Source organism: Halioglobus maricola (assembly GCF_009388985.1).
Lineage (GTDB): Bacteria > Pseudomonadota > Gammaproteobacteria > Pseudomonadales > Halieaceae > Halioglobus > Halioglobus maricola.
The window spans coordinates 1054526-1111311 of the sequence record NZ_CP036422.1; the positions used below are offsets into that span (position 1 = coordinate 1054526).

Sequence of the window (56786 nt, forward strand, 5' to 3'; positions counted from 1 at the left end):
GGCCAATCCTGTTTTGAGGGGCGCGACAACTGCAACGACTTCAGTATCGGTATTGAGCTGGAAGGCAGTGACGATATCCCCTATACCGAGCTTCAGTACCGAGCCCTGGAGGAGGTGACCTTATTACTGTTCGCGGCCTACCCCGGCATGACACCGGGGCGAGTGACCGGGCACTCAGACATTGCTCCCGGGCGTAAGACAGATCCGGGGCCGGCTTTTGACTGGGCGAAATACCGACGAAATATCGATGTGGAGGGGGAGATAGCGTGACTTTTTTAGCGATGATTCTGGCGTTGGTTCTCAGCATGGTCTGGTCGTATCGTGGCATCCTTCACCAAGATGACTGGTATGCTCGGCTGAAGGCTCAAGTGGCCGGGCTCGGGCTAGGTGAAGGCATCGCCGTCGCCATTCAGGTGGGCCTGCCGGTGCTCGCAGTCACCCTGTTGCTGGAGCAACTCGAGCGCGTTCTTTTCGGCCTCCCCTGGATTGTGGCCGCGAGTTTTTTGTTGCTCTATTCGCTGGGGCGGGTCAATACCGGGCAGTGGGCCGAAAGGTACCGCTCGCAGTGTCGTCGCGGGGATTTTGAAGCGGCATTGCTAGATGCCAATGAGCAGTCTCCCGATGCCACTGACACTGAGGGCGCTGCCCCCCACGACCCTCAGAGTGTGCATCTAACGGTCCAGAGGGCTCTGCTGCAGGCCGAGATGCGGGGGTGGTTTGGCGTACTCTTCTATTTTGTACTTCTGGGCCCCGCCGCTGCTCTGGCTTACCGTCTGCTCGACCTCAGTGCGGAGCCGGGTAAGGGCCACTGGTGGATGAATGTTGCTGATTGGTTGCCCTCGCGGCTCGCTGCTGCCTCATTCATGGTCATGGGTAATTTTGTCGATAGCGTTGATGAGTGTTACGAGGGCTTCAGGCATCCGGAAATGTCAGCCAACGCTCTGCTGCTGAGTGTTGCCAGGGCCGCCGTCAGCCATGACAAGATCGCCCCTCCAGTCGACGGTTTCGGTGATTTCGCAGCCCGCCAGAACGAAGAGCTCAGTGCTCTGGTTCATCGCGGAGCGATCTGCTGGTTGCTGGTGATCTCTCTCTGGGCAATGGCGGGGTGAACCCCGTCGGGATTTTGGGCAGAATCGTGGGCAGCTGCTAAGCTTTCCTGTCACCGCCGGCCGTCGGGGCCGTGACAGGAAAGCGTATGCCTGATACTGACGCTACTGAATCCACGCTGCCATCATTGGATGCAGCCCTTCCAGGGCTGCGCCCGAGAAATCGTCTGATTGCCACCATTGTCTACCATCCGGATCTGACGCGAGTGGGCGACTACGCTTTGATTCCCCGGTCGCGCGCACCCATCATTCTCGGCCGCGAAACCATGGGGTTTCGCCAAGTCCCAGGCGGGCGTGAGAGGTACCTGGATGAACCCTATTTGAGCCGTCGCGCACTCTGTATAGAATTCACAGCGGCGGGCCTCCATCTGCAACGCGAACCTCACGCGAGTCGCTGCCGTGTTGACGGCGCGGAACTTGACGGCGATCTATTGATCGATCAAGAGCAGTTGGAGCGGGGCGTGGCCATTTTGCTGGCTCACTGTGTGGTGTTGTGGCTCGCGATGGGGCAGGAGCGCGAGGCAGAAACCGAGGCGCTCGATTATGGTCTGGTCGGTTCCAGTAGCTACACCCAATCACTGCGGCACCAGTTGGCGCAGGTGTCCGGCACCGATATGGATGTTCTTCTGCGTGGTGCGACGGGGACTGGCAAGGAAGTTCTGGCGAGGGCAATACATGCCTCTAGCAATCGTAGCCAGCGGCGTATGGTCACAGTGAATATGGCGGCTATACCGGCGTCGCTGGCACCCGCGGCCCTGTTCGGTGCAAACCGGGGGGCATACACCGGCGCTGACAAGAGCCGCCCTGGCTACTTCCAGCAAGCAGCTGGGGGAATACTGTTTCTGGATGAGATCGGCGACGCCCCCGCTGAGGTGCAGCCCCAACTCCTGCGCGCTTTGCAGGAGCGCGAGATCCAGGCAGTGGGGGGTGAGGTGACAAAAGTGGAGCTTCGCGTCATCTCCGCTACTGACGCAGATGTCGACAACAAAGAGAGTGGGAACGGTTTCAATGCGGCTTTACGTCATCGCCTCGCGGCGCTGGAGATTGTGTTGCAGCCGCTCAGTGCACACCGCGAGGACCTTGGCGAGTTACTCAGCTATTTTCTCCAGCAGTCGTTCGCGGGACAGGGGCGTGAACGGCTTCTGACCGGGCCAGAAAACACCGCCAGAAAGGTGGCCGGTTGGGCGAATTTTTACTACGAGTGCCTGCGCTGCGATTGGCCTGGAAATATTCGCCAGCTGCAGAATGCCTGCCGCCAGGTAGCGGTGGCGAGCCGCACGGCGCTGGTGGTCCCCGCTCCCTTGCTCGATATGTTCATGCAGGGCGCCGCGCGCGGCGGTCCTGGTGTCAGTGAAGCGCCCACTGTCGAGCAGCGCTTGCGCCAGATCGCGGATGTGACTGAGGAGGAATTTGCCAAGGCGATGCATGAGCATGAATGTGAGGTGCGCCCGGTTGCTCGCAGTCTGAATGTGAGTCGACAGGCGGTGTATAGAAAAATCGCCAGTGATGAGCGTTATCGTCTCGCTGCTGATATCTCTGAGGACGAACTGCGCGACGCTCTGGCCCGGTGCAGTGGGGATGCTGAGAAAGTCGCCCGCCAACTCGAAATTTCTCCCAGCGGTCTAAGGGCCCGCCTGCGTCAGGAGCAGGCCCTGCACCGGGGTCCGTGAAAACGTCGATAGGCCCTTACGAACTGGTCCGCCTGATCGAGTCAGGTGGACAGGGGCAGGTCTATCTTGGCTACGATTCGCGCCTCCATCGGCAGGTCGCTATAAAAATTCACCGCCTGCCCGATGGACGATTGGCGCGCAAAACGGCCATGCGCGAGGCTCGTCTGGTGGCGAGTTTGCGCGATGAACGCGTGGTTAGAATCTACGATGTCATTGAATCATCAGGTTATCTGGTGCTTGTCATGGAGTATGTCCCCGGCGTCGATCTGGAGCATCTATTGGCAAACACCCGACTCCGCGTCAGCAGCGTCCTGAGGGTGTCGAGTGATGTTGCAGCTGCGCTGGCTGCAGCGCGCCAGATCGGAGTGGTCCATGGCGATATCAAGGCTTCCAATGTGCTTGTCACTGCCGACGGGCGGGCCCGCCTCGTAGATTTCGGTATCGCCAGTGGGCTTCCGGGAGCCAATGATATCGTCACCGGGGGCAGTCTCTCGGCAGTGGCGCCGGAGCAGCTGTTGGGCGAGACTGTCGATGTGCGCGCAGATCTCTTCGCCCTGGGGCGCTTGCTCTATCGCATGCTGACTGGCGAGCACGCATTCCCGAGTACATCTCACGCTGCCCGACAGGCTCTATTGGCCGAGCACTACCCCCTGTCGGCACTGGATGCCCCAGAAGTGGCTGCCGAGGTTCCTCCGGCGCTGGTCAGCCTGGTGCGGCAATTGTTGCAGCGCGACCCTGCCAAGCGGCTTCAGGATACGCATCAGGTGCGACGCATCCTGCGTGCACTGCGCCTTGAACAGTCATCGGCGGGCTCGTCGGACCTGTTGCAGCAAGCGAAACCGAGTTTTCGGCCTGAATCGGCAACCGATGTGCCGCTGGAAATTCCGGGCCAGCTGCAGGAACGTCGGCTGGGCGCCAGGCGCGGCGCAGCGTTACGCGCCATCTGGAGCAAATGGATGCCCGCTTCAACGGCCGGGCGAATCGGGCTGCTCGGTGCTGCGGTGCTTTTCTGTGCGGGCTTTGCATGGTGGATACAGCCTGAGGTAGTTGCGATAGAGATAGATTTAACGGATGTAGATCCCCAATCTGCCGCCTGGGCCGCGCCGCAAGTCGATGTGAGCGCAATTGGGTTGTTGCTCAGTCGCGAGCTGGAGTCGCATATTCCCGGGGTGCGTCTGGGTGGGGCCGCGCGCCCCAGTGTGGTTTACGGTGGCGCGGCGGAGCTATCAGAATCGCGAGATATCGTGGCGGTACGTCTCCGTTGCGCCGATGCGATCTGTCTTTTGGCACTGGAACGCCAGGGCTCCTCTGGCCAGGGCAGGGCACAGCGGCTGCTTTTTGCGGACGCTGCGCCGGAACGCTGGGCATTGGAGATCAGGCACCTTGTTGCCGCTGTGTATCCGGATTAGTAGAAGGCGACCGATGACGCAAGCAGGTACTGGGCGAGAAAATACAGTGGTGTGCCCCAAAGCTGGTTGTAGCGCGACGAGCTGATGAATTGGCGTCGGGCCACGGCGAGATCCGAAATCGCAAATGCCCAGGCCCCTGAAATGATAAGAGCGCTGGCCGGCAGTCCCATCGTCCCGCCAGCGACAACCAGCATCGAAGCGATGACGAGAATATAGAGGGGTACTGCATATCGCATCACCCCGGAAATATGTGGGATCAGCCAGCGGAGGCTCCCCGTAACCAGGCCTGTCGCGAGAAGCAATGAAGTCCATAGTCCGGTGGCATTCATAGGCAGAAGCGCAAACGCCGCGACGTAGGCGAGATGGCCGCTAAGAAACGCGACGAGCCCTAGCAGGAAGGCATCTTCGCGTTCGAACATCAACGCCAGATCACCGACCATGCAGAGCGCAAGACCAATTAGAAGCGTGGTGCCATAACTGGATTGAGTTGCTCCCAGCGACCAGGCCAGCCAGATAAAAGCCAGTGCGGACAGGGGCTTAAACAGGTAGCGCCCAGGGCGCCAGCCGCGAAAGTCGCAGGCTACGAGCGCCAGGGTTGAGAGTAATCCCATCGCCAGAGGAAGCCCGGCTGAATCCCAGAAAGCGTCAGGCATGTCTAATTTGCTCCAGTAGTTTGCTATTCAGCGGGGCCGCAACGCCTAGCTGATCAGCCCTGGCGACAAGGTGGCCAGTAATGAAATCGATCTCAGTGGGCCGGTCGGCCAGGGTATCTTGAAGCATGGAAGATCGATTTTCTGCAGTATTTTCGATGACAGTAAAGGCGTCATGCTCGATGTTGTTGGCGGTGCTCTCAAAGCCTGCGGCGGCGGAAACCCGGGCGATTTCACTGCATAGCTGTCGCACCTGGGCCGCCAGCTCAGGCCGGGTCGCTAGCGCTCCGTTCTGGCAGCGGTGTATGGCGGTGAGTGGGTTGATGGCGCAATTGATGGCCAGTTTGTGCCATAGCGCGGGCTCGATGCTTTCAGTCCATCGACATTTCAAGCCGAGGTTTTGCCAGGGAGTGAACCAGTCTGCCGGAGCGCTTGCGGTCATTGCGCCCACCAGTGTTACCCCTTGGCCGGCGTGACAGAAATCCCAGGGGCCTCGCCGAAAAACACCCTCCGTGGTGGTCGCGCTGTACAGCGTGATGTCGGGTGCAATTTGAGCGACCTGGTCTGCATAGCCAAGGCCGTTGACCAGCAGTACCACGTCAGCTCCGAGGGCCAGCCGATGGCGCACAGACCCGATAGCTGAAACCACGTCGTAGGCCTTGGTGGTGACGAGCAACCGCGAAATTTGATCTGCTGCGGAGGCTGGAGTGCTGGCCAGCTGCCGGTTGTAGGTCTTGCCGTCCCGCTCAAGAGTCAATAAAGGTGCGCTAGCGGCGCAGTCGCGCAGCACCAGCGTGGTTGTAATCCCCTGCGCTGTGAGGGCGTCGGCAAACAGGCAACCAATAGCCCCTGCACCGAGAATGTGCCAGCTTGTGGGCATGTGAGTCTCGCGATAGTAGCAGCGACACACTATGCCATTGTTTGATCCTGCGGAGGAAGTCATCCAGATTGCATCGGCGGAAATGCGAGCATAAACTAGGAGACCTATAAAAATTAGCCCGGGGAGTCGTCAGCCCGGCCAGCGTGGGTGGTACATGGCAGATAAAAACGGTACAGGCCGTTTGCACCGGGAAGAAATCCAGGGTGCCCCTCCGGCGACTTCACGCGCGGAATTGCGCGAGCGCCGTATCTCCGAAACCGTTCCGCTCAATCGTTATCTCTACCAGCAATGCCAGCAATTCGAACACATGCTGTTGGATGCTCCCGATTTAACCTCACTGCTTGAGGTGCTGATTTTCAGCTTCCCGCGCCATTTCTCTTACAGGGTGGCCGAACTCTGGCTGCTTGATCCGGAGGGAAGCCTGGATGAGCTGATTGCCGGTGGCGAACGCTTCGGGCATTACCTGCAGATTCATCATGACGCCTTTGCGCTGCAGGAGCTTTACGATCTGGAGCCGGATGTGGAGCTGATCGACGCGACCGATTCCAGGATGTTTGAAGTCCTCAAGTCTGAGCACGGCATTGACTACGCACTGATGATGCCGCTCATGGAATCGGGCCGTCTGATCGGCAGTCTGCATCTGGGTATTCAGGAAGAGGGGCTCAGCTTCGGAGAGGCCGAAGAGGATCTTATCGCCCATATTGCAGCTATCGTGTCTCGCAGCTACCGCACCGGGGTTCAGCGCCAGCATGTAGAGAGCCTGATTCGTCTCGATCCGCTGACCCGGGTCGCTAATGCACTTGGTTTTCAGCAGGATCTGTCCCGTGAAATTTCGCGGGCGCGGCGAAATAACCAGCCGATCACGGTGCTGCTCATGGAGATCGACGAGTACGCCGAGCTGCACGACCACTATGGCGAAGAACGCAGCCAGTTCGTTTTGAAACGAGTAGCGCAGCGAATTTCGTCTGACTTGCGCCTTACCGATATGATGGCGCGGCTGGAACATTCCCGTCTTGCGGTATTGCTGTGCGGGTGTGGCGAGGCGCTGGGGCAGGATATCGCCGAGCGGATGCGGCAGGATATAGAGGACTTTGCTATCGATGATGGACGCGGTGCCGTGCTTCAGGTCACCATAAGCGTTGGCCTTGTCTCCTGGGAACCTCAGCACTACCCGGCGGTTGATATGAAGCAATTGGCCAGACAGATAGAATCGGTAGGTGAGAAAGCGTTAGAATCAGCGCGCGCGATGGGCGGCAATAACACCAACATTTCGCGCCTGAGTACCCTGATAGTTTGAGGACCCCCTGTGACAAAACAGCTGACAACACTATTTGAAAACAACCGCCAATGGGCTGAGCGGGTAAAAACAGACGACCCGGAATTTTTCGAACGCCTGGCAGCGCAACAGAGCCCCGATTATTTATGGATTGGCTGTTCTGACAGCCGTGTTCCGGCGAACCAGATCGTTGATCTGTTGCCGGGAGAAGTCTTTGTGCACCGCAATGTGGCCAACATCGTGGTCAATACCGACCTGAACTGCCTTTCGGTCATGCAGTACGCGATAGAAGTGTTGCAAGTCAAGCACGTGATGGTTGTCGGGCATTATGGCTGTGGCGGCGTGGCGGCGGCTTATGGCGACAGCGATACTGGCCTGGTCGATAACTGGCTGCGCAATATCAAGGATGTACTGGCTGCCCACAGCCCCGAACTTGATGCAATTGCCGATGAGAGTGAGCGTTTGGATCGGCTGGTAGAGCTCAATGTGGAGCATCAGGTGGCCAATGTGTGTCACAGCTCCATCGTCCAGAATGCCTGGGCCCGTGGGCAGTCGCTCTCGGTTCACGGTTGGGTATACAGCCTCAAGGACGGACTGTTGCGCGACCTCGGCTGCGCGGTAGACGGCCCCGAGGGCGTGGCTAAGCCCTATCGCCTATCGCCTGGCGGCTGAGCGTCCAGACACAATGACGCCGGAGCGTATTGCCAGGCTGCGGGGAGTCCTGGACCGGCGCCAACCTGACCTCACCGTGGTCACCGATTTTGTCCACAAACAGCGCAACTTATCCGCCATTGTTCGCAATTGTGACGCTGTCGGTGTGGCGCAGATGCACGCTGTGGTGGGCGATGAGGACTATACCGCCTTCCGCGGCACCGCCATGGGTTCGCATACCTGGGTAGATGTCATCAGGCACAGCTGTGCTGGCGATGCCCTCGCTGGGTTGCGGTCGGAGGGTTTTCAGACTGTGGCGGCTCATTTGGATGATTCAGCGGAGGATTACCGAAGTGTGGACTACACGCGGCCCACTGCCTTGGTGCTTGGGGCGGAGCGACGCGGTTTGAGCGCGGTCGCCGCCGCGCAGGTAGACCAGTGTGTCACTATTCCCATGGTCGGTATGGTGGAATCCTTCAATGTGTCGGTTGCTGCCGGTATTATTCTCGCTGAGGCGCAGCGGCAACGGCAGGAAGCGGGCATGTACGATCGTCCTCGCCTGGATCGGGACATTTATGAGCGAACCTACTTCGAGTGGGGGCACAGTTCGGTCGCTGAGTTCTGTCGCGAGCGGGGCCTGGCCTATCCCTCACTGAATGAGGAGGGGGAGATCGACTGTCCTTCAGACTGGTATGCAAGTGTACGGCGCGGTGAGGCGCCCCTCTCAGGAGCTGAAAATGGATAATCTACTGATATTGCTGGTCGCAATATTCGGCGGAATTGCGCTGATTTCCTTCGTTCTTGAGCGATTTGCCAAGCCGATGGAGCCAGAGCAGGCGCAGAAACTGAGCCGCTGGATATACCCGCTGGTCGGCCTCTCCCTCGTTCTGGCGATAGGGCGTTATTTTTTGCAGGGATAATTCCTTGGAAACTCCGCAATCGCGCGGTTTTAACTTTAGTCTTTGCCCCCTATAATCGAGCGAATCTATCAACCTGCGCGCGAAGCGTGCACAGAGAGAGCAGTCAGTCCTTGCCAGCCCAGTGGCTCAGCAAAACCAGCGACGTTTCAGGCCGGATCAGTGCCTTCATTGATCCTGTGCTGCGCCAGATTGGCCAGCCGACGAATTTACGCCGTATCCGCAATTTCGCCATCGTCCTGCTTGTTTGCTGGCTGCTATATTCGCTTGCCCGGATTGTCTGGGCACTCGCCGTTCCCGCAGAAGAGATCAGCCAGGTCGCCCCTGCCATCAACCCCATCCAGTTTCAGGGCGACAGCGTCGGCCGGGCGGAGGTCGATATTGAGGCCATGCGCGACTGGCACCTGTTTGGCGAAGTTGGCGCAGAGGCACCCGCCGTGATTGAAGAGGTAGTCACTGAGACCAGTGACGCGTTGGCCCGCGAAGGGATTGAGAAGGGCGCTCGTGAGTCGCGCCTGCAGCTGAAATTGCGCGGCGTGGTGGCGTCTACTGAGGACGGTCTCGGTCACGCCATTATTGAGCATCGTAACAAGCAGGCAGTTTATGCCGTTGAAGATAAATTGCCGGTGTCGGGCCGGGTAACCCTGGCCAAGGTGATGCAGCGACAGGTGGTGCTGGATAACGGCGGTACTTACGAGTTGCTCACCCTGTTTGAAGAAACGGAACTGGATGTCCAGGCCGATACCCGGAGTAAACCCGCACCGCAGCGCAAGACGCTGACGAAGGCGGAAGTAGACAAGCGCAGTGATACCTCGGCGACTGAACTCGCCCGAGGGTACCGGGAGCGGCTCTATCAGAATCCCCAGTCACTGGCCGAGGTGGTCAATGTGGCAGCAGTGCGCAACGACGGCAACCTGCAGGGTTACCGCGTATCGCCGGGCAAGGACAAGGATCAGTTCAAGCAACTGGGATTTAAATCCGGTGATCTCGTTACCAGCGTGAATGGCATTGCGCTCGATGACCCTTCCAACACCATGCGCCTTTACCAGACTTTGCGCACTGCGACGGAGGCGGTTTTCGAACTGGAGCGCGGCGACCAACCAGTATCCATCACGGTGAGCCTGGGCGAGACGCAGGCACAATGATGATCGCACTCAGGACAGAGGACAATATTTCGTGAGAGCACTTTTTTCCCAGCTACGTATACCCCTGGGGGCTGTCTTGCTGGCGTTGGCCGTTACTGCCGGGCCATCATCCGCTCAGGACTTTACGGTTAACCTGAAAGAAACTGACATTCAGGAGCTAATCAAGTTCGTGGCGGAGGTCACGGGAACGACCATCGTTGTCGACCCCGCGGTCAAGGGCAAGGTCAAAGTGGTGTCCAGTAAACCGGTCTCCCGCGACGAGCTGTACGATCTGTTCTTGTCGATCCTTGAAGTGCATGGATATACAGCGGTGCGCAGCGGCGGTGTTGTTCGCGTTATCCCGAGCAAGGATGCACGCTCGTCACCGGTTTCCATTGCGGATGAAAGCCGCCGCCCGGCGGATGAATATGTCACCCAGGTTATTCGGCTGGACAATATCTCCGCCGCAAAACTGATTCCGGTGCTGCGTCCATTGGTACCCCAGCAAGCCCATATGGCCGCCTACGCGCCGAGTAATGCCATCATTATTTCCGATGTCTCGGCCAATATTGATCGGATCCGCGGCATCATCGAGCGGATGGATAACTCCGCTGTGCAGCAAACCGACATTATTCAACTGCGCTATGCGGTGGCTGAAGATGTGGTGTCGATGATCGATCAGCTCAGTAAATCGGAAGCCAAGCAGAGCGGTGGTGCGGAGCCCGAAATGTTGCTGGTGGCTGACTCCCGCACCAATAGTGTTTTGGTTACCGGGGATGAGTTGGAGCGAGCCAGGGCGGCTCAGTTGATTCGTCATCTTGATACGCCGCTGGAGCAAAGTGGCAATGTGAAAGTGGTGTACCTGGAATACGCCCAGGCCACCGAAATCGCGGAAGTTCTGACCCGCGTTATGCAGAATATCGACAAGCTGGATGAGGGCGAGGGCAAGCGTCGCGCCAGTGGCAACACCTCCACGATTGAAGCGGATGAGGGTACCAATGCGCTGATTATTACCGCCGATGCAGACGAGATGGCGGCGCTGGAGGCGGTGATTCATCGTCTTGATATTCGTCGAGCCCAGGTGTTGGTAGAGGCCATTATTGTTGAAATGACAGCCTCGGATGCTCAGGAACTCGGTCTGCAGTGGTTGTTTGCCAATGACGGGGGCTTTTACGGCAGCAATATCAACAGCCAAAGTACGGCGGAGCGCCTTGCGGGCGCCATTACCCCCCCCGACGATGGTGATGATGGCGATTCAGGGGACGGCAGTTTCAGCTCCCAGGATCTGGCGGGTGCTCTGGCCGGGATTCCCGGTATGTCTCTGGGCTGGGGTAGCGTGGATGATGACCTGACGATGACCGTCGTGCTCAACGCGCTGAAGACCGCGGGCAATGCGAACATTCTGTCGACACCCAGCCTGCTCACCCTGGATAACCAGGAGGCCTATATCACGGTTGGCCAGAACGTACCCTTTATCACTGGTTCCTATACCAACACAGGTTCCAATAGCGGTTCCACCAATCCTTTCCAGACCATCGAGCGTGAGAACGTGGGTATTACCCTGTCGGTCACACCGCGCATTAATGAAGGTAACTCGGTGGTGCTGGATATTGAGCAGGAGGTATCGAACGTTATCGTAGGTGCCTCGGCGATTTCTGACGCGGCTGACCTGATCACCAGTGAACGTAAAATTCAGACCACGGTTCTGGCCAATGACAACCAGATCGTGGTGCTCGGTGGTCTTATAGAGGACAGCGCCCAGGACGGCCAGCAGAAGGTGCCTATTCTTGGCGATATTCCGTTCCTGGGACGCCTCTTTCGCAGTGATGCGGTCGAGGTAGACAAGACCAATCTGCTGATTTTTATTCGTCCCACAATTATTCGTGACGACGCACAAATGGACGGCGCGACCGCGGAGAAATACCGCTACATTCGCGATCAGCAGTTGCTCCGCCGGGAGCAGGGGCTGATGTTCCTCGATGACGGGAACCTGCCGGTACTGCCCGAGTGGGATGAGCAGATCAAACAGCTGGAACAGATGACGGACGAGGCCGCACCTGGTGACGGTTGAGGCCGACATAGCGCCCGAACCCCTGCAGGGCGGTCAGCCCGCTGGCAGGCGCAGCCTGCCGTTTGCGTTTGCGCAGCAGCAGGGTGTGCTGTTGGTCGACGGCAGTGAAGGACCTGAAATTCTCTATCACGGCAAGCCGGCGCTTCAGGTATTGGTCGAATTACGCCGTTTCCTGCAGCAGCCGTTTTCTTTGCACGAGGTTGGCGCCGAGGAGTTTCAGCGCCGCCTGACGGTTGCCTATCAACGCGATAACAACGAGGCGGTGCAAATGGCTGAGGACATCAGTGCTGATGTCGATCTCAGTCGACTCGCGGACGAAATTCCCGAGGCCGGAGACCTCATGGAAGCGGAAGATGACGCGCCCATCATTCGGCTGATCAATGCCATCCTGTCACAAGCTGTGCGTGATAAGGCCTCGGATATCCACGTTGAAACCTTCGAAGATCGGCTGAGCGTGCGCTATCGCATTGACGGTGTGCTTGCTGAAGTGCTCTCGCCCAAACGTATGCTTGCGCCGCTGCTGGTGTCCCGGCTCAAGGTAATGGCCAAACTGGACATCGCGGAAAAGCGCGTGCCTCAGGATGGTCGTATCTCGGTGAGGATAGCCGGCCATGCGGTAGATATTCGGATGTCTACGATCCCCTCTGCGCATGGCGAGCGGGTCGTTCTGCGCCTGCTCGATACCGCCGCAGGCCAGTTACAGCTCGAACAGCTGAATATGAATGAGCAGGTACAGGAGGCCTATGGACGCCACCTGCACAGTCCGCACGGGATTATCCTGGTTACAGGACCTACCGGTTCGGGTAAAACCACCACGCTTTACGCCGGCCTTTCCAGCATCAATGAGAGCTCGCGGAATATCCTGACGATTGAAGACCCGGTTGAGTACATGTTGCCGGGAGTGGGTCAGACCCAGGTCAATACCAAGGTGGATATGACCTTTGCCCGCGGACTGCGCGCTATTCTCCGGCAGGACCCGGACGTCGTCATGGTGGGGGAGATTCGCGACATTGAGACTGCTGAAATTGCGGTGCAGGCATCGCTGACGGGCCACCTGGTGCTGTCGACTTTGCATACCAATACGGCCATTGGCGCCGTTACCCGGTTAAAGGATATGGGGGTGGAGCCTTTTCTGTTGTCGTCCAGCCTGCTGGCGGTCATGTCCCAGCGTCTCGTGCGTCTACTGTGCCCTGAGTGCAAGGAGTCGGCTCCTGCGACCGAAGGCGAGTCTGAGCTGCTCGGGTTGGCTGCTGGCGAGGATGTACAGCTTTTCCAGCCCCGCGGTTGCAAGCACTGTAACTACTCAGGCTACCGCGGCCGGACCGGTATCTACGAATTGATCGAAGTGGATACGACCCTGCGCGGCCTTATCTATGAAGGCGCGAGTGAGCAGGACATGCTCGCCCATGCACGCGAACACTACCCCGGGATCGAAGGAGACGGACGCCGCCGTATTCTCGCCGGCGAAACCAGCATAGCGGAAGTCCTCCGCGTCACCGCCGTCAGCTGAGCCGAGGCCACACATGACTGCCTATCGCTACCGCGCACTCAACCAGGAAGGCAAGCTGGTTAAAGGTGTTGTTGAAGGTGACTCCGAGCGCCAGGTACGAGGCCAGTTGCGCAGCAAGAGCCTGCGTCCGGTAGAAGTGGCAGAGGCAAATCGTCAGGCCGCGAACACCGGCAGTTGGCGGCCCACACTGTTTAAGCCCCGTATTAGTCCGGGGGATCTGGCGATGGTCACGAGACAATTGTCGACCCTGGTACAAAGCAACCTGCCGATTGACGAAGCGCTGCAGGCAGCTGCAGAGCAGAGCCGCAGTGCGCGGATCAAAGGGCTTCTGTTGCAGGTGCGCAGCCGGGTGGCAGAGGGCTATACCCTGGCCTATGCCATGGGTGAATTTCCTCAGGTTTTCAACGAAATGTACAGGGCGATGGTCAACGCGGGCGAGCACGCCGGTTTTCTGGGCCCGGTCCTGGAACAGTTGGCCGACTACACCGAGCAGCGCCAGTACACCGGCCAGAAGTTGAAAATGGCGATGATCTACCCCTTTATTCTGGTGGGTGTCGCTGTCGCAGTTGTCACGGCCTTGATGGTGTTCGTGGTGCCCGAACTGGTGGGAATCTTCACCCACTCCAGTCGGGAACTCCCGGCGCTGACCAGAGGTCTGATAGCCAGCAGTGATTTTTTGCGAGAGTGGGGCGGGTGGATGCTGCTGGTGCTGGTCGCCCTTGTGGTTGTGGTCCAACGCTTGCTGCGCAATGAAGGACGCAAGCGAGCCTGGCATAGCCTGCTGTTGCGAGTGCCTGGTATCTCTCGCCTGATTATCGCCCTCGATACGGCCCGTTTCGCGTCCACCCTGAGCATCCTGATGGCGAGCGGCGTGCCGCTGCTTGAGTCACTGCGGATCGCAGGCCAGGTACTCACCAATCGGGTGTTGCGCGAAGATAGTCAGAAGGTCGCGGAGATGGTAGCCGAGGGAGGCAGTTTGCACCGTGCGTTGCGTGAGAGCGGGCGTTTCCCGCCGATGATGGTGCATATGGTGGCCAGCGGCGAGGCCAGTGGCGAACTTGAGACAATGCTGGAGCGTTCAGCGAGTAATCAGGAGCGCGAACTTGAGATGACGCTCGGTACAATGATGGCCCTGTTTGAACCGCTGATGGTTGTGGTGATGGGCGGCCTGGTACTGATGATTGTACTGGCTATCCTGTTGCCAATTTTTGATTTGAACACAATGGTGAAATGACGATATGAATGCTTCTAGACAGGCGGGTTTCTCGCTGGTGGAAATCCTGGTGGTGCTGGTCATCATGGGCCTGTTAATCAGTGTGGTAGCACCCACGGTGCTCAATCAAGCGGACGACGCCCGAGTGCAGAAAGTCCACGCAGATTTCAAGTCGATCGAAACGGCGCTGAAGATTTACCGGCTGGATAACTACGTATATCCAACCACAGAGCAGGGCCTGGACGCATTGGTTGAGGCCAGTACGCTGGACCCGGAACCGCGCAACTTCAAAAAGGGCGGCTATCTGTCCGAAGTCCCTCTGGACCCCTGGGGTCGCCCCTATCTGTATCTGAGCCCCGGTGAAAATGGCGAGGTGGATATCTACTCGCTGGGCGCTGATGGTCTTTCCGGAGGGGAGGGCCAGAACGCCGATGTGGGCAACTGGAAAGCTGAAGAGTAAATCTCATGAGTCACCCGTTTCGGCGGACGTCACAGCGAGGCTTCAGCCTGCTGGAATTGCTGGTGACTCTATTCGTGGTAGTGCTGGTGACATCCCTGGTGACACTCAACGTCGGCGGTGGTGCCGGCGATTATGAGTTAGAGGGGCAGGTCGACGAGCTCCTTGATACGGCCACCTATGCACTGGATGAGGCACAATTTCTCGGCTGGGACTTCGGCCTGTTGATTGTGCGAGAGTACAGTCGTGACCCTTCTTATACGCTGCAATGGCTGGAGCGAGGCCCCGATCGATGGAGCGCTCCCCGCAGCGGCAAAGACGTTTTTGCAGAGCTTGAGCTCCCACCCGGCGTTGAATTGGAGTTGGAACTTGATGGTGTGCTCCTGCAACAAGATGTATTTTCCCCTCGCGAAGAGCTGCCCGAACCGCAAATCGTATTTTACTCAAGCGGCGAAACTGCACCGGGTAACCTGGTCATTCGTGCGAGTGATACTGGCGACTTGCTGTGGCGAGTGGAGTGGGACCTGCTGGGGAATTTTCGCGCCTTGCATCGTGGTGAAGAATCGGAGTTTGACGAATCATGAGGTCGCCGGCGACCAAGGGTTTTACCCTGGTTGAGGTCATGGTCGCGCTCGCGATCGTTGCCCTGGCCCTGCCGGCTTTGCTGGTGGCCCTGTCGAGCCAGATCGACGCCACTGGCTATCTGCGGGACAAGTCTCTGGCACATGTTGTGGCGGAAAATAAACTGGCTGAGTTGCGCCTGCTGTCGCGGGTAAGACAAGAACTGTTCAAGGGCAAGGAAAGCGGCTCGGAAGAGATGGCTGGTCGCGAGTGGTACTGGTGGCTGGAGAGTGCCGCTACCGAAGTGCCGGACTTTTATCGTGTGGAAATTGATGTCGCGTTGGATCAGGGTGACGCGGAGGAACCGTTGTATACGCTGGTTGCGTTCCTGAGCGGAGACCTGGCCTCACTGCAGGACGACACAGAGGAGCAGCCCGGTGGATAGCGCGCGTGGCTTCACTCTGATCGAGGTGCTGATCGCACTGGCGATTACGGCGTTCGTCTCCACGATTGCCTATAGCAGCCTGTCCACAGTGATGCTCGGAGCAGAGGCCAATGAGAGGGCGGCCAAGCGGGGTTACGAGATAAACCGGGCCTGGATGATACTCAGTCGTGACATCGACCACTTTGTAGAGCGACCTGTGCGGGACGAGTTCGGTGAGTGGGAGTCCGCGCTGATCGGCGGCCCGGCAGCACGGTTCCAATTGAGTTTCAGTCGCGGCGGCTGGCACAACCCGACCGGCGTAGCGCGCAGTGAAGTGCAGCGGGTCAACTACCGGGTTGAAGACGGTGTGCTGTGGCGCGATTCCTATCCGGTGCTTGACCGAGCTGACGACACCCAGCCCCAGCAGGTGAAGTTGCTGGAGGGGGTGGAGTCCATGAATCTGTTCTTTTTGGAGTCCGCCGCCGCTTTGCAGGCCAGCACGCGTGGCACTGAAGTCGAAACCCGTGACTGGCCTGAGAGCTGGATTGCCGATCCTTCCAGTCCCGGAAGTTTGATTGAGCCGCCGCTGGCGCTGGAAGTCCAGCTGGCGCTTGAAGATTGGGGTGAGATGAGGAGGCTGTATGTATTGCCGCCGCTCTAGTCTGCCGCAACAGCGTGGAGCCGCCCTGGTGTTGGCGCTATTGGTATTTGCCCTGTGCAGTGTATTGATTGTCGCGATGACCCGCGATTTCAACCGGGTTTACCAGCAGGGTTCGAACGCCCTGGTGATGGCCCAGTCCAGGGCCTATCTACTGGGTGCAGAGGGGCTTGCGAGCCTGGCCCTGCTGGCGGATGACGATGCCGATCGCAAGGCGGAACTTAATCGCGATGATCTCGGCGAGATCTGGGCGCGGGAAGCGCAACCTTATCCACTGGAAGAAGGCGGTTGGCTGGTCGGGGAACTGGAAGATTTACAGGGGCGTTTTAACCTCAATGCCCTGGCTGAACGTGCTCCTGAGTCCGAGGGGCGCCGGCAGCTGACGCCTGCGCAGAAACAGTTCGTGCGATTGTTGCGGGCGCTTGGAGATGCTGGGCTCGGTGAGATTGAAGCGATCGCGCTGACCCAGGCTATCGGCGACTGGCTCGATAGTGACAACAGTGTTCGGCCGGACGGTGCCGAAGACGATTATTACTATGGCCTCACACCGTCTTATCGCGCCGGCAACAGGCCGATGGTCAGCGTGAGTGAATTGCGCGCTGTCAGTGGAGTGACGCCGGAGCTCTATCTTGCGCTGGCGCCATGGGTGACGGTATGGCCCACTAAGCCAGTGCTGTTGAATATTCACACGGCACCGGGCATGGTGCTGCGTTCGCTTGGCCCGGATGACAGCCTCGAGCCGCTCAGTGAGTTTGATGCCGAGAGTATTGTGCAGTACCGCGCTGAAAACGGCTTTGCCGACAAGGAAGATTTTTTCTCTCATCCGGCTGTGGCGGACCGGGCGGAGTCGATGACCGAGGTGAGGGGGTATGTCGGTGAAGATTCGTCGTGGTTCTTACTGCGTGCGACGGTGGAAGTTGCCGACCGACACACGCAAATGTACAGTGTGCTTGAGCGCACCAACCGCCAGATCAGTGTGATGATGAGATCCAGTGGCGGCTTGTAGTGCCGCCCAATCCCGGGAGTAGGAACCACCTTGCAGAACACAGCAATAATCCGCCGGATCGACGGCGAGCTTGCCTGGTACCCGCCGGGGGCCAGCGCGGGTGCGCATAGCCTTCATCTGGAGGCTGAACAGCTCGCATTGCGCGCAGCCATATCAGAGAGCCGCATCGTGCCCATATTCGCGGTACCGGGGGGAGACGTTCGCCTGTTGAGCCTGACCATCACGGCTCCTGAAAAGCGTCACTTCAGCAAGTCACTGCCGTTTACTCTGGAAGAGGAACTGGCAGTTGATGTCGATGAATTGCATTTTGCCAGCTGTGAGGTCGCGCCGCTGGAATACGCCGTAGCGGTCAGCAGCACTGAGCACATGCGCGAATACGCCAACTCATTGGCTTCATTGCCTGAAATTGGTCAGTGGATTCCTGAACCATTGTTGCTTCCGTGGCAGGAAGGCGAGTGGTGTCTGGTGTTGGAGGCGGGAGTTGCGATTGTGCGCACCGGTGCCTGTGACGGCTTTGCCATCGAGCGAGAGATGCTGCCTGCGTTCCTTGCTGCCGCGCAGGCCGATAATGGTGAGCCCGATGCTGTCATTGTGTACGGTGAGCAGCAAGACGAGGACATCGCTCTGCTGCCGGAGTCACTGCGGGGGCGCGCACAATGGCGCAGGGGCGACTTTTATTCTGCCATGATGCTGGCAGAACAACCGAACCCGGCGCTCAATCTGCGCCAGGGAGAGTATGCAAGGCGCCTGCCTCTTGCGCGTTGGTGGCGTCAGGCCAAAGTGGCCGCGGTGTTATTTGCTGTCGGCCTGGCCTTGCACATGGTGGCAACCGGTTTTGACTACCGCCAGCTAAAAGAGCAAAACCTTGCGCTGCGCGGTGCCCGCGAAGCCAGTTTCCGTCAGGTGTTTCCCCGCGGCGCGATATCCGATGTCGAGAAGCAGCTGCGCAACCAGTTGGGTGCGCTTAGTGGGACAGGGGCCGCGAGTGGCTTTGCCAGTCTGATGGAGCGCGTCGGCAAAGTTGTGAGTACGAGTAAGGGCACGAATATTGTCAGTATCAATTACAACGCCAAGGCCGATGAAATGCGCCTGAATATTCTCGCTGCAAATTACGGTGAAGTGGAACGGGTGCGCGAAGGTATTAACGGTGCAGGCCTCGAGGCCACCATGGAGAATTCCAGTGCCCAGGGCGAACGAGTTAGAGCGCGCCTGAGAGTGAGGGATCGGTCGTGAAGGAGTGGTACGAGAGCCTCACGCAAAGGGAGCAGCTCAGTCTGGTTTTGCTGGGATTGGCGCTGGCACTCTATTTTGTATACGCCTTGGCGGTTGCTCCGATTGCAAGCGCCCGAGATGAAATGGCGCGTCAGAACGAGGCATTGGCGGCCTCGCTGCAGCGGGTGGATGTGATGGCTTCGCAGGTTTTACAACTGCGTGAATCCGGTGCGGGCCAGGGCAACCGGCGTAATCTCACCACGGTGATCAACCGATCGACGGCAGCGCTCGGCTTGCAGGTAACCCGGCTTCAGCCGAATTCTCGAGGCGAGGTGCAGGTGCGTATGGAGGCGGTAGCCTTTGATCAGTTGTTATCCTGGTTGCACCAGATGGAGTATCGCGAAGGCCTGTCTGTTCAGGAGGCGTCCATTACGCCTGGTGGCGGCAGCGGTCGTGTTAATGCCACCGTTCGGCTGGCACAGGCGGGATAAACAGTGAGTCGTTTAAAAATTGGGCTGATCGCAGTCCTGTTTCTGGTGTTGTGTCTTGTTGTTCTGGCGCCGGCGCGTCTGGTGTTGCTGTTTGTGCCCGCCGGGCAGGCCGAGCTTCAGGGTGTGAGCGGTAGCCTCTGGCATGGCGCAGCCAGCCGAGCCATTGTGCGTACGGATGCAGGAATGTTTCATCTCGGCGAGCTGGAGTGGAAACTGAAACCCTGGTCGCTGCTGTTGTTGGCGCCGCGCGTCGAACTTTCGAGCAGTTGGGGGCAGCAGCATTTGAACGCCTTGCTCACGGTGCATGGCAGCAAAGACATCGATCTGGCAGCTTTGGATGCACAGGTACCTGCAGAGTTGGTGAAACACTTCCTGCCGCTCCAGCTTACCGGTCTGGTTTCCCTGCAAGCGCCGCAGATTGAGATCCGCGATGGTTTAGTGACTGGGGCTCAGGGGCGTCTGGTATGGCAGCAGGGTGGTTGGCAAGCTGGAGGTGCCCCCCGGTCTTTGGGCGACTATGCGCTTGAATTTAACCAGCTGGAAGATGGCACTCTGGCCGGTGAAGTCATTACCCTGGCAGGCGAGCTGCAGGCCGAGGGCGATCTTGGCCTGAGAGGGCGGGAATACACCGTGGATGTCTTGCTCAGTGGCCCGGGGCTGGCTGATCCAATGCTGGAGCAGTCCTTGCAGTTAGTGGCCACCCCTGAGGGCGGCAATTACCGGGTCAAACTGCAGGGCACGATGTAAGCTGCAGGGCGTTTCCTCAGGCGTGGTTTACTTGCTTGAGCCGCAGGTTTGGCCACTGAATCTACGAGTTCTTATAATCGTGACCTCTTGTAAATAATGGATCTTCAAGGAGAATTTCTGAATGAGCGATAGCGACTACAAAAAGTATGAATGCGTGATCTGCGGCTTTATTTACGACGAAGCTGAGGGTTTGCCCGATGACGGCATCGCCCCGGGCACCAGATTCGAAGATATTCCCGAGGATTGGGAGTGCCCTGATTGCGGGATTTCCAAGGCTGATTTCGACCTCTACGAGGAGTAAAAGCCACGCGAATCCGGTAGAATCTCGGCATATTTTTTCCGGATTCCATGTATGTCTGTAATTGCCGACCGTCTCTCCGCAGTTCGTGTGCTGATGCGCGAACGCGGCTACGATGCCCTGATCATCCCCAGGGCCGATGAGTACCTGGGGGAGTACCTCCCCGAACATAACGAAAGAATGCTGTGGGTTTCCGGATTTACCGGGTCTGCGGGTGCCATCGTGGTGCTTGCAGAGAGCGCGGCCATTTTTGTTGACGGCCGATATACCGTTCAGGTTCGTAACGAAGTAGACCCTGACCTGTTCGCCTATCACCACTTGATAGACGAACCACCCATAGCCTGGTTGTGTGCGGCCCTGCCTGCCGGTAGTTCCGTCGCCTGCGATCCGCGTCTGCACACCCTGGCCTGGTTTCGCCAGAGCGGTGCAGCTTTAGCCTCTGCCGATCTTGAGCTCGCCGCGGATAGCGACAATCTTATTGACCGTTGCTGGGACGACCGTCCCGAGCCCCGAGTGAGCCCGGCGGTGCTGCTCGGCGAAGACTATACCGGCGCGAGCAGTGTACAAAAACGCGGCAATATCGCTGAGGCGATAGTGGCTAAGGGTGCCGATGCTGCCCTGATCTTCGCCCCGGATTCAGTGAGTTGGCTGTTGAATGTTCGCGGCACGGATATTCCATGTTTGCCCATCCTGCAAAGTTTCGCCCTGTTGCGGGCTGACGGGAAGTGTACTGTCTTTGTCGATGCCGGGCGGTTGCCCGAGGGCCTGAAAGAGCATATCGGGCCGGGAGTTGAATTCCTGCCGGAGAGCGAAGCAGAAGCCTCGCTGCTGGCATGTCGCGGACAGCGCGTACTGGCAGATCCAAACAGTGCTAACGCCTGGACTCAGCTCTGCCTGGAGCGCGGCGGAGCGGAACTGGTCGCTGCCGAAGACCCTGTGCTGATGCCCAAGGCGAGCAAGAATGACGTCGAGATAGAAGGCGCGCGCCAGGCACATTTACGTGATGCTGTGGCTGAAGTCCGGTTCTTGCACTGGCTCGATGAGGAGGTGGCTGCAGGTAATATGCACGACGAGGCTACCCTGGCAGACAAGTTGGGAAGTTTGCGCGAAGAGGGCGAGCACTATCGCGGCCCGTCTTTCGACACGATTTCTGCCGCCGGTGGCAATGCCGCTATGTGCCATTACAATCACCAGAATGTCGAGCAGCCCGGTTCACTGAGTGAGAACTCGGTATACCTGGTGGACAGCGGTGGTCAATACACCGATGGCACCACCGATATTACCCGCACTGTCGCTATTGGTGATCCGGGCGCGGAAATTCGCCGCATGTTCACTCTGGTGCTAAAAGGGCATATCGCTCTGGACCAGGCTCGTTTTCCGCGCGGTACTACCGGTTCCCAGCTTGACGTCCTCGCGCGCCAGTTCCTGTGGCGTGAGGGTTGCGACTTTGATCACGGCACGGGCCACGGTGTCGGCGCTTACCTGAGCGTGCACGAGGGCCCCCAGCGCATTGCCAAGGCGCACAATCCCTTCCCCTTGCAGCCTGGCATGATCTTGAGCAATGAGCCTGGATACTACCGCGATAACGAATATGGTATTCGCTGCGAAAACCTCGTCGTTGTGCAGCCGGTGAGCGAGGATACAGAAACTCCCATGTTGGGGTTTGAGGCGCTGACCATGGTGCCTTTCGATCGACGCCTGATCGACGTGGCGTTGATGACGGCGGAAGAGTTGGCCTGGCTCAACGATTATCACCAGCAGGTCCACGCGGCGATCGCTCCCCGCCTCGAAGGGGCGGTGCTGGATTGGCTCAATAACGCCACGGCCGCCATCGCTGCCTGAAGCTTCTATCCCTTTGTAAGGCACAGGGCGTGTGTGTAGACTGCGCCCAATAACAAGAAATTTGGAGAAAACACCATGGCTGCAGCCGGCGGCGCGCATTGGTCATCGAGATTTGCATTTCTAATGGCTTCGGTCGGCTTTGCCGTCGGCCTCGGAAATATCTGGCGTTTCCCCTATGTAGCGGGCGAGAACGGTGGATCTGCCTTTGTTCTTATCTACCTGGCCTGTGCCTTTGGCATTGGTGTACCTATTCTGATGTCCGAGTTGATGATTGGCCGGCGCGGGCAGGGTAATCCAGTGACAGCCATGGCGAATGTGGCGGTTGAAAGCAAGCGCCCGCGGGTCTGGAGCGGGGTAGGTGGCCTGGGACTGCTGGCCGCTTATGTGATCGAGATAATCTACGCAGGTATCGTCGGCTGGGTGCTGTGGTACCTGTATAAGGCGGTGACAACTGGCTTTATCGACGTCACCGCTATCTCGGCACAGGCCGAGTTCGAGAGCGTTCTGGCAGATACCACGGGCATGCTGTTCTGGACCCTTGTTGGCTTGGCTATTACTGGCCTGATTATTTATTCGGGCCTGCAGGGGGGGATTGAGCGGGCCGTCAGAGTCATGATGCCGTTGATGTTTCTGCTCTTACTGGGTTTGGCTATCTACAATGTGTTCGCTGGTGGCTTTGGAGAGGCGATCGCCTGGTTGTTCACGCCTGACTTCAGCAGAGTCGATGGTGAAACAGTTCTGGCGGCCATTGGTCAGGCATTTTTCTCTATTGGTGTAGCGATGGGAGGCATGATGACTTATGGCTCCTATCTGCCGCGCTCGATATCCATTTCCCAGTCGGTCTTCATTATTGTGATTGCAGATACGGGTGTCGCTCTTCTGGCGGGGCTCGTGATTTTTCCAGCCGTGTTTGCCAATGGCCTCGATCCCGCTGGCGGCCCCGGGCTTATTTTCCAGACACTGCCCGTTGCCTTTGCCCAGATGCCGGGCGGCTACCTGTTCGGTGTATTATTCTTCTTGATGTTGTCGGTGGCCGGAATAACGTCGATGGTTGGCTTGTTGGAGACGGTCAACCATTGGCTGGAAGAGCGCTACAGTATTCCGCGCCACAAGACTGCAATAATTTCTGTTGGATCTATCGCGTTTTTCTGCGTGTTCAGCTTGCTCTCATACAACGTGCTTAAAGACGTTGGTATCGCCGGAGTGAATTTCAATGCGTTCCTGGAGTATCTCTACGAGAACATTCTGCTGCCTGTGGGCGGGCTGTTGATCGCAATTTTCGCCGGTTGGGGAATGAAGCGGGAGTTCAGTCGGGAGGAGTTCACTACCCTCGGGCCGAGAGGGCATGCTATCTGGTATTTCCTGATTCGATTCGTGGTGCCGCCAGCACTTCTGATTATTATTATCAGAGGCGTGACAGAGTAGAATTCGCGTTACAGCACAGGGGCAAATAGCCTTGCTGTAGCCATTGCTACTGTGAACCAGGCGGGCTTGTCCATACACTCTTCCAGGCTGACCTGGCGGCAACGCTCCAGGTCGGTGTTCAGCATTGCTTCTACTTCCCGGGCGAAAAATACATCGTGCACCAACAGGGTGATTTCGAAGTTCAGCCGGAAAGAGCGGTTGTCGAAGTTTGCCGTGCCCACGCCCGCGAGGCGATCATCCATCAGTAGCACTTTCTGGTGCATAAACCCGCCCTGATAGCGGTAAACCTTTACCCCGACGGCTAGCAACTCGCGAGTAAATGACCAGTTGGCCATCGCAACCATCGGGCCATCAGGTTCGTCGGGGATCAGGATCCTAACGTCGACACCGCGCAGGGCTGCCAGCTGCAGTGCCGAAATAATCCCCCGGTCTGGTACGAAGTAGGGGCTGGCGATCCAGATGCGTTGCTGGGCAGCGACAATCGTCTGGTGAAACATCAGCCCGGCTTCTTCGTACTCGCTGGCTGGATCAGAGGGGAACACGAGAACGGTACTGTCGCCTTCAGCTTCGCTGTTGAGGTCCCAGCTGATGTTCAAGTCTTCGCCTTTGGCCCAAAGCCAGTCGGTCGCGAACGCCTGCTCTGCACCGATCACAGACGGCCCCTGAAAACGCACGTGAGTGTCGCGCCAATGTCCGATTTTTTTGTCGCGCCCCAGGTATTCGTCACCGACATTGTGGCCACCCACCCAGGCCTCGCGGCCGTCCACCACTACGACTTTGCGATGGTTGCGAAAGTTGAGCTGGAAGCGGTTGCGGCGACCCTGTGTTGTATTGAATGGCGCAACGTTCACCCCGCTCATGTGCAGCTGTTTGCAGAGCCTGGAGCGCTGAAACTTGCGGCTGCCTATTTCGTCGTATATCACGTAGACCGCTACACCAGCGCGGGCCTTGTCCGCCAGTATGCGGCCGAGTTCGCGACCGAGATTGTCGTCTCGCATGATGTAAAACTGGAACAGGATATAGTTCTGCGCTGCTTCAAGACCGCGGCGAATGTCGTCGAACGTCGCCTCGCCATCAATCAGTAGATCAACCTGGTTGCCGCGTGTGGCGGGCATTCGGGCGAGGTTGAACAAGCTGGTGTACATGGGAGAATCGTTGCCAATAGGCACAACGAACTCCTGGATATTACTGTTGGTGCGGTGGATCAGTGCTTGTGACTCGCGCTCCATATGGTCGCGTTTTTCAAGGTATCCTGCGAAGCGGTTGCGGCCAAGAATGAGGTATAGCGGCAGAGCGATAACGGAAAAGCTAAGGAGGGAAATTGCCCAGGCGATGGCGCCCTGAGGTGTTCGTGCTTGCAGGATTGCTTCCACGGCTGCCGCAATCGCCGCCAAATAAAACAGTGCTACGGCGATTGCAATCGTGGTGGTAACCCAGCTCGCGTCCATGGCTACTCCAGCAGGCTGTTCCGGAGAGCCTGGATGTCTTTATCCGTCAGACCAAGCCCCTCGGATGTATAGTTTTCAAAGCTACCCCAGCGTTCGTCTATTTCATCGAACGCCGCCTCAAGCCATTCGGTTTCGACGCCGAGCAGAGTGGCCACCTTGTCTGCAGTTTCGTCACCTTTGGCGATTCGTAACAGCCTCAGTGTGCCGCGCCGTGCTTCGAGTGCGTATTGCTTGCTCAGCATATAGTCTTCCATCACCGTTTGCATTGGCACTCCCAGTAGGCGCAGCAGAATTGCAGCGGCATAGCCAGTGCGGTCCTTGCCGGCGCTGCAGTGCCAGGCCACCGCACTATCGCCGCTATCGATGACTTCGCCAATAAACTGGCTGAATTGAGGCGTAAATGTGTAGGCGAATTGGCGGTTGGCGTCGATCATGAAAGCGTTGGGATCGAAGTCGGCCATGTCTCCACTTTCAATGCGCTGCATGATTTCATCACCGACATTATTGTCGCCGCCGTCCATGGTCGGGATCTCGACAATGGCGAAGGGTGGTAAATCGGAGAATTGATTGGGTTCTTCTTCTTTCTCAGGAGCCGAGCGAAAGTCAATGATCTTGGCCAGACCGAGTTCGGCCAGAACCTGTTGGTCTGCGCGGCTCGTCTCGTGAAAATTGGCTGATCGATAGAGTTTGCCCCAGCGCACTGTGCGACCGTCCTCGCTGCGATATCCGCCGAGGTCGCGGAAGTTGTGAATGCCCTCGAAATTCAAAACCCGATGTGCGGCGCGTTGCTCAGGCGGCAATTGGGATGGCACGATCACCGCTGGAGAGGGCGCGAACTGGATTATCGCGAAGGCCACCAGCAGCACAGCGAATGCGCCCCATAAGAACTTTTTCTTCAAGCGAACTCCTGTCAGATGTGTGTTTAGCCAGAGGATAGCACCGTGCCGGTGGCGCCTTCTAGTCGAGCTCGGCTATCTCAGTATCGATGATTTCCCCTATACTGCCGAGCATGTCAGGAACAAAAACAACAATGATTGCGCTCAGGACGGTGCTGGTCGCTATCTCAAGAGAGAGTGGCCAGGTACTGGCATGTGAAGGTGAGGGTCCATTTTCGCCCGCTGGAATGGAGGGGCGAGATTGGCGCGATGCCCTCGGTATTCCGCCTGATTGTACTGCGTCTATCGCTCAGGCAATTGATGCGGGCGTGGCTGCACCACTCCCGCCAATCATTGTCGGTAGTGGCGGCGAGCGTGAATGTGTCATGGGCGGTATGGTTGTCCCGGAACGCCTGGCTGGTGAACCTGCGGTGGTTTTATTTCTTCGTCAGTTAGACCTGGATCACGAATTACTGAATCTCGAAGCTGTCACGGGCGATGACATTGTTGCCGTGCTCGGTATCGACCAGCTGGAGTTCAGCCCCAGTTGGGGGGCGGTAGAAACGGAAAGGCTGATGATGGATTTGCGCGGTGGCTTGCAACAAGTGCTGCGAGAAGGAGACTGGATCGGGCTCCCTGCGGGTGCAACACTCACGTTGGTATTGCGCTCGCTTGCACCCGAGGCGGCGCTGGACATCTGTCGTGCGCTACTGTCACACCTGCATCAACGCCTGGACCAAATGCGTTCCGGCGCGAGTACTGCTCGCGCCAGCATCGGGCTCGCTCAACTGCGAGCGGAGCAGGGCGCCCTCGATGCCTTGGTGGCCGCCAATGGTGCTTTGCTACACGCTCAGGCTACTGGCGATGAACGTATTCGATTTGCCAGTCCCTGGGACCAGCAGGGGCAGGCCGCTCGCGCGTTCAATAGCACCGGCGCTTTTCCGGACCGCTTCAGGGATGAAGACGCAGAGTTGTTCCTGCGCAGGTTGGTGGGAATGCGGGTTGAGTCAATGTCTGCCCAGGAAGCTGTCGCCAGGGTACTTGCCCTGTCAGTCAGTCAGCGAGGTCTGCATATCGCGGCGTTGGCGCAGTGGGATTTGACCGGCAAATTGGGTGTGACCGCCGCCTATCGCCAGGATGCCAGGGGCGCCGCCGAAGTTGCACCCTCCCGGCTGCCATTAGAGGTGCGTCGCGCCCTGCGCGGTGTTGGTGCTGCCCAGTTGCAGGGGCGAGACATATTCGAATTACCGGAGCATGGTGTCGCATTGCTGGCCTTGCGTGGCACTGCCCAACCCTGGGGTTGTATGGTTCTAAGTTGGGAGCCTGACAGCCGCGATAGTTTCCGACCTTCGCCCGCTGCACTGCAATATCTCGGTGCCACGCTGGGTGGCAAGCTGGGGCCTGCTTCCGGGACCATTGCCGTGAAAGAAGAGCAGCCACTGGCGCGCGAGATGGAGAAGGGCATTGAGGGCTATGTCCTCGACAATATGGAAGGCGCCATCGATCAGGCGGTGTTCCTGGCCAGTGTAGACATGCCGATCGCGGTTGTGGGAGCCCGGGGTACCGGCAAGATGTATGTTGCCCAGGTGATCAATACCGAAGCTGGAGGGGCTTCTGCTGATATTGTCCGTCTCGATTGCCGCGCCTATCGCAGTCGCGTGGAGGCAATTCGCAGCTTGACCCAGGAACTCGAACAGGGGGCGAACAAGACGCTCGTATTCAAGTCGCCCCACCTCATGCATGCCGAAACCCAGGCCCGACTGGCGCGTATGCTCGCCACTCGGACCCTGTCGGATGAGCAGGGCAGTCGGTACCTGCCACCGGCCCGATATATCGCCTTGTTCCCGGAAAGTCTCGAGCGACTGGTGGCGCGTGGTGAATTGGATGAACGCCTGGCCGGGGTGTTCGCGGGGTACCCCATACAGGTGCCGCCGCTTCGAGATCGGGGCCGGGCGGTATTGCGTTGGGCGCACAAGATTCTCGAGCAGGAGGCCACCCAGGTTGACCGCCGGGTGCTGGGCTTCACTGCAGACGCGGAGCAGGCCCTGCAGCAGTACAACTGGCCTGGCAACATCAGTGAGATGCGAGATATGGTGCGCGAGGCATTGGGGCGCACAGAAAAGGAGTGGGTGACGCCTGTAGATCTGGGTATTTTCGCGGGTATCAGTGCCGACGGTAGTTCTGTGACAGCGTCGCCGAAACCTTTTCTGGAGGTGCTGCAGGAGGAGCCCGCAGCGGAAACCGCTGAATACGTTCCGTCGGCACTCGAGGAATTGCGGGCTGCACTGGCCCAGGCACTCGCCAGTAGCCTTGAGCATGGCGTCATTCGCCCGCTTGGGGCGTGGCTCGACGATGAAATCGTGCTTGCGTCGTTGGAGCGCTTCGGTGGCGATTCTCGCGGCGCGGCGCAGTTTATGCAGACCCGTACCCGCAATATTGGGCGCTGGATGCCAAAAATAGAGAGTCGTGAGCAAGAGCGCGGTGCCAGCTTAATGTGGCAAGAGGTGCGCAGCCTCGTACGCCAGTGGGTTCTTGGGGCCGCGGCCGGTGAGCAGGCGCCCCAGCAGATTGCCGAGGAAATGTTGCTGGCCCTGGTGCTGCAACAGTGCGAGGAGATCAGTGTGGCTGACCGGGCCCGCATCATGGGTGTGTCTACTCCCACCTACCAGAAACGTCTGAAACAGATTTTGCAGGAAGCGTAGCCATGGCAGAGCAATCAACCGCAGACCAGGTCCGTCGGTCAGCACACGAGCGATCGCCGGAAGAGTTGGCCGGCCAGTTTCGGCAGCTGGCCGAGGAAAATTTGCCCGCTCGTCTCGGGTTTTCCGCCCGCTTGAATATGCTCTGGGATCTCGCCGGGGTGGTGCCTCCCCAGACGGAGGGGCGGGTCCTGGCGGTGCTGGGGATTAACAGCGAGTGGCGCGAAAGCGAAGTACGGAAGTGGCTACAAAAGGATGTGCTCCCGCCGCCGCTGGATTTAAGAAATATGGTTTCTTTTCTGCTGGCGCAGATGGACGAGGTGCAGGATGTCAGCCGATGGGAGGCTTTCCTTGTCTATGGCTCGCCCGTGGTTTCTTCGCCGGTGAACGCCAGCATGTACCGTCAGGACCAGGCCCGGCGCGAAATCGCCTCACTGATCTTTGCTCAGTTGACCGATGAGTATGGGATTCCGCCGTCTGCTTACGACGCTGACAAGGCGTTTCAGCGCTGCCTCACGCTGATGCACAAGTTCAATATCTATGAATTGCAGGATTTCCAGCCCGGTCATTTGGAGCCGTTTCGCAATTACATGTTCCCCGTCGAATAGCGGTCCATCTACTGCTGGCTTGCGCAACCCTGATCCACAACATATTGTGTTCCGACAAGGCGGGGCGCCGGATGTGGAGTGGGTCACAGAAACAGTGCCTTTCTGGAGAAAACCACAGATTTTTGTTGCTGGGAATAATCCCAATCCCAATACTGTAGCGACAACCCATGTATGTGACTCACAGTAAAGATAAAGCTGAGGGCGAGAATGAGCGAACAAACTGAAGAAATGGACATCACTGGCGTGAAAATCGCCATCGTGGATGACGCCAAAACCATCAGGATGATGATGTCCCACACCCTCAAGGGGATGGGCTGCGAGGTGGAATCTGCGGAGGACGGCTATAAGGCGCTGGGAATGCTGCGCCGCTTCAAGCCGGACCTGATCTTCCTTGATATCACCATGCCGGAACTGGATGGTTATCAGACCTGTACCCTGATCCGCAACGCTGAGGCCACCCGGGATACCCCGGTAGTCATGCTGTCCTCATCTGACGGAATTTTCGATATTGCCAAGGGCCAGGCGCGTGGCGCCACCGCCCACGTGACCAAGATTCCCCCGGAGAGCGTGTTGCGCCGGTTGATCTACACCCACACCAAACAGCGCAAAATCGCCTCAGTGTAACGACCTGAAGCCCGCGTAAAGCAAAATAAGAAATGATAAGCGGGCGACATCCCGCAAAGACAGGAATACCGGAGGTTTGGTAGTGGCGAGCAAAACTGACATCGTAGCCCTCAAGTGGGTGGTCGGCCTGATGAACAAGCAGGCTGAGAATGCTGAGGCGTCCCTCGTCGAGTTCAGCAATGATCCGTCGAACAAACGACCCCTGCTGCAGTGCATGTGGGCTGTCCACCAGGTCACCTCAACGCTGCGAGCCCTGGGCATGCGCAAAGGGGAGATGCTGACGCTGGAAATGGAGCGCAGCCTCAACTACCTGTACAAAGACAAAGTGACTGGCGAGCGCCGCAAGCTGACCATGGGCGGCCTGATGCAGGCGCTGAAGGTGCTCCCTGCCTACCTGGCTCACGCTCAGAATGCCCGCGCCGACTCCGGCCAGGGTCTGGAGCAACATGTCAACGATCTGCGCCGTTGGCTCGGTGAGCGGCCTCGGCCCCCAGCTTATTTTTTCCATATGGAGATCCCCGAGGGTGCAGGCATCACGCCCGGTGGCCAGCCTGCCGCCGATGAGGAGATTCGCGAGCGCGCGAATGTCATGCTGGCTCTCTATCTCGAAATGGCCAAGATGGCCCTTCGCCGCAAGAACGTAAAAGAGAGCATGAAAACAGTGGCGAGAATATCGCGCCGCATGCAGACGCTGTTCTCCGGTACTGAACCCGAGCGTTTTTGGCTCACCATGATCGGTATTTGTGAGGGCGTCGCCGGTGGCCTGATTGTGCCGGACGAATGTATAGCCCAGATCTTCAAGACCGGTGCGTTCACGATCAAGTATGCCCGTGAGAACGGGGCGGCTGTCGATCCCAATATGGATTATGAGGCCACCCTCCAGCAAATGTTGTATTACATCGCGGCCTGCAAAGCGCGCCCCGTGCATATTGGTCGAATCCGCGGCACCTTCGGTATTGATGAAAATACCCTGGGCGACGCCGGGGGCAATCTGATTCACGCAGATGCGCTGGTGACAGCGCTGAGCTCGGCCCTGGATCAGCTCAATACAGTTGTCGATCACCTGAATACCCACGATCTGGCCGAGGAGGCCAAGCGCGGCGGCGAGCGTGAACTGGACAGCACTGCACTGGTAGGTATTGAGGCGACTCAGTACCGCCTGGAAGCGGCCGGCCAGATGGCCCATGCGGATTCTCTGCGCGGTGTTCAGAGCCGTCTCGAGAAGCTTTATCGCGGGGATTTCAACGACTCTCCCGAGCAGCTTTCCCAGGCGATCAGCGATATTATTCGCGGCATTGTCGACGTCAAACTGGATATCGAACACAAGTTGGAGCACGGTCTGGGCAGTTCCTTTTCCAGCCGAGAATTTGAGCTGCGTGAGAGCGTTGTAGCTGCGACCTTCAACCATATGGGTCTGGTTGAAAACTACATGCACCAGATTCTGCGCCGTAAAGAACTGGCCAGTGCACTCGCCCGGAAACCCAAGGATGCCGAGTCACTGATGCGGCTCACAGTGGCGCTCAATCGTCACCTGAATAAAACTGACCAGGGTTATGAAGCGCTCCGTGAATCGGTGCGTCAGGCCGACGCCGACGAAGCCAACGTCGACGAACTGTTCAGGCTGTCGAAAGAATTCCTCAATGAGCAGGAAACCCTGCCCGATCGCAAGGCGATCGATCTCTCGCTGGAATTGCTCGATGAAATCGCGGGCGCGCTGGGCTTTGCCGGGATGGAAGAGGAAGCCAGCATTATCGACCATTGCTCTGGTTGGTTGCGAGCTGCGAGCAAGGCGGGTGAGGTGCGTGAGGACGACGCTTTCCGCTGCTTCGCCGAGGCGTTTGCGCAGCTTGAACTGCATCTGCAGCGCTCCGTCATAGACCCACTGGATGATACTGGGCACATGCTGTCCATTGCCCAGCAGCGGGCTGAGGAGCTCGAAGAATTCGCCGCCAAACTCTCCTCGGGCGCCGAGGTTGTCGATGGCAACTGGTCTGAGCCGAAGAACTATGTCGAAGACGGTGAAATTCCCCCCGAATTCCGCGAGGTGTTTATCGAGGAGTCGGAAGAAATCGTTGGTGAAATTTCCACACTGACGCCCAAGTGGCTGGAAAATCTGGACGACAAGGAACTGCTCCGCGAAATTCGCCGCCATTTCCATACCTTCAAGGGCAATGGTCGCGCGGTGGGTGCAAATATTCTCGGCGAGCTGGGTTGGGCGGTGCAGGACATGCTTGACCGTGTGCTGGACGGCGACCTGGAAGTCGGCGAAAGCCTCAAATTGCTCATGGACGATGTTGTGAATGAGCTACCGGCACTCGTGGCCTCCTACAAGGACGGCACGAGCTTTGACGTTACCCGAACACGCGAGTTGACGGATCGTTGCTTCCGTATGGCCAGCGGCGCCGGGGAAGACCTGGCGGGTGCACTGCCTCAAATTGACGACCAGGCAGCGGGAAGTAGCTCCGATGCATCGGTCTCCGAGCCTCTGGGCCACTGAGTCGCCCGCGGCGCGGAAGGAGAAGCATCGTGCAGACTGATAATGACAATGGCACTTCGCAGGAAGTGACGGACGGCCTGGATAGTACCCAGGAGTCAATGGTCCACTGGCTGATGGACGAGCTGGACAAGGACGAGCCAAGCGAGAAGTTGTTTGTCGTCGATCGCCAGGCCCCGGTGGATATGTCGCTCAGCGCCTTTGAAGCCGAGATTGCCGCGAGGCCCATGCAGCGTGGCCGCGATGGCGCTGACTCGTTTGATGCCTATGTTGGTGAGGAAGTGGTTATGTCCTCCGACTCCGCCAGCGGAGACATCTATCAGGACAGCCCGAGTGCCGATCTCAGCGAAGATTTGAACATCGAAGAGGTGATGGCCCTCGATTTCTCCCGTGATGAAGAGCTGGGGGTTTTCGAGGGTAAAATCGACGTCGCGGATGGCGACGATATCCTGGGTCTTGAAGAAGATGACGACATTGGTGAGACCTATCTGACGGTCAAGCGTGTCAAGAAGGGCGTCGAGGCGGAGGTTGCCCAGCCCGCACCGGTTGCTCCTGTGCAGGAAGCACCACCTGAAGAGCCTGCCCCCGTTGCAGCCGAGGCTGCAATCGATACCCAATCTGATAGCGTCGAAGACTATATTGCGGCCAACCCTGCGCCCAGCGATGATGAGGAATTCGACGACTACCTCGTGGCTGGAGCTGATCTTGAAGAGACAGATAGCGATATCGGCGGTTTGGAACTGGTCGCACAGGAATCCATTGTCGATGTAACGCCGGACGAGCCGGTGGACCTGCCGGAAGAGATCCAGGAGGTCGCGGCAGCGGCGGGCGAGAACATTCTATCCGCGGTGACGCCGCTGATCGGCCCGCTGATGGAAGAATTGAATGGCTTGCTCGCGACTCGCCTGAGCGCCATGGGTCGCCCGGCGGACGCTGTTTATGCCGATTTCTCCCTGGCCAGTGATGAGGCCAGCACCAACATGGCCCGCAGTCAGGATTACGCGCCGGTCATGGAAGTATTCACAGAGATACCCTCCAGCCTTGCTGAGTTGAGCGAGACACAACGCAAAGCGGTATTCCTGCGCCTTTGCTGGATGGATAGCGGTGATATCTGCAACAACCTGTTCCGTGAGAACACGGACAAAGGCGTAATCGAGATGGATGTTCCGCCTGTGCTGCGCGCGGTGGACAACACAGTCTTCGACGAGGGCATCCTCGACGAGGATCTCGATGCTGATCTGGCACCCAGTGGCTGGGAGCCTGGCAAAGAAGACACGGATATCGATGCACTGTTTGGCGAATTCGATGGCGCCGATAGCGTTGAGCTTGCCGACGAGACAACGGAAACACTCGACAAGGTGGCCGCGTCACCCGCTGTCGAAAGCGCACCTGCGCCACAGCCGCCGGCTGCTGCACCTGCAGCACCCCTGGTTGCTCAGGATACGTCCTGGTGCGTCCCCGCAGATCTCCCTTTCAGTCGCGCTGTGCCGGAAGGCGGCAGCGTGCTGGAAAACTTCCTCGATGCTTTCGTCGAGGAGGGCACTATCGAAGTCGAGAAGTTGGGCGAAACTTTCGAGGCATGGGAACTATCTCCTGCGGATGCCGATATCCACAAGGAAATCGCCCGTGCACTGCACACCTTGAAGGGTATATCCAAGGGTATCGGGCTGTTGGGCTTCGGCACGCTTATAGAGAACTTCGAAGTTCTGTTTGGGGGGCTGCCAAAGCCCGAGGCGAAGGAAGAGAAGAACTATTTCCGGATCATGCATGCCTGGCGTGAAGCCGCGGTTCAGGGCGTCGCTGCAATAAAGGCAAACCGATGCGATATCGGCAGCGTGATTCCGTATGTCGAAGCACCGGCGGATTACATCGCAGCCGAGCCCATAGTGGCGGTCGCTACACCGGATCAGGCTGTTCCAGTCGAGGAAACACTAGACGAGCCGTTGGCGGAAGCTGCGCCTCAGGCGGCAGAAGTGGACGCCGAGAATCTGGACAGTTTGCGAAGCCTGGCCGGACAGGAGCAGGCGCTACGGGCCCACAGCAGCGACATCTTCACCGAAATTCAGGCCAAACTATCCGCTGTTCGCGGGCTGGTGGCCGATATCGAGAACACCGCCCTACAGGGTGAATTGGACGGCCTGGCAGTGCTAATTGAGCGCGCCAGTAACAACAACGCAGAGGCGGAAGCATTGCTCGAGAAACAATCAGAAGCGGTTATGTCGTTGGGCGGGCAGACGCCCGGAGCCCCAGATAGCGAGGTCGTAGCGGGTACTGAGCCTGCATCAGCGGCGGAACAAGCGCAAGCTGCCCCCGCGCCGCGTGAGGTGGAAGACGGTGTGTTTGCGCTGGTCGTAGATGACTCAAGAACTCAGCGAATGGTGGCGACCAGTCAGCTGGGCACGATAGGGGTTGAGACTGAGACAGCTGAAAACGGCGCGGTGGCGATCGATTGGCTCAATACCACTGATCGCCTTCCGAACATTATATTGCTGGACGTGGAAATGCCGGTCAAAGATGGCATTCAGACCATGCGCGAAATTCGCGAATCCAGCCGCTTCGGCCACGTTCCAGTCATCATGGTGACCTCGCGTACCGGCATCAAGCATCGGACCCTCGCTGAAGAGGCCGGGTGCAATGGCTATATGGGCAAACCCTTCAACTTCCGCATGCTGGTGAGCCAGATTAGCGAATTGACCGGTCAGCACCTCGAGATCGACGGATAACGGTCCCCCGGCCTTCAAAGGAGCACACGTGCAATTGCAACTGGACAAGTTGGTGGAAAGTATCGAGCTCGCCTTTGGTGAGGAGCTTCCCTTTGTGACAGGCCCTATTACGGAGGACCAGAGGGCTGCTTTGCAGCAGGTATTTGGCGATGCGGGTTACCAGAGTTATCTGCAGGACCAGGTGAATCGTCAGATCGTCAGGGATTACCTGACCAATGCCGTGGTGCTGGGCTTTATCACTGAGGCTGATGTGGTCGCTCTGGAAGGTAAGCTAGACAGTGCTGAATTGCGCTCGGCGATGTCTCTGCACATGCTGATGAACTCCATAGAGCAGGCTGACGACCTGCTCGCTCAGGGTGTCCCTGAGCCTCTTCAGGCACTAGAACCCGACCAAAAGTCCCCCCCGCACATGCACTTGATCAGCAGCTGACTCGAAAACTAGTCAAAAAATTGGCATTTTGATTCAAGTTTTGGGTAAAAAGCAGCCGATCTGTGTAAAAAAATGGCCAACAAATACCGTTTTTGGCAAATTTAGCGAAAATCTGGCCAAATTACCGTTGCCCCCATTCCCCTTCCTCACATATAACTATTAGGCATGCTGCAAGGGAGCAGCATCGTGCGGGCTTATACCCGTTAAGACCAACGGAATGGATAAAACTAATATTTGGGGGCCAAGATGTTGACGATCACACCTACAGCATCACTTGAAAGCGCAGCGAGCAACGACCTGGAAGTCTTTGCTGTCATCGACGGTAAGAAAGTTTTCCTGCCCGAAGATGCAAACTACATCATGCAGGACCGTCGTGGCCTGTGGTACTACTCTACTCGCAAGCCTCGCCCAAAAGAGGGCGACTGGACACCGAACAAAACCAGTATCTCCTGCCGTAGTGAAGGCGGATTTGTGCGGGCTTTGAAGACAGACACGGTTCAGTCTTGGCTTGATACCTGTCAGCGGACAGTGCGCATGGTTGGGAAGACAGCTGGTGAGCGCCGCCCGGCGGACGCCTGAGGCGGGCCAGGAAGCAGGTACTATGAGGCGATAGCGTGCTCGATTTCGGGTTCCGCTGTCGCTATCCACTCATCGAGCGATGCAGCGTTTTCCTGTAACTGGGGGCACAGCTCGCGATTCAGACGGCGGTAGGCTTCCTGCCAGACATCTGCGTACATGAGCATGGCACAACGCTGACGCAGCGGCATGCTTTCGGGCAGTGCCAGAGGGTCTAGCTGGCGGTTGCGGAAGCCAGAGCTCAGCACGCTGGCAATGACTTCATTTTCGCGGTTATCCCGCAATTCACCTTCAAATCGACGCAGGCACATAGTCAGCTTGTCGCGGCCAGGAAATTCTTTATCAACCACTATGTTGTGTACCCACAGAGGCAACTCGCTGGTGAAGTGCGCACGAAAAGCGGCAGTATCCATATCGGCAAGTTTGCCGGCGGACGTGTCCGGGAACACGCGGCGCATGTTCAACTCGCTGCGTGTTTTGAAACCGCGCGTATAGAAAGCTTCCATACGTGCGCCTACCAGCGCGACATGGGTTAGCTGGAATTCCGACATCTGGGCCGCATCCTTATCTTGTAATACCGAAATTCAACCATAAGCACTCCACTCGCCACCAGTAAAAAAGTGGGAAAAGTAGATCTTTCCGTGCTTTGAAACTAGTGATCGCTTACCACATACTGTGGCTATAACAACAGGGGACGGGTGGACACCGGATGAGCATTGCCGGAAAGTTCAATGCATTGGTAATTTCGATCGTGGTGAGTGTAGGCCTGCTGGTCTGCGGCCTCACCAGTGTGCGAGAGTATCGAGCAGAACGCGATCGGGTATTTGGCGAGCTTGAGCAGCAGGTGAATGGACGCCACCAGATCGCCTATGGGCTCTATCGCAGTAACCCATCAGCCGTGAGATCCGCCGTGCAGCCATTGCTGCAGTCTCCCGTTGCCAGCATTGCCGTGTTCACAGCCCAGGGCAGCCAGGTGCTGGCGCTCGGGAGCACGGAGGTGCTGCCCACACTGCCCGAGGCGCGTCCCGGTGCAGCTTCCGCTGATATCAGCGTCTTGTCTCTGGGTGCCGAAGGTCAGAGTGCAAGCAGTGGCCTGTTAGGTGCGTTCTTCCCGCCCGGGGCGGCTTTTCACATCAACGTACCCGCCTATGCCGGGGTGAGCCCGCTGGATGAAGTTACCCCGGAGGCGTTTGTCCTCGCCCAGAGCGAGGCGGCGGTCGGCAGCAGCCGCCACGTTATGGGCTATATCCACTTCGTCGTGCCCCAGCGCACGCTTTTGCAGCAGCTGTTACCCCAACTGACGTCTATTCTCCTCGCCTGCGGCCTGTTCGGCATAGTCAGCATCGCGTTCAGTGCTGCGCTTACGCGCCGTATTACGGCCCCTCTGGAGCGGCTGGCCCGGGCTGCCGATGATCTTGCCGCCGGTAAGCTCGAGAAGCCGGTGCAGACGCGCGGCAGCGGTGAGATCCAGGACATTGCCCGCATCATCAATAGCGTTTTCAGTGGCATGTCTGAATACAAGACCCAGATGGACGTTGACCATCAACTGTTGAGCATGAAAGTCGAAGAACGTACAGCACAGCTGTCAAAGCGCAACAAAGAACTGAACAAGGCGGTGAAGCAGGTTACCCAGGTCAAGAACCGGCTGCGCCAATTCGCGTATTACGACAGCCTTACCGCGCTGCCGAATCGGCGCCTTTTTACCGAGCAGTTGTCACTTTTGTTGCGCCTGGCGAAGCGGAATGAAGAGCAGTTGGCGCTGCTCTTTCTCGATCTCGATAATTTCAAGCGCATCAACGACTCGCTGGGCCATAGTGCCGGCGACCTGTTGTTGCGGGAAGTAGGGGCGCGACTGGCCAACTGTGTGCGCGAAAGTGATGTAGTGGCCCATTACAGCGAAGCCAATGGCAAGATAGGGGTGTCGCGCCTTGGCGGGGATGAATTTACGGTGGTTTTGAATCATGTGGCCGGGCCCGAGGCTGCCGGTGTCGTGGCCCAGCGTTTGCTCGATGCCCTGATTGAGCCCATGCTGATCGACGGTCATGAACTGGTAGTGACCCCCAGCGTCGGTATTGCCCTCGCACCAGATCACGCTGAGGATGTGGAGGGCCTGCTGCGCTGCGCAGATACCGCGATGTATCACGCCAAGGCTGCGGGCAAGAATAGCTATTTGATATACGACAGCGAGATGGATGCTGCCGGCCTCGATCGCCTAACCCTGGAAACTGATTTGCGCCGGGCCATGGAGCGCGATGAGCTCGTGCTCTACTACCAGCCCCAGGTGAATACGCGCACCGGGGCGGTGGAAGGTGCCGAGGCATTGATGCGCTGGATGCATCCGGAGCAGGGCCTGATTCCACCGTTTCGCTTTATTCCACTGGCCGAGGAAATGGGGCTTATCGGCGAGATGGGCGATTGGGCTATACGTGAAGCCTGTATGCAGGTGCAACGATTCCGCGAGCAGGGGCTGGTATTGCCGCGCGTCGCTGTCAATGTCTCGGCCCTGCAGTTCACTCCCAGTTTTGTGCGCAAGGTAAAGGACATTCTTGAAGAGACGGCCGTCGATCCCAGCGTCTTACAGCTGGAATTGACCGAGGGTGTAGTGATGGGTGATACCCATGCGTCGGTCAATGCCCTCAGCGAATTGCGGGAAATGGGTGTGAGCCTGTCGATCGACGACTTTGGCACAGGGTACTCGTCTCTGAGTTATCTGAGCCGTTTCCCGCTGACCGAGCTAAAGATCGATCGCAGTTTCGTGATCGCGGCAGACAAGAGTGAAGAGGATGCCAGCCTGGTCATCGCGATCATCGCTATGGCGCGTGGCCTGGGGCTGGATGTCGTCGCGGAAGGGGTAGAAACGAGCGAGCAGTATCACTTTATCAGTGAGCACGGGGGGACAGTTATTCAAGGCTATCTGTTCAGTGCACCGGTGCCGGTAGACGAATTTGCAGACTTACTTCGACCTTGGCATTTTGTGCGGCAGCTACAAGATCTGGATGGGAATGCCCGGCAGATGCCGGGCTAGCATTACATATTGTCCGGTCCCCAGTAGGCCTTCATGCTTACCACCTTGCCCTGGTCATCAAACTCGAACACATCGATGATATCGATGCTCATCTCGCCCATGTTGACCTGAAAGGGGAAGGCCGCGGTGTTCGCGGCAGAGCGCACCGGGCCGGTGATCGCGAGCTTTGCGCCGGAGCTCAGGGCGCCTTCATAGAAGGCACACACCGCTTCGATACCCTCGTGCAGGTCAGTACCGACCGGATCTTCGACGACAGCGTTGTCGGCGTAGATGTCACGGATGATTGCCATGTCCTGTTTTTCGAAAGCTTCCACGTAGCGGTTAACTACCGCAACTTTTTCTGCGTAATCCATAATCTTGTTCCTTTCAGTAGCCACACAGGGTGGCGTAACGGTCCTTGTGAAAACCCGTGTCGCCAAATATCTGCATCGCGACGCGGGCGCGTTTGAGGAATAGGCCGATTTCCAACTCGTCCGTGACGCCGATACCGCCATGCATCTGCACCGCTTCATTGGTGACGAGCTGAACCAGGTCATTGAGACGGGCCTTGGCCAGGCTGGCCAGCAGTGGGAGTTGTTCTGGTGACTCATCGACACTGGACAGTGCCTGCAGGATAACCGAGCGCGCAAGCTCGAGTTGGGTCTGCATGTAGGCCGCACGGTGCTGCAGGGCCTGGAAGCTGCCGATAAGAGCACCGAACTGCTCCCTATACTTCAGATAGGCTACGGTGCGCTCGAAACACTCCAGGGCAATTCCCATCATTTCGGCTGCGAGTGCAACCCGTCCGCGATCAAGCACGGGCTCAAGCACATGCCAGCCATAGCCCAGGTCGCCGACCAGCGCATGCCGATCGACGCTCACATTATCGAAAGAGATATTTGCTGCATTGCGACTATCGGCCATGATCGTGCGCTGGACGGTGACACCCTCTGCCTGCCTGGGGACCAGAAACAGGCTGATACCCTTCGGTGTATTTCCCTCGCCTTCGCTGCGGGTCGCAACCAGCAGTTGGTCTGCGCTATGGCCGTCGAGGACAAAGGTTTTTCGGCCGTTGATGACGAAGCCGTCTTCCCGGGCCTCGGCAGTGGTCGCAATTAGCGTGGGCTTGTGGCGACTGGATTCTTCCAGTCCAAGGGCCAGGGTCAGTTCACCGGCAGCGATGGCTGGCAGAAGCGTTTCTTTCTGGCTTTCACTGCCGCCAATGAGAATCGCAGATGCGCCGACCACGGCGGATGCAAACAAAGGTGAAGCGCTGAGCGTGCGGCCCGCTTCTTCCATCAATACGCCAAGGCCAAGGAAGCCGAAGTCCAGGCCACCGTACTGTTCCGGCAAAATGATGCTGGCCCAGCCGAGTTCGGTCATCTGCTGCCAGAGCGCGTTGTCGTATCCGGTTTCGCTTTTGTTGTCGCGCAGCGCACGTAGCGCTGTAACAGGTGCACTGCTTTGCAGGAATTCCCTCGCGGTATCCTGGAGCAAGCGCTGTTCTTCATTCAGTACCAGTGTCATCTAAATCTCCTATCCCTGAGGCAGCTCGAGCACATTTTTGGCGATCAGGTTCAGTTGAACTTCCGAGGTGCCGCCGGCAATTGTCATGGCGTAGGACATGGCCCAAAGCCGCAGCGTATCGAGCTCGGCTCGATTGAAGCCCTCGCCTTCCCAGCCCAGGCCCTGGCTGCCCATGATCGCCAGCAAGAGTTCGCTCTTCTGTTTCTCGGCCTCGGTGCCCGCGTATTTCATGATGAGCGGTGCGGCACTGCGTACCCCGGCTATCTTCTCTTCGAAGGTACGGAAGTGTGTGAGGCCAATGGCATGCATTTCCATGTCGTACTCAACCAGCTTCGAACGCAGCTCGTGGTCGCTGATCTTGCCGTCTTCAAAGTCCAGGTATTGCCGGGCTGCCTGGTTTGGGACCACGATTTCGCGCGGGGAGTCGCTGCCGAGTTCGGACATCAGCTTGCGCTCATGGACCAGCAATGCCTTGGCCACGCTCCAGCCTTTATTGAGTTCCCCGACCAGGTTCTTCTTGGGTACTTTTACGTCGTCGAAGAACGTCTGGCAAAACTCGGACTCACCGCTGATCAGTTCGATCGGGGTGGTGCTTATGCCGGGGTCGTCCATGTCGATAAGCAGGAAGCTGATGCCCTCCTGCTTCTTTGCGTCTGGATCGGTGCGCACAAGGCAGAAAATTCGGTCAGCCTTGTCTGCCGAGGTCGTCCAGGTTTTGGAGCCGTTGACCAGATAGTAGTCGCCCTTGTCCTCGGCCTTGCATTGCAGGCTCGCCAGATCGGAGCCAGAGCCCGGCTCAGAATAGCCCTGTGCCCAGCGTATGGTGCCATTGAGAATGTCGCGGATATGTTCCTGTTTTTGCGCCTCGTTGCCGAACTCCAGCATGGCGGGGCCAAGCATCCAGATGCCGTGGCCGTAAAGGGGAGCGCGCGCGCGGATAGCCTTCATTTCTTCCTTGATGACTTTGCCCTGTTGCGGGCTCAAACCGCCACCGCCGTATTCGCTGGGCCATTCAGGGCAAATCCACCCCTTGTCGCGCATGCGTTCAAACCAGATCCTGGCGTCATCGCTGGGGAACGAGGAGTCCCGGCCACCGTAGTACTGCTCTTCCGGTGTGATTGGCTGGCGCTGAGATTCGGGGCAGTTATCCTGCAACCAATCTCGAACTTCGAGGCGGAACTGTTCCAGATCCTGCACGTTGTTACTCCTTTCGGCAGCTGACATGGTGTCTCCGTGGTTTGTTTCTGCAAGGGGAGGCTGGAGGCGCATGTTATGTGCTTGCAGGCCCCTGATTGAAGGCTATTCAGGGTACCTGAGGGCGATTTTTCGGCAATAGCCTAAGAAGTCAGTCTTGCTGACAGATTGCGACAACAGTGTGGCGCGTTTTCTACTGTGACTCGATCAACTCGACGACAAAGTCGAGCTCTTCTTCATCGCGGCGTGTGCGAATCGTTACCTTGTCACCCGGCTTGAACTTCTCCAGCGCGCTGAGATAGTCATCGCGATTGCGGATCCGCAGGTCGTCGATGTGGGTGATAACGTCCCCGAGTTCCACCTCGCGGCGGGAGACACGGCGCGCGCCGGTGAGCCCGGCCTCTGCGGCAGGTAGCCCGGGATATACGTGAACAATGGGTACACCGTCGATCCGGTTGCGCTGAATCCAGCTGTCACTGGCAAGCTCTACACCGATAATGGGATGCAGAATACGGCCGTAGGCAATCAGCTGCGGGACGACATCTTTGACCGTGTTCACTGGAATTGCAAAACCGATGCCGGCACTGGCCCCGCTGGGGCTGTAGATGGCGGTGTTTACGCCCACCAGTTGTCCTAGTGAGTTGAGCAAGGGGCCGCCGGAGTTACCCGGGTTGATAGCCGCATCGGTCTGGATGACCCCGCGGATTGTGCGCCCACTGGGGGACTGGATTTCCCGGCCGAGCGCACTGACCACGCCGGTTGTCAGGGTTGTGTCCAGGCCGAAGGGATTGCCGATGGCCAACACCTTGCGGCCGACTGAAAGCTCAGAGGAGTCTCCGAGCGGCAGACTGACCAGATCGTCTGGCGGATTTTCGATACGCAATACCGCGAGATCTTTCTCTGGTGCCACACCGATGAGCTCGGCCTCGAATTCCCGTTGATCATCGAGGGTAACGATTAAACGATGTGCGCCGGCGATAACATGAAAATTGGTGACGATCAGGCCGCTGTCTTTCCAGATGAATCCGCTGCCAGCGCCGCGTGGAATTTCCTGCACATTGCGCGAGAACAGGCTGCGGCGCAGGGCGGTGTTCGTGACGTAAACGACCGAGGGACTGGCCCTGCCGAAAATTTCTGTGCTATTGCGCTCATCTTCAGTGGCGAAGCTCAGGTAGTCGACATTCTTCGCTTGCGCCGCCAAAGGCAGCGCTGCGAGCAGGATAAACAGGGTCAGAAAACTGCGCATAACCGTTACTGTTGAGTGAATGCCTGAATGAATTTGCGGATGCGGGCGGCGTTTGCCCCGAGGTCTGAGCGACCCACGCGGGATACCGAGCGCAGATCGATCATGGTGCCCGCTTCATTGCTCGTGATGCGAATAGCGACATCGTCGGTAAATCCCATGATGGCCGTGCTGGCCGCAGCTTCGATGTAGCCTGCATTCAGGTCATCCCGATAAACATCCCAGCCCAAGTCCTGCGCGGTAGCCAGAGCCTGTGCATACGCTTCGTCGATAGACAGGTGAGTTTCCAGCGTTGCCAGATCGCTATAGGCCTGGCGGGCTGTCTCTATGACTTCCGGGTCGATGCGCAGGCTGTTGGCATCGTTGCCGCGCTTACTCTGGGCGGCACTGAAGGCAGGTGGGTTGTCGGGATCGGTGGTGATGTCGTGTATGGGTGGATAGTCGCCCATCCCTGCGACCATGCTCAGCAGGATTGCCGTCCCCGGTATGGCCAGCAGGCCGCGTCTACGCAGTGCGTTCCCATGGGGGCGGTAGAGGGGGAACAGTCCGAGTACCAGGGCTAAAACCAGAAGGATTGTGGAACCGAGACAGCCGATGGCAAACAGCATGAGGCCCTGCTGCCAGGCGCCAGAACGCACGGTCAGTACCGCGATTGGCAGGATCACCAGCATGGTGATCGCCAGGTAGCCAACCCAGTTGACTAGTTTCGAAGATGTTTTCTCGTGCATGTTATTGCTCTCTCGGCTGTGCTGGAGTTTAAGAATACTACCCGGACTGCATCGTTGCGAGGGGGCGATTGAGCCTGCCTCGTGCTTCTGATTTACTTGGGGCCCTGATAATAATATTCAAGGCAACGACACACGTGGAAAAACTGATCTTCCCTCTCTGGAAACCGGAAGCCCAAAGTGGCGACCAATTTCGCGATACGCTGCTGGCTCAGCGTGAAAACCTCAGCGCCCTGCAGGGTGTTAGGGCCGGGCGCCTGTTGGTCGTCGATAGTGATGTGGAGCTCTGTGCTCATCGTCGGCAGGATCATTCCAAACCGGTACCTGACGGCATTCTGACCCTGTGGATGAACCGCGCAGAGGAGGGCGGGGCTGTCGGAGAGTTTCTGGCGCCGCTGGTGAATCGCTTCACGAGCTACCTGGCCACTGAGTCGGAGCCGCTGATAAACGAAGAGCACGCCGCCAAACCGGGCGAGCGAGTGCCTGGTTTCTGCCACGTGGTATTCCTGCAGCGGCCACCCTGGTTGAGTGAGCCTCAGTGGCTGGAGATCTGGCATGGCCGGCATACCCAGGTGGCGATTGATATTCAGTCGACGTTCGCCTATCGCCAGAATGTGCTGGTTCGCAGCCTCAGCTACGCTGCACCGCCATTGGACGCCATGATAGAAGAGAACTTCCCTGCGGCAGCGATGACGTCAGATTACGCCTTTTACGATGTGGAAGAAGGCGACGATGCTGCTGTGGCAGAGAGAGGTCAGCAAATGCTGGACAGTGTGGCGAGGTTCATTGATTTCGACAAAATCGACGTCATCCCAACCAGTGAGTACACGCTGAAGCTGCTCTAGCCTGCCTGTAGTGCCCGGATCCGGTCTTCCAGCGGCGGGTGCGACCGAAACAGGCCAGAAAAGCCTTCCTTGAGTTGCTCGCTGATACCGAAGGCGGTCAGTTCGCCTGGAAGATCCTGAGGGAGTCCTTGTTCTTCCCGCAGCCTTTGCAAGGCCGCGATCATATCGCGATTCGTGGTGAGGCCGGCACCTGCAGCGTCGGCCCGGTATTCACGCCAGCGCGAAAACCAGAACACGATCATGCTGGCGAGCATGCCCAAAACCAGCTCGGCTACAATCGTCACAACGTAGTAGCCGATGCCACGGCCGCGCTCAGTTTTGAAGATAACCCGGTCGACGGTATGGCCGATGATGCGGGCGAGGAACATGACGAAGGTGTTCACCACACCTTGAATGAGCGTCAGTGTGATCATATCGCCGTTGGCAACATGGCCGATTTCATGGGCCATTACTGCTTTTACTTCCTCCCGCCGAAAACGCTGAAGCAAGCCCGCACTCACTGCTACCAACGCATCATTCCGGTTCCAGCCTGTGGCGAATGCATTGGCAGCCTGGGACGGAAATATGCCTACTTCAGGCATACCAATACCGGCTTCGTCAGCCAGTTCACGCACGGTGTCGAGTAGCCAGCGCTCTTCCTGATTGCGGGGTTCCTCAATGAGGGCAGTACCCGTACCGCGTTTCGCCATCCACTTGGAAAGAAACAGCGAGATAAGCGATCCACCGAAGCCGAACACGGCGCAAAACACCAACAGTGAACCAAGGTTCAAGTCCACGCCGTTGGCGGCCAGCATACCCTCTAAGCCCAGTAGCTTGAAGACTGTGCTGACCAGTATCAGGACAGCCATGTTGGTGGCCAGAAACAGCAGTATGCGCATGGATGTGTTACTCCGCAGGGGGGGTAGGATTCGTTTCGACCGCTGTTTCTGTACCGGGTTCCTCTAGTTCTACCGCTGTCTCTACCTCTGGCGTGGGAAGCGGTACCTGGCTCGGTTCCACCACCGGCAGGCCTCGCTCAGACAGCGTCGTGGCGGCCACTTCGCCGCGCAGTTCGATGTCCTTCGATGACAGCTCAAACAGGGTATTGATGGCCTCGTCTTCATGTTTCGCCTGCAGCACAGTTTTGGGTTCGGCTCCGCTCACCCAGGTCTTACTCTTGCCCCAGTAGTGGCCGTGCTGGTTGCGGATAACATATACATCAGTCATTAAATGAGTCCTTCAAAATTGATCGCGGGAAGTGTATCGGGGTGGTGCCTGCGGGGAAAGGGCTAGCCCAGCAGGAAGTCCTTGGCCTGGTTGATTTTAGCCGCAAGATAGTCGTTGCCGCCTCGGTCAGGGTGTAATTTCTGCATTAGTTTACGGTGAGCCGCCACAATCTCGTCTTCCTCGGCTTCCTCGTCCAGGCCTAGCACTGCCAGTGCCTCCTTGCGATTCATGCCCCCAGGGCCGGTACGATTATCGGTGCTGCCCTGATCTGCGGCCCCCTCATAGCTGCCAAAGCGCTGTTCCAGATAGCTCTGTAGCAATTGCGCTGAATCCGGGTCCTGGGCCTGGCAGTAGGCCATGAGCTCATCCAGTGCTTCGCGTTGCATGTCGGCCAAGCGCCAGCCTTTATAGGCGCCCTCCAGAACTTCGCCATTGAGTGCGCCGCTCTCATGGTCGAGCTGCATACTCAGGATATCGGTACTCACCGTGGAGTGCTGGCCAGCGGGTGCCGCCTGGCCAAGCCGTGAGGCGAGTAATGGAAAGTAGCGAATCAGGCTCGGCGCCAGCTGGCGCGCTACGACCAGAAGACCGGTGAACGCGACTCCGATCCAGTGCATCTTGCCCGCGAGGGCAAGAATGACCACACCCACCACCGCTATGCCCAGCGCCAGCTTGGTGTACTCGCCGCGGCGTTTGTGTGGAGGCGCCGCCTGGGCACGTTTGAACAGGATGTACAGCACGACGGCGATGGCCGCTAACAAAATTAAACGAGGCACAGGAATCTCAGCGCTTTAGTTGGTCAAGCAGCAGTTTATCACCCTCGCCACCCTGTTTCTCAAGCGCTGCTGTACCGCCCGCTGCGTAACGCGCCACGGCACCCAGTAGCGATGCCAGCTTACTCGCGCTGCGCTGGTCGAAACGGGCGTAGCCACCCCGGCTCAAACTGGCCATGCGGCGATAACATTGTTCTACTTGCGGCTCACCCCCCTCCTGGAACATGAACAGGGGCAATTTCAGTATTCCACACTCGCCGGCCAGCTGGCACAGGGAGTCGGGGCTTTCTTCCACGGCATCACCGATGAATACCAGGGCTCTCAGGGGCTCCTGGCGGTGCTCCTGCAATGCGTGGCGCAAGAGGCGGCGAATCTGGGTGTGACCGCCTTCGCATTGGACCCTGGCCATGGTGCTGGCCAGCTGCTTGCTGTCATCCAGCCAGGGGCTGGCGAAGAAATCGTTGAAGCCGCGATAGTAACTCAGCTGTACCCGCAGCGAGGCGATGCCGGAAGCGGCGCGAAACATCTCTCCTTGCAGGTGGCAGGCGCTGTCCCAGGTGGGTTGGCGGCTCGCGGTGGCGTCGATGGCGAAGAGCAGGCGGGGTTGGTGGCGTCTGAACTCAGTGATATCACGGCTTTGCTTGAGAAACCGGTCTATCTCCTGGGTATTGGAACGGCGACTGGGAGGTTTGGCCATGTTGGCCCATCATGCGTGGTGGCTTGTGTCTCCCAGTTTACCGATCTCTACGAGTTCTGCCAGATAGTGGCGACGTTCCGCCAATTCAGTGACGACGCGCGCGAGATCTGCATCGCCGATGGTGTTGCCCTGTTCGTTATTGACGAGTTGCCACAGCTTTCGGCTGCATAACTCGCTTGGATTGATATTGTTCATTTGCAAAGTGTGTCTCTCTTTTCTTCGTTGTCCGGGGAAAGGGTGCCCCTGGAATGGGTGGTTGATTCCAGAATAGGCCGGTCTTATGACATTGGTATGACAGGGGAAAGCGACGCTTTCCGCCCCGGGGAGTAGCCCGAGCTTACACCTAATGACCAGATATTGGAAATGGGTGGGGTTGAATTGGCTTTGTATTGGGTGTCTACTGCGGCCCATGAGCTTATTCAATATTCGTAAAAAGCATAGTTTACCCACTGCCGAGACGGCGCTCCCGGGTCGAACTGAGGCCCTGCCCGTTGCACAGGTTCACTTTGTGAACGGCAATCCAATGCAGGGGCCATTCCCCAATGAGATGGCAGTCGCCCTGTTTGGCATGGGATGTTTCTGGGGCGTTGAGCGCATGTTCTGGCAGTTGCCTGGCGTGTTTTCCACCGCCGTGGGTTACGCGGCGGGAATCACTCCGAACCCCACTTACGACGAGGTCTGCTCGGGCAAGACCGGGCACAACGAAGTGGTGCGAGTGATCTTCGATCCCGCCGTCATTGGCTACGATGAGTTGCTGAAAACGTTCTGGGAAGGGCACGACCCTACCCAGGGGATGCGCCAGGGCAATGACCTGGGCACTCAGTATCGCTCGGGAATCTACGCAAGCAGTGACGAACAGCTAGCGTTGGCGATGGCGAGTCGCGAGGAGTTCCAGCGATCACTGGCGGCGGCTGGCTACGGAGAGATCACAACCGAGATCTTGCCCGCGCCTGACTTCTATTTCGCCGAGGACTATCACCAGCAATACCTAGCCAAGAACCCCGCGGGCTACTGCGGTTTGGGTGGCACCGGTGTGAGTTGCCCTATCGGGCTGAAAACTGACTAGAGCGCGTCCAGCGCTTCTGCGCTACTGTCTTCGAAATCCGGCCCAGCCTCGGGCTCGACCTGCTCAAGTTGTTCCATCAGGTGGATGGCAATACTCACGAAATCCGAGTCGGTGATGATACCTACCAACGTGCCGTCCTGAACTACCGGGACACAACCCAGTTTGTTTTGCTGCAGGAATAAGGCAGTTCCGCGCAGGCTGGCCTGCTGATCTACCGTTTGCACTGGTGTTGTCATGATGCTGGACAGCGCTACATGGGGTTCTTGCGCCGCGTGGGCCGTCTGGTCAGGCAGCACGCTGGAGTCAGCTGCGGCTAACACATCGCGTTGGGATACTACGCCCACCAGGCACTGATTACCGGTGATGATGGGAATGTGGCGAATGTGGTGCTGGGCCATGAGTTCGCGCGCCTGCGCGAGATTGTCGTCCGGGCCCAGAGTGTAGGGCTGGGCAGTCATAATTTCTGCGACGCTAAGCATGTGCTTACTCCTTCTGCTGCGTGTGCTGTGCAGAGTAGTGCGGCGTCGCAGTGAGCGCCTTGATCGCTGTCAAGAAAGGGTGGGGTGGTGCAGTGGAGAAGCGTTCTAAAACAGGCGCCCCAGTAATGCCGTGACGGCATTCTCGACCCGCAGTATTCGCGGCCCCAGTGACACAGTGTTACAACCGGCGGCCTGCAGTTTGTCTACTTCGTAGGGTATGAATCCGCCTTCCGGCCCCACGACCAGCAGCGTGGCACCGTCAGCGCCGCGGGGGCAGGGAGGGTGGTCTCCGGGATGTGCCAACAGGCTCTGCCTGCCTCGCACCAGATCGGGAAGCAGATCTTCTACAAAAGGTTTGAAGCGACGGTGGCAACTCACTGGCGGCACGACGGTGTCGCGCGACTGTTCCAGACCCTGCAGCAGGTAACTGCGAATGGTTTCTTCCTCCAGCACCGGTGTTTGCCAGTAGCTCTTTTCGACCCGCAGGGAATTGATCAGATGTAACTCGGCAACGCCGAATTCGGCGACCGCCCGCAGTACGCGTCGCAGCATTTTCGGGCGCGGCAGTGCCAGCACCAGAATCAGCGGCAACTTGGCGGGTGGCAGGCGATCGAGGGTGGGTTCCAGTACTGCTACCTCGGTATTGATGGTGATGATCTTCCCCGTGCCCATGCGGCCGTTGACCTCGCCGATACGCACTGTGTCGCCAGGTTCTTTTCCGTGTACTTCCAGCAGGTGTTGCAGGCGCGCGTCGTCGATGCAAAGCAGACCATCGCTGCCGATTTCGAAGCGGGAGAACAGCAGCAGGTTCACGCTACCCGGCCCACAGGTCGTATTCGTCGGCAGCGGTCACCTCAGCCTCGACAAAATCGCCGGGGTTCAGGTCGGTGGCGCCCTCGAGGAAAACACGGCCGTCGATCTCCGGGGCGTCGCCCTGGGAGCGGCCGATGGCGCCCTGTTCATCTACTTCGTCGATCAGAATTTCGATAGTGGCGCCGACTTTCTGTTGCAACTTATTCGCGCTGATTTGCTGTTGCAGTGCCATGAACCGCTCCCAGCGCTCCTTCTTGACCTCTGCCGGTACGTGATCGGGGAGTTCGTTGGCCCTGGCGCCTTTCACCGGCGAGTATTCGAAGCAGCCAACGCGGTCGAGTTGGGCCTCTTCAATGAAGTCCAGCAGAGTCTCGAAGTCCTGATCAGTTTCTCCAGGAAAGCCCACGATGAAGGTACTGCGCAAGGTGATATCAGGACAATCCCGGCGCCAGGCAGCGATCCGTTCCAGGGCTTTCTCTGCAGCAGCGGGGCGCTTCATGCGCTTGAGCACCTCTGGGCTGCCGTGCTGTAGGGGCACGTCCAGGTAGGGCAGTATTTTACCGTCTGCCATCAAGGGGATGACTTTGTCGACATGGGGGTAGGGGTAGACGTAGTGCAGGCGCACCCATACGCCGAACTCACCAAGCGCTTCGCAGAGCTGCTGCATATGGGTCTTCAATGGGCGGCCGTTCCAGAAGCCGGTGCGAAACTTGGTGTCTATACCGTAGGCGCTGGTGTCTTGTGATATCACCAACAGCTCACGCACGCCGGCGCGAACAAGCCGTTCTGCCTCATCCATGACATCGCCGATAGGTCGGCTCACCAAATCGCCGCGCATGTCCGGAATGATGCAGAAACTGCAGCGGTGGTTACAGCCTTCGGAAATTTTCAGGTAGGCGTAGTGACGGGGGGTGAGTTTCACACCCTGCGGTGGCACCAGGTCGGTATATGGGTCGTGATTCGTTACCGGAGGCACCCAGTCGTGCACTGCGCCAACTACTTCTTCGTAGGCGGCAGGTCCCGTCACCGAGAGCACCTTGGGGTGCAGCTCCTGAATCACCTGAGCATCGTCGCCCTTGCCCATGCACCCGGTCACGATAACCTTACCGTTCTCTTTCATGGCCTCGCCAATGGCGTCCAGAGATTCCTGCTTGGCGCTGTCGATAAACCCGCAGGTGTTGACCACCACGACTTCCGCGTCATGGTAGCTGGGCACGATGTCGTAGCCATCCATTTTTAACTGGGTGAGGATGCGCTCGGAATCTACCAGGGCCTTGGGGCAGCCGAGGGATATGAAGCCGACTTTGTTAGTACTGTTGGTCATATGGGGGCATGTCCAGCGGACTGTTGAGGGCGCGAGTATACAGAATTCGGGAAGATTCGGTATGTAAGCGTTGTTTAATCTGATAGCCATCGATCCCGCGTTTGTGCGAGCCAATGTTGGTTACGAGTTTGAAGCCAACGCAGAATCCTTGGGGATTTCTACCGCTGGCATGATCGGCAGGCTATTGAATTTCAGGGGTGAACAGCTAGCCCCCTTAGCGGTGATCATTACAGCATCTGGACGCAGTTGTACCTCTGTGCCGCAGTTACCCCAGAGCCGCTATCTCTTCGCCCAGCACCTTCAGGAAGTTCGCGCCTACAGCGCCGTCGATGACCCGATGGTCACAGGAGAGCGTGGCTGTGACCACGGTGGCAATCGCGAGTTCGCCTGCCTTTACCACGGCTTTTTGAGTGCCTTTCCCCAATGCAAGAATGGCCCCCATAGGCGGGTTCACGATCGCCGTGAAGTTGTCGATACCGAACATTCCCAGGTTGGACACGGTGAAACTACCACCGCTCAGGTCTTCGCGGCTGAGTGAGCCATTGCGGGCGCGCTCAGCCAGCTCGGCGGTTGCCACTGCTATGTCTTGTGGCGACAAATTTTGTACTGCGCGAAGGGTTGCCGGATAGAGCCCATCTTCGGTTGCGATCGCGACGGCCACGTTGGCATCGCTAAACTGGTGGATAGCACCGTCGATGAAATTCACATTAACCCGGGGTTCCCGTTGCAGCGCCTGGGCCACGCACTTGACCAACAAGTCGTTTACTGAGACTCGAGTTGAAGCGTTCGTGTTGAGCGTTTCGCGGTATGCCAGCAGGGTGTCCAGTTCGAAGTCGACGCTGAGGTAGAAGTGGGGAATGTCCTGCTTGGCCTGGGTCAGGCGTTTGGCAATGGTCTGGCGGGTGGCCGAGAGCGGCGTGATTTCCACGCCTGAATCTGTCTCTGGCTCTGAGCCGCTGACCGCGGCGCGCACATCGTCCTCGGTAATACGGCCGCGGCGGCCGGTGCCGGTCACAGTGTTCAAGTCTACGCCCAGTTCGGCAGCGAGATTGCGCACAGCCGGCGCGGAACGCGTTGCGGCATCTCCTCCGGGGGCTGCCGTTGACGAGGCTGTTGGTTTTTCAGCTGGCTCGGCCTTGGTCTCCTCACTGCCAAACCCGGCTATGAAACTGTCGATACTCGCATCGTCTACGGTGTCTGCGGCAATGACGCCCAGCAGGGCACCCACGGGGCGTGCCTCGCCTTCTTCTACCAGAATACGGCGCAACACACCGTCAGCGGGAGATTCCCAGACATTGACGATTTTGTCTGACTCCATTTCGAGAATTTCTTCGCCCTTGGCCACGGTATCGCCGACGGCTTTATTCCAGATGTTCACGGTGCCTTCGACCATTTCTATGCCCCACTTGGGCACCGCAATGGCGGTGATATCGCTCATGCCATGGTCTCCTTGATGGCGGTTATGATCTTGCCGGCATCGGGGATATACGCCGCTTCAAGTTCGGGCGAGAAGGGGGTGGGGCTGTGAGGTGCGCACACCTGTTTAATGGGGCCCTTGAGTGAGCTGAATGCCTTGTCCGCAGCGAGGCCGGCGATGTCGGCGGTCAAGCCACAGCGAGGAGGGGCTTCATCCACGACTACGAGGCGACCCGTCGCTTCAACGCTTTCAAGAATTGCCGCTGTATCCAGCGGTGAGGTGGTGCGCGGGTCGATCAAGTCACAGCTGATACCTTCGGCTTCCAGCATGTCAATTGCCTGGGCCGCACGTGGCACCATCTGGCCGAAAGCGACCACAGTGCAGTCGTCTCCCTCGCGAACGAAGGCTGCCTCGCCGAAGGGGATGGTGTACATCTCATCGGGGACCTCGCAGGCCTCCTGGTACAGCACCTTGGGCTCGAAGAACAATACCGGGTCGTCATCGGCGATGGCTTGCAGCAACAAACCCTTGGCGTCATACGCGTTGGACGGTACGACAACTTTCAGGCCGGGGAATGATGTCATGATCTGGTACATGGCCTGGCTGTGCTGGCCAGCGGCGGAAAAGCCGCCGCCAGCGGCAAAGCGGATGACCGCAGGGCACGTGCTTTTGCCGCCGAACATATAGCGGAACTTGCCCATCTGATTGACGATCTGATCCATACATACGCCGATAAAATCGGCGAACATGATTTCAGCAACCGGTCGCATGCCTACCAGAGCAGCGCCGGCGGCGGCGCCCACAATAGCGGATTCTGAGATCGGGGTATCGATACAGCGATTGGGGCCGAAGGCCTTATACAGGCCGGTGGTAACGCCGAACACGCCGCCGACTTCGCCGACTTTGCCACTGGGGCTGCCGTTGCAGCCTGCCACGTCTTCACCGATCACGAACACACTATCATCCGCAGCCATTGCCTGGTGCAGCGCCTCATTGATGGCGTCGCGCATTGTTTTCTCTGCCATGTTCTTATACTCCTCAGGCGGCGCCGTAGTTGATATAGACGTCTTCAGTGACTTGTTCCGGGGTCGGACGTGCAGCACTCTTGGCAGCGCTAACCGCCTGTTCGATCAGTGTCATTACTTCGGCGTCAATAGCATCCAGTTCGGACTGTTCGAGATCACCGGTTTCCGCCATACGGGCGCGGAAGTTTTTCAGGCAGCAGGCGTTTTCTCGCAGGTCCTTGACTTCTCCTTCGGCGCGATAGTGTTCGGGGTCGCCTACGAAGTGGCCGTGGAATCGGCCCATCTCTGCGAACACGCCAGCAGGTCCGTTGCCGTCCCTGGCGTGAGCTATGGCTTTGCCCGCAGCTTCATAGACAGAGAAAAAGTCTGAGCCATCGGCGACAAAGACGGGGAAGCCGAAGCTCTCGGTGCGCGCCTTGAGGTCGTCGCAACCGACCGCGTACTCGATGTTGGTGTGTTCTGAGTAGTAGTTATTTTCAATCACGAAGACCGCCGGTACTTGCAGTACCACGGCCATGTTCATCGCCTCGAAACAGGTACCCTGGTTGACCGATCCGTCACCGGAGAATGAAATTGAAACGCAGCCGTTGTCGCGAATTTTCGCGGCGAGCGCGGCTCCGACAGAAATAGGTGGGCCGCCGGCGACAATGCCGTTGGCGCCAAGGATGCCCTTGTCGACATCTGCCACATGCATGGAGCCGCCCTTGCCCTTGCACAAGCCCTCGGAGGAACCAAACAGCTCCGCCATCATGCCCATGACATCTGCGCCCTTGGCGATACAGTGGCCGTGACCGCGGTGGGTAGAAATGATGGCGTCGTCGTCACTGAGATGCTCGCAGACACCAACCGCGTTGGCTTCCTGGCCGGTGTACAAGTGTGTAAAACCAGCGATCTGGCCATTCATGATTTCGACGTGGGTGCGATCTTCGAATTCGCGAATGGTCTTCATCTGGCGATACGCACGCAATAGTGCTGCTTTATCAAGAGACATGATTCTCTCCTTGGAGTAGTCGGGTGGCTGGGCTAGAGGGTTCCCATGGCCCAGCGAATGCCACGGCGTAGCAATTCGTAGTATTCGTCGGTTTTCCAGGCGCCGAACTCAGGTTCCGGGTACTCCTCGATATGGGGTTGCATATCGTACTTGCCCCGGCAGTGACCAAGAGTTAGGTAAAGCACTTCGCCGGCACCATAAGGGCGAAGATACATGCAGGAGCGGGGTGTGTCGGTTTCCCAGTCATCCTCGACAAAGCCTTCGGTTTTGCCGTTCCAGTGGGTATGGAGCAATGTCGTTTGCTCACCGTGGTGTTCGCTGAGATACAACTCGTCGTCGACGGTGAAGGGTTGCAAGCCAGTTACCAGCGGGTGGTCGGGTTCGGTAATGTTCACTGTGTAGGGCTGGATCGGCGGATGAGACAGGAATTGGCTGCCGAGCAGCTCCATAAACGCAGGGTTCTCGCGAGGGCAATCCACCCGGCCGTCATCGAGGAAGCGAAGAATGGAATTGGTGCCGTGCAGTGCGAGCCAGCGTCCACCGTTTCGTACGCGCTCACACAGCCGCTCGGTCTGAGCCGCAGTGGGCATCACGTCACAGGTATAGGTGACGATGAAGTCGGCTGCACAGATGGCATCGATATCACCATAGTCAGGCCCCACTTCCACTTTCAGGCGCGGTTGTTCGGCAATCAGTTTGAGAATTTCGAGACGGGCATAGTCGATGTTGTGGTACTTGCCGCCCGCCACGAGGTAGACGTCTATTCGGTCGCTCTTAGCCATAGCTGTCACCCACGGAAAGTGGGACATCACCCTGTTTATTCTTAGTGGCAAGAAAAGTATCACGCACCTTGCGAAAAAACAAACAGCATTGACTGTATTTTTTATTGTGCAGGGGCGCCTTGCTGTGGATGCGCCCGCTTCCTACACTGGAGCCCATTCTGGAGAGGGGGAAAGTATGTCGATTTCAGTAGAAAAGCAGGGCCAGATTGCAGTTATTACCCTGGCTCGGCCTGAGGTACGCAATGCTGTAGATGGCCCGACTGCTGCGGCCCTGGCTGATGCGTTTCGTGAATTTGATGCCGATCCGGAACTCGCAGTGGCGGTGTTTCATGGCGCCAACGGCATGTTTTGCGCCGGTGCCGATTTGAAAGCGATCGCCTCTGAAGCCGCGGCCAATCGGCTAGTCTCCGAGGGCGATGGGCCGATGGGGCCGTCGCGAATGCTTCTCTCCAAGCCGGTTGTCGCTGCCATTTCTGGCCATGCTGTGGCGGGTGGCCTTGAGCTGGCCCTGTGGTGCGACCTGCGCGTGGTTGAGGAGGACGCCATTATGGGAGTGTTCTGCCGTCGCTGGGGTGTACCTTTGATTGACGGCGGTACCGTGCGCCTGCCTCGCCTGATTGGACACAGCCGTGCGCTGGATTTGATTCTTACGGGACGGCCGGTGGCGGCTGATGAAGCGCTCGCGATGGGGCTGGCAAATCGTGTGGTCCCTGCCGGCGAAGCTCTGGCGCGAGCACTGGCGTTGGCGGAGCAGCTGGCCAGCTTTCCCCAGACTTGTCTGCGCTCAGATCGCCTGAGTGCCTACGAGCAATGGGATCTGGAGTACGCAGCGGCAATGACCAATGAGTTCGAACGGGGTATGCAGGTCGTCGCGTCGCGTGAAACTGTGGAGGGGGCTACCCGCTTTGCCCTCGGCGCCGGGCGGCATGGAAAATTTGAAGACAACGCCTAGGCTAGAAGTCGCGTTTGCCGGGCGCGCTGTGGGTGTCCACGCGAATCTCCTGGCGCAGTAGCGCTATCAGCTCACGAGCATCGTCCGGGGAGAGGAATTCACCCAGGGGCACTGTTTCTTCTGTGCCGTGTAGTGAGAGCTTTGGGCTGTCGTGGGGCCGACGTTCAGGGGTTATATCGAGCCCCGTGGTGTCGCGGGCGAACTGCCAGCTCTGGCGCGGGTAGTAGTGACCCTTGTCGATGCGCACCTTGTCCTCGCTCAGGGTGATCACGTGGCGGTACTGCAGTTTCCAATTCACATAGTAGAGCGCACTACCGAGAGCCAGCAATTCCAGGCCGGCGAAGGGCAGAATTGGCCAGGCGCCAAGCAGGGTAAAACCAATGGCTGCTCCCAGTGAGGGGACACAAAGGGCCAGAAGCACATACAGATTGTTGCGCCAGTTGGAAGAGTGATTGGGCTTGGCGACGATCGTAAGCGCGCTGCCTTTTCGACTAGTGGTAACCAGAGTTATCGCCTCCATTCAGGTGTCTATTCTAGTGAAAAATGGCTGTGTCGCATACTATCTGACGTTACTCCCATTCAGCAGGAGCTAATTTTGAATCGAGCGATGTTAGTCAGTCCATCCGACCTCTCTGTCAGCAGTCAACA

Annotated in this window: 58 protein-coding genes (2 of these 58 running past the window's edge); 35 read left to right on the top strand and 23 right to left on the bottom strand. The window is 58.2% G+C overall.

From position 1 onward, the window contains the following. The 4 genes from ampD to EY643_RS04755 all read left to right on the top strand — a co-directional run. On the top strand, window positions 1–270 hold the final stretch of the coding sequence (gene ampD, locus EY643_RS04740) for a 1,6-anhydro-N-acetylmuramyl-L-alanine amidase AmpD (protein ID WP_152661112.1). Its footprint begins 297 nt before the window's first position; only the last 270 of its 567 coding nucleotides appear in the window; the start codon falls outside the window, past its left edge; it ends in the stop codon at window positions 268–270. After that, window positions 267–1109, top strand: coding sequence for a regulatory signaling modulator protein AmpE (gene ampE / locus EY643_RS04745; RefSeq protein WP_152661113.1), 843 nt, complete (start codon window positions 267–269; stop codon window positions 1107–1109). The genes ampD and ampE overlap by 4 nt, the downstream gene beginning before the upstream one ends. Window positions 1110–1195: 86 nt before the next feature. Next, the gene (locus tag EY643_RS04750; RefSeq protein ID WP_152661114.1) at window positions 1196–2776 is read left to right on the top strand and encodes a sigma 54-interacting transcriptional regulator; all 1581 of its coding nucleotides are present in this window, start codon (window positions 1196–1198) and stop codon (window positions 2774–2776) included. Then, entirely contained in the window at window positions 2773–4185 is a 1413-nt protein-coding gene (locus EY643_RS04755; RefSeq protein WP_152661115.1) for a serine/threonine-protein kinase, read from the top strand. The genes EY643_RS04750 and EY643_RS04755 overlap by 4 nt, the downstream gene beginning before the upstream one ends. Here the strand turns inward: EY643_RS04755 and EY643_RS04760 are convergent. After that, window positions 4182–4838 carry a lysoplasmalogenase gene (locus EY643_RS04760; protein ID WP_152661116.1) on the bottom strand — a complete coding sequence of 219 codons (657 nt, stop codon included), beginning with the start codon at window positions 4836–4838 and terminating at the stop codon, window positions 4182–4184. The two genes, EY643_RS04755 and EY643_RS04760, sit on opposite strands and share 4 nt — an antisense overlap. Then, window positions 4831–5715 carry a 2-dehydropantoate 2-reductase gene (locus EY643_RS04765; protein WP_170287280.1) on the bottom strand — a complete coding sequence of 295 codons (885 nt, stop codon included), beginning with the start codon at window positions 5713–5715 and terminating at the stop codon, window positions 4831–4833. Before EY643_RS04765 ends, EY643_RS04760 begins: the two co-directional genes overlap by 8 nt. 154 nt (window positions 5716–5869) lie before the next feature. On the opposite strand from EY643_RS04765, the gene EY643_RS04770 reads away from it, so the two are divergent. From EY643_RS04770 to EY643_RS04860, 19 genes are all read left to right on the top strand, one after another. Beyond that, window positions 5870–7012, top strand: a complete 1143-nt coding sequence (locus EY643_RS04770; RefSeq protein WP_152661118.1) for a diguanylate cyclase domain-containing protein — start codon at window positions 5870–5872, stop codon at window positions 7010–7012. A gap of 9 nt (window positions 7013–7021) precedes the next feature. Further along, window positions 7022–7663, top strand: a complete 642-nt coding sequence (gene can / locus EY643_RS04775) for a carbonate dehydratase (RefSeq protein ID WP_152661119.1) — start codon at window positions 7022–7024, stop codon at window positions 7661–7663. A 13-nt stretch (window positions 7664–7676) separates the two neighbouring features. After that, window positions 7677–8387 carry a tRNA (guanosine(18)-2'-O)-methyltransferase TrmH gene (trmH, locus tag EY643_RS04780; protein ID WP_152661120.1) on the top strand — a complete coding sequence of 237 codons (711 nt, stop codon included), beginning with the start codon at window positions 7677–7679 and terminating at the stop codon, window positions 8385–8387. Beyond that, window positions 8380–8562 (top strand): hypothetical protein, encoded by a 183-nt coding sequence (locus EY643_RS04785; protein WP_152661121.1) that lies wholly within the window; start codon window positions 8380–8382, stop codon window positions 8560–8562. Before trmH ends, EY643_RS04785 begins: the two co-directional genes overlap by 8 nt. A 110-nt stretch (window positions 8563–8672) precedes the next feature. Further along, on the top strand, window positions 8673–9704 hold the full coding sequence (gene gspC, locus EY643_RS04790; protein WP_240732823.1) for a type II secretion system protein GspC: 1032 nt from the start codon (window positions 8673–8675) through the stop codon (window positions 9702–9704). A 31-nt stretch (window positions 9705–9735) separates the two neighbouring features. Continuing rightward, complete coding sequence (gene gspD, locus EY643_RS04795) at window positions 9736–11754, top strand: type II secretion system secretin GspD (RefSeq protein WP_152661122.1); 2019 nt, start codon at window positions 9736–9738, stop codon at window positions 11752–11754. Further along, the gene (gspE, locus tag EY643_RS04800) at window positions 11744–13264 is read left to right on the top strand and encodes a type II secretion system ATPase GspE (RefSeq protein WP_420841636.1); all 1521 of its coding nucleotides are present in this window, start codon (window positions 11744–11746) and stop codon (window positions 13262–13264) included. Before gspD ends, gspE begins: the two co-directional genes overlap by 11 nt. A gap of 13 nt (window positions 13265–13277) precedes the next feature. Then, entirely contained in the window at window positions 13278–14498 is a 1221-nt protein-coding gene (gene gspF / locus EY643_RS04805; protein WP_152661124.1) for a type II secretion system inner membrane protein GspF, read from the top strand. 4 nt (window positions 14499–14502) lie between these two features. Next, entirely contained in the window at window positions 14503–14937 is a 435-nt protein-coding gene (gene gspG / locus EY643_RS04810) for a type II secretion system major pseudopilin GspG (RefSeq protein WP_152661125.1), read from the top strand. Window positions 14938–14942: 5 nt separating this feature from the next. Next, the gene (locus tag EY643_RS04815; protein WP_152661126.1) at window positions 14943–15518 is read left to right on the top strand and encodes a prepilin-type N-terminal cleavage/methylation domain-containing protein; all 576 of its coding nucleotides are present in this window, start codon (window positions 14943–14945) and stop codon (window positions 15516–15518) included. Beyond that, the gene (gspI, locus tag EY643_RS04820; RefSeq protein ID WP_152661127.1) at window positions 15515–15940 is read left to right on the top strand and encodes a type II secretion system minor pseudopilin GspI; all 426 of its coding nucleotides are present in this window, start codon (window positions 15515–15517) and stop codon (window positions 15938–15940) included. Before EY643_RS04815 ends, gspI begins: the two co-directional genes overlap by 4 nt. Next, a complete protein-coding gene (gene gspJ, locus EY643_RS04825; RefSeq protein ID WP_152661128.1) occupies window positions 15933–16580 on the top strand; it encodes a type II secretion system minor pseudopilin GspJ in 648 nt (215 codons plus the stop codon). Before gspI ends, gspJ begins: the two co-directional genes overlap by 8 nt. Continuing rightward, window positions 16561–17583 carry a type II secretion system minor pseudopilin GspK gene (gene gspK, locus EY643_RS04830; protein ID WP_170287281.1) on the top strand — a complete coding sequence of 341 codons (1023 nt, stop codon included), beginning with the start codon at window positions 16561–16563 and terminating at the stop codon, window positions 17581–17583. The genes gspJ and gspK overlap by 20 nt, the downstream gene beginning before the upstream one ends. A 30-nt stretch (window positions 17584–17613) precedes the next feature. Continuing rightward, window positions 17614–18816 (top strand): type II secretion system protein GspL, encoded by a 1203-nt coding sequence (gene gspL, locus EY643_RS04835; RefSeq protein ID WP_152661129.1) that lies wholly within the window; start codon window positions 17614–17616, stop codon window positions 18814–18816. Then, window positions 18813–19286, top strand: coding sequence for a type II secretion system protein GspM (gene gspM, locus EY643_RS04840; RefSeq protein WP_152661130.1), 474 nt, complete (start codon window positions 18813–18815; stop codon window positions 19284–19286). Before gspL ends, gspM begins: the two co-directional genes overlap by 4 nt. A 3-nt stretch (window positions 19287–19289) precedes the next feature. Further along, a complete protein-coding gene (gene gspN, locus EY643_RS04845; protein ID WP_152661131.1) occupies window positions 19290–20033 on the top strand; it encodes a type II secretion system protein N in 744 nt (247 codons plus the stop codon). A gap of 121 nt (window positions 20034–20154) precedes the next feature. Beyond that, on the top strand, window positions 20155–20334 hold the full coding sequence (locus tag EY643_RS04850) for a rubredoxin (protein WP_066050367.1): 180 nt from the start codon (window positions 20155–20157) through the stop codon (window positions 20332–20334). Between the two features lie 51 nt (window positions 20335–20385). Then, entirely contained in the window at window positions 20386–22173 is a 1788-nt protein-coding gene (locus EY643_RS04855; RefSeq protein WP_152661132.1) for an aminopeptidase P family protein, read from the top strand. 75 nt (window positions 22174–22248) lie between these two features. Then, a complete protein-coding gene (locus EY643_RS04860) occupies window positions 22249–23598 on the top strand; it encodes a sodium-dependent transporter (RefSeq protein WP_152661133.1) in 1350 nt (449 codons plus the stop codon). 8 nt (window positions 23599–23606) lie between these two features. On the opposite strand, the gene cls is transcribed toward EY643_RS04860, so the two are convergent. Together cls and EY643_RS04870 are read right to left on the bottom strand one after the other, a co-directional pair. Beyond that, window positions 23607–25046: a cardiolipin synthase gene (cls, locus tag EY643_RS04865; RefSeq protein ID WP_152661134.1), complete on the bottom strand. Its 1440-nt coding sequence runs from the start codon at window positions 25044–25046 to the stop codon at window positions 23607–23609. A gap of 2 nt (window positions 25047–25048) precedes the next feature. Next, entirely contained in the window at window positions 25049–25945 is an 897-nt protein-coding gene (locus EY643_RS04870; RefSeq protein WP_170287282.1) for a tyrosine-protein phosphatase, read from the bottom strand. A gap of 131 nt (window positions 25946–26076) precedes the next feature. Between EY643_RS04870 and EY643_RS04875 the strand changes: the two genes are divergently transcribed. The 7 genes from EY643_RS04875 to EY643_RS04905 all read left to right on the top strand — a co-directional run bounded on the left by EY643_RS04875 (window position 26077) and on the right by EY643_RS04905 (window position 36078). After that, entirely contained in the window at window positions 26077–28623 is a 2547-nt protein-coding gene (locus EY643_RS04875; RefSeq protein WP_170287283.1) for an AAA-type ATPase lid domain-containing protein, read from the top strand. Between the two features lie 2 nt (window positions 28624–28625). After that, complete coding sequence (locus tag EY643_RS04880; RefSeq protein ID WP_152661137.1) at window positions 28626–29228, top strand: hypothetical protein; 603 nt, start codon at window positions 28626–28628, stop codon at window positions 29226–29228. A 207-nt stretch (window positions 29229–29435) separates the two neighbouring features. Then, window positions 29436–29852 (top strand): response regulator, encoded by a 417-nt coding sequence (locus EY643_RS04885; RefSeq protein ID WP_152661138.1) that lies wholly within the window; start codon window positions 29436–29438, stop codon window positions 29850–29852. Window positions 29853–29934: 82 nt separating this feature from the next. Continuing rightward, window positions 29935–32349: a FimL-related protein gene (locus EY643_RS04890; protein ID WP_152661139.1), complete on the top strand. Its 2415-nt coding sequence runs from the start codon at window positions 29935–29937 to the stop codon at window positions 32347–32349. 29 nt (window positions 32350–32378) lie between these two features. Further along, window positions 32379–35069: an ATP-binding response regulator gene (locus EY643_RS04895; protein ID WP_152661140.1), complete on the top strand. Its 2691-nt coding sequence runs from the start codon at window positions 32379–32381 to the stop codon at window positions 35067–35069. Between the two features lie 28 nt (window positions 35070–35097). Then, on the top strand, window positions 35098–35499 hold the full coding sequence (locus EY643_RS04900) for a hypothetical protein (protein WP_152661141.1): 402 nt from the start codon (window positions 35098–35100) through the stop codon (window positions 35497–35499). Between the two features lie 246 nt (window positions 35500–35745). Next, window positions 35746–36078, top strand: coding sequence for a hypothetical protein (locus EY643_RS04905; protein ID WP_152661142.1), 333 nt, complete (start codon window positions 35746–35748; stop codon window positions 36076–36078). A 20-nt stretch (window positions 36079–36098) separates the two neighbouring features. Here the strand turns inward: EY643_RS04905 and EY643_RS04910 are convergent, their stop codons facing one another. Continuing rightward, window positions 36099–36626 (bottom strand): hypothetical protein, encoded by a 528-nt coding sequence (locus EY643_RS04910; protein WP_152661143.1) that lies wholly within the window; start codon window positions 36624–36626, stop codon window positions 36099–36101. Window positions 36627–36784: 158 nt separating this feature from the next. On the opposite strand from EY643_RS04910, the gene EY643_RS04915 reads away from it, so the two are divergent. Further along, window positions 36785–39100 carry a putative bifunctional diguanylate cyclase/phosphodiesterase gene (locus tag EY643_RS04915; protein ID WP_152661144.1) on the top strand — a complete coding sequence of 772 codons (2316 nt, stop codon included), beginning with the start codon at window positions 36785–36787 and terminating at the stop codon, window positions 39098–39100. Between the two features lie 2 nt (window positions 39101–39102). Here the strand turns inward: EY643_RS04915 and EY643_RS04920 are convergent, their stop codons facing one another. The 5 genes from EY643_RS04920 to EY643_RS04940 form a co-directional block, all read right to left on the bottom strand. Next, window positions 39103–39453, bottom strand: coding sequence for a nuclear transport factor 2 family protein (locus EY643_RS04920; protein WP_152661145.1), 351 nt, complete (start codon window positions 39451–39453; stop codon window positions 39103–39105). Between the two features lie 13 nt (window positions 39454–39466). Next, entirely contained in the window at window positions 39467–40606 is a 1140-nt protein-coding gene (locus tag EY643_RS04925; RefSeq protein WP_152661146.1) for an acyl-CoA dehydrogenase family protein, read from the bottom strand. A gap of 9 nt (window positions 40607–40615) precedes the next feature. Then, complete coding sequence (locus EY643_RS04930; protein ID WP_152661147.1) at window positions 40616–41830, bottom strand: acyl-CoA dehydrogenase family protein; 1215 nt, start codon at window positions 41828–41830, stop codon at window positions 40616–40618. 163 nt (window positions 41831–41993) lie between these two features. Further along, window positions 41994–43046: a S1C family serine protease gene (locus EY643_RS04935; protein WP_152661148.1), complete on the bottom strand. Its 1053-nt coding sequence runs from the start codon at window positions 43044–43046 to the stop codon at window positions 41994–41996. A 5-nt stretch (window positions 43047–43051) separates the two neighbouring features. Next, on the bottom strand, window positions 43052–43771 hold the full coding sequence (locus EY643_RS04940; RefSeq protein ID WP_152661149.1) for a DUF1499 domain-containing protein: 720 nt from the start codon (window positions 43769–43771) through the stop codon (window positions 43052–43054). 134 nt (window positions 43772–43905) lie between these two features. On the opposite strand from EY643_RS04940, the gene EY643_RS04945 reads away from it, so the two are divergent. Continuing rightward, the gene (locus EY643_RS04945; RefSeq protein WP_152661150.1) at window positions 43906–44613 is read left to right on the top strand and encodes a hypothetical protein; all 708 of its coding nucleotides are present in this window, start codon (window positions 43906–43908) and stop codon (window positions 44611–44613) included. Here EY643_RS04945 and htpX read toward each other — a convergent pair. The 5 genes from htpX to EY643_RS04970 all read right to left on the bottom strand — a co-directional run bounded on the left by htpX (window position 44610) and on the right by EY643_RS04970 (window position 47490). Then, a complete protein-coding gene (gene htpX, locus EY643_RS04950) occupies window positions 44610–45491 on the bottom strand; it encodes a protease HtpX (RefSeq protein ID WP_152661151.1) in 882 nt (293 codons plus the stop codon). The genes EY643_RS04945 and htpX overlap by 4 nt on opposite strands. A gap of 7 nt (window positions 45492–45498) precedes the next feature. Beyond that, the gene (locus EY643_RS04955) at window positions 45499–45819 is read right to left on the bottom strand and encodes a hypothetical protein (RefSeq protein ID WP_205743148.1); all 321 of its coding nucleotides are present in this window, start codon (window positions 45817–45819) and stop codon (window positions 45499–45501) included. A gap of 62 nt (window positions 45820–45881) precedes the next feature. Next, entirely contained in the window at window positions 45882–46595 is a 714-nt protein-coding gene (locus EY643_RS04960) for a DnaJ domain-containing protein (protein ID WP_152661152.1), read from the bottom strand. A gap of 7 nt (window positions 46596–46602) precedes the next feature. Continuing rightward, a complete protein-coding gene (locus tag EY643_RS04965; protein WP_152661153.1) occupies window positions 46603–47289 on the bottom strand; it encodes a VWA domain-containing protein in 687 nt (228 codons plus the stop codon). Between the two features lie 9 nt (window positions 47290–47298). Then, window positions 47299–47490: a hypothetical protein gene (locus tag EY643_RS04970; protein WP_205743149.1), complete on the bottom strand. Its 192-nt coding sequence runs from the start codon at window positions 47488–47490 to the stop codon at window positions 47299–47301. A 208-nt stretch (window positions 47491–47698) separates the two neighbouring features. On the opposite strand from EY643_RS04970, the gene msrA reads away from it, so the two are divergent. Next, on the top strand, window positions 47699–48355 hold the full coding sequence (gene msrA, locus EY643_RS04975; RefSeq protein WP_152661155.1) for a peptide-methionine (S)-S-oxide reductase MsrA: 657 nt from the start codon (window positions 47699–47701) through the stop codon (window positions 48353–48355). On the opposite strand, the gene EY643_RS04980 is transcribed toward msrA, so the two are convergent. The 7 genes from EY643_RS04980 to EY643_RS05010 all read right to left on the bottom strand — a co-directional run bounded on the left by EY643_RS04980 (window position 48352) and on the right by EY643_RS05010 (window position 55186). After that, entirely contained in the window at window positions 48352–48834 is a 483-nt protein-coding gene (locus EY643_RS04980) for a CBS domain-containing protein (RefSeq protein WP_152661156.1), read from the bottom strand. The genes msrA and EY643_RS04980 overlap by 4 nt on opposite strands. Before the next feature lie 105 nt (window positions 48835–48939). Next, a complete protein-coding gene (locus EY643_RS04985) occupies window positions 48940–49647 on the bottom strand; it encodes a 16S rRNA (uracil(1498)-N(3))-methyltransferase (RefSeq protein WP_152661157.1) in 708 nt (235 codons plus the stop codon). A gap of 1 nt (window position 49648) precedes the next feature. Beyond that, the gene (gene rimO, locus EY643_RS04990; protein ID WP_152661158.1) at window positions 49649–50971 is read right to left on the bottom strand and encodes a 30S ribosomal protein S12 methylthiotransferase RimO; all 1323 of its coding nucleotides are present in this window, start codon (window positions 50969–50971) and stop codon (window positions 49649–49651) included. Between the two features lie 265 nt (window positions 50972–51236). Then, window positions 51237–52409: a dihydrolipoamide acetyltransferase family protein gene (locus EY643_RS04995; RefSeq protein ID WP_152661159.1), complete on the bottom strand. Its 1173-nt coding sequence runs from the start codon at window positions 52407–52409 to the stop codon at window positions 51237–51239. Then, window positions 52406–53413 carry an alpha-ketoacid dehydrogenase subunit beta gene (locus tag EY643_RS05000; protein ID WP_152661160.1) on the bottom strand — a complete coding sequence of 336 codons (1008 nt, stop codon included), beginning with the start codon at window positions 53411–53413 and terminating at the stop codon, window positions 52406–52408. The genes EY643_RS04995 and EY643_RS05000 overlap by 4 nt, the downstream gene beginning before the upstream one ends. Window positions 53414–53426: 13 nt before the next feature. Further along, window positions 53427–54404 (bottom strand): thiamine pyrophosphate-dependent dehydrogenase E1 component subunit alpha, encoded by a 978-nt coding sequence (locus EY643_RS05005; RefSeq protein WP_152661161.1) that lies wholly within the window; start codon window positions 54402–54404, stop codon window positions 53427–53429. 32 nt (window positions 54405–54436) lie between these two features. Continuing rightward, the gene (locus EY643_RS05010) at window positions 54437–55186 is read right to left on the bottom strand and encodes a ThuA domain-containing protein (protein ID WP_152661162.1); all 750 of its coding nucleotides are present in this window, start codon (window positions 55184–55186) and stop codon (window positions 54437–54439) included. Between the two features lie 175 nt (window positions 55187–55361). On the opposite strand from EY643_RS05010, the gene EY643_RS05015 reads away from it, so the two are divergent. After that, window positions 55362–56138, top strand: a complete 777-nt coding sequence (locus EY643_RS05015) for a crotonase/enoyl-CoA hydratase family protein (RefSeq protein WP_152661163.1) — start codon at window positions 55362–55364, stop codon at window positions 56136–56138. Window position 56139: 1 nt separating this feature from the next. On the opposite strand, the gene EY643_RS05020 is transcribed toward EY643_RS05015, so the two are convergent. Beyond that, a complete protein-coding gene (locus EY643_RS05020; protein WP_240732824.1) occupies window positions 56140–56658 on the bottom strand; it encodes a DUF2244 domain-containing protein in 519 nt (172 codons plus the stop codon). A 75-nt stretch (window positions 56659–56733) separates the two neighbouring features. Here EY643_RS05020 and EY643_RS05025 point away from each other — a divergent pair, with 75 nt between their 5' ends. Further along, window positions 56734–56786 carry the 5' portion of a sulfurtransferase gene (locus EY643_RS05025; protein WP_240732825.1) on the top strand. 748 nt of this gene lie beyond the right edge of the window, so only the first 53 of its 801 coding nucleotides appear in the window; it begins with the start codon at window positions 56734–56736; its stop codon lies off the right edge, out of view.

What these genes read in the sequence shown, in the direction of transcription:
- EY643_RS04910 (WP_152661143.1), bottom strand. Translation starts at nt 36,626, where the DNA reads ATGTCGGAATTCCAGCTAACCCATGTCGCGCTGGTAGGCGCACGTATG.
- EY643_RS04930 (WP_152661147.1), bottom strand. Translation starts at nt 41,830, where the DNA reads ATGTCAGCTGCCGAAAGGAGTAACAACGTGCAGGATCTGGAACAGTTC.
- cls (WP_152661134.1), bottom strand. Translation starts at nt 25,046, where the DNA reads ATGGACGCGAGCTGGGTTACCACCACGATTGCAATCGCCGTAGCACTG.
- EY643_RS05010 (WP_152661162.1), bottom strand. Translation starts at nt 55,186, where the DNA reads ATGGCTAAGAGCGACCGAATAGACGTCTACCTCGTGGCGGGCGGCAAG.
- gspI (WP_152661127.1), top strand. Translation starts at nt 15,515, where the DNA reads ATGAGGTCGCCGGCGACCAAGGGTTTTACCCTGGTTGAGGTCATGGTC.
- EY643_RS04935 (WP_152661148.1), bottom strand. Translation starts at nt 43,046, where the DNA reads ATGCGCAGTTTTCTGACCCTGTTTATCCTGCTCGCAGCGCTGCCTTTG.
- EY643_RS04940 (WP_152661149.1), bottom strand. Translation starts at nt 43,771, where the DNA reads ATGCACGAGAAAACATCTTCGAAACTAGTCAACTGGGTTGGCTACCTG.
- EY643_RS04860 (WP_152661133.1), top strand. Translation starts at nt 22,249, where the DNA reads ATGGCTGCAGCCGGCGGCGCGCATTGGTCATCGAGATTTGCATTTCTA.
- EY643_RS04925 (WP_152661146.1), bottom strand. Translation starts at nt 40,606, where the DNA reads ATGACACTGGTACTGAATGAAGAACAGCGCTTGCTCCAGGATACCGCG.
- gspF (WP_152661124.1), top strand. Translation starts at nt 13,278, where the DNA reads ATGACTGCCTATCGCTACCGCGCACTCAACCAGGAAGGCAAGCTGGTT.
- EY643_RS04920 (WP_152661145.1), bottom strand. Translation starts at nt 39,453, where the DNA reads ATGGATTACGCAGAAAAAGTTGCGGTAGTTAACCGCTACGTGGAAGCT.
- gspG (WP_152661125.1), top strand. Translation starts at nt 14,503, where the DNA reads ATGAATGCTTCTAGACAGGCGGGTTTCTCGCTGGTGGAAATCCTGGTG.
- gspK (WP_170287281.1), top strand. Translation starts at nt 16,561, where the DNA reads ATGTATTGCCGCCGCTCTAGTCTGCCGCAACAGCGTGGAGCCGCCCTG.
- EY643_RS04750 (WP_152661114.1), top strand. Translation starts at nt 1,196, where the DNA reads ATGCCTGATACTGACGCTACTGAATCCACGCTGCCATCATTGGATGCA.
- msrA (WP_152661155.1), top strand. Translation starts at nt 47,699, where the DNA reads ATGAGCTTATTCAATATTCGTAAAAAGCATAGTTTACCCACTGCCGAG.
- trmH (WP_152661120.1), top strand. Translation starts at nt 7,677, where the DNA reads ATGACGCCGGAGCGTATTGCCAGGCTGCGGGGAGTCCTGGACCGGCGC.
- EY643_RS04850 (WP_066050367.1), top strand. Translation starts at nt 20,155, where the DNA reads ATGAGCGATAGCGACTACAAAAAGTATGAATGCGTGATCTGCGGCTTT.
- EY643_RS04905 (WP_152661142.1), top strand. Translation starts at nt 35,746, where the DNA reads ATGTTGACGATCACACCTACAGCATCACTTGAAAGCGCAGCGAGCAAC.
- EY643_RS04965 (WP_152661153.1), bottom strand. Translation starts at nt 47,289, where the DNA reads ATGGCCAAACCTCCCAGTCGCCGTTCCAATACCCAGGAGATAGACCGG.
- EY643_RS04875 (WP_170287283.1), top strand. Translation starts at nt 26,077, where the DNA reads ATGATTGCGCTCAGGACGGTGCTGGTCGCTATCTCAAGAGAGAGTGGC.
- htpX (WP_152661151.1), bottom strand. Translation starts at nt 45,491, where the DNA reads ATGCGCATACTGCTGTTTCTGGCCACCAACATGGCTGTCCTGATACTG.
- EY643_RS04980 (WP_152661156.1), bottom strand. Translation starts at nt 48,834, where the DNA reads ATGCTTAGCGTCGCAGAAATTATGACTGCCCAGCCCTACACTCTGGGC.
- EY643_RS05005 (WP_152661161.1), bottom strand. Translation starts at nt 54,404, where the DNA reads ATGTCTCTTGATAAAGCAGCACTATTGCGTGCGTATCGCCAGATGAAG.
- EY643_RS04880 (WP_152661137.1), top strand. Translation starts at nt 28,626, where the DNA reads ATGGCAGAGCAATCAACCGCAGACCAGGTCCGTCGGTCAGCACACGAG.
- EY643_RS04995 (WP_152661159.1), bottom strand. Translation starts at nt 52,409, where the DNA reads ATGAGCGATATCACCGCCATTGCGGTGCCCAAGTGGGGCATAGAAATG.
- EY643_RS04785 (WP_152661121.1), top strand. Translation starts at nt 8,380, where the DNA reads ATGGATAATCTACTGATATTGCTGGTCGCAATATTCGGCGGAATTGCG.
- EY643_RS04770 (WP_152661118.1), top strand. Translation starts at nt 5,870, where the DNA reads ATGGCAGATAAAAACGGTACAGGCCGTTTGCACCGGGAAGAAATCCAG.
- EY643_RS04855 (WP_152661132.1), top strand. Translation starts at nt 20,386, where the DNA reads ATGTCTGTAATTGCCGACCGTCTCTCCGCAGTTCGTGTGCTGATGCGC.
- EY643_RS04955 (WP_205743148.1), bottom strand. Translation starts at nt 45,819, where the DNA reads ATGACTGATGTATATGTTATCCGCAACCAGCACGGCCACTACTGGGGC.
- EY643_RS04760 (WP_152661116.1), bottom strand. Translation starts at nt 4,838, where the DNA reads ATGCCTGACGCTTTCTGGGATTCAGCCGGGCTTCCTCTGGCGATGGGA.
- EY643_RS05000 (WP_152661160.1), bottom strand. Translation starts at nt 53,413, where the DNA reads ATGGCAGAGAAAACAATGCGCGACGCCATCAATGAGGCGCTGCACCAG.
- EY643_RS04815 (WP_152661126.1), top strand. Translation starts at nt 14,943, where the DNA reads ATGAGTCACCCGTTTCGGCGGACGTCACAGCGAGGCTTCAGCCTGCTG.
- rimO (WP_152661158.1), bottom strand. Translation starts at nt 50,971, where the DNA reads ATGACCAACAGTACTAACAAAGTCGGCTTCATATCCCTCGGCTGCCCC.
- EY643_RS05020 (WP_240732824.1), bottom strand. Translation starts at nt 56,658, where the DNA reads ATGGAGGCGATAACTCTGGTTACCACTAGTCGAAAAGGCAGCGCGCTT.
- EY643_RS05015 (WP_152661163.1), top strand. Translation starts at nt 55,362, where the DNA reads ATGTCGATTTCAGTAGAAAAGCAGGGCCAGATTGCAGTTATTACCCTG.
- EY643_RS04765 (WP_170287280.1), bottom strand. Translation starts at nt 5,715, where the DNA reads ATGCCCACAAGCTGGCACATTCTCGGTGCAGGGGCTATTGGTTGCCTG.
- EY643_RS04915 (WP_152661144.1), top strand. Translation starts at nt 36,785, where the DNA reads ATGAGCATTGCCGGAAAGTTCAATGCATTGGTAATTTCGATCGTGGTG.
- EY643_RS04885 (WP_152661138.1), top strand. Translation starts at nt 29,436, where the DNA reads ATGAGCGAACAAACTGAAGAAATGGACATCACTGGCGTGAAAATCGCC.